Annotated in this window: 56 protein-coding genes, 1 tRNA gene and 3 pseudogenes (2 of these 60 running past the window's edge); 25 read left to right on the top strand and 35 right to left on the bottom strand. The window is 64.8% G+C overall.

The window, feature by feature from the left end; translation table 11 throughout:
- The 3 genes from IEX41_RS01630 to IEX41_RS01620 form a co-directional block, all read left to right on the top strand.
- A protein-coding gene (locus IEX41_RS01630; protein ID WP_188788175.1) for a cytochrome ubiquinol oxidase subunit I crosses the window boundary here: on the top strand, positions 1-325 show its end. Its footprint begins 1,136 nt before the window's first position; only the last 325 of its 1,461 coding nucleotides appear in the window; the start codon falls outside the window, past its left edge; the stop codon is at positions 323-325.
- On the top strand, positions 322-1,338 hold the full coding sequence (gene cydB, locus IEX41_RS01625) for a cytochrome d ubiquinol oxidase subunit II (RefSeq protein WP_188788173.1): 1,017 nt from the start codon (positions 322-324) through the stop codon (positions 1,336-1,338). The genes IEX41_RS01630 and cydB overlap by 4 nt, the downstream gene beginning before the upstream one ends.
- A gap of 197 nt (positions 1,339-1,535) precedes the next feature.
- The gene (locus IEX41_RS01620; protein WP_188788171.1) at positions 1,536-1,964 is read left to right on the top strand and encodes a PACE efflux transporter; all 429 of its coding nucleotides are present in this window, start codon (positions 1,536-1,538) and stop codon (positions 1,962-1,964) included.
- 179 nt (positions 1,965-2,143) lie between these two features.
- Here IEX41_RS01620 and IEX41_RS01615 read toward each other — a convergent pair whose 3' ends face one another.
- From IEX41_RS01615 to IEX41_RS01550, 14 genes are all read right to left on the bottom strand, one after another.
- Positions 2,144-2,716 (bottom strand): CvpA family protein, encoded by a 573-nt coding sequence (locus tag IEX41_RS01615; protein ID WP_188788169.1) that lies wholly within the window; start codon positions 2,714-2,716, stop codon positions 2,144-2,146.
- A 55-nt stretch (positions 2,717-2,771) separates the two neighbouring features.
- Positions 2,772-4,136: a DNA repair protein RadA gene (gene radA / locus IEX41_RS01610; RefSeq protein WP_188788166.1), complete on the bottom strand. Its 1,365-nt coding sequence runs from the start codon at positions 4,134-4,136 to the stop codon at positions 2,772-2,774.
- A 113-nt stretch (positions 4,137-4,249) separates the two neighbouring features.
- Entirely contained in the window at positions 4,250-5,113 is an 864-nt protein-coding gene (locus tag IEX41_RS01605; protein ID WP_188788164.1) for a DNA repair protein, read from the bottom strand.
- Between the two features lie 154 nt (positions 5,114-5,267).
- On the bottom strand, positions 5,268-5,723 hold the full coding sequence (locus IEX41_RS01600) for a paraquat-inducible protein A (protein WP_229672873.1): 456 nt from the start codon (positions 5,721-5,723) through the stop codon (positions 5,268-5,270).
- Positions 5,704-6,087: a hypothetical protein gene (locus IEX41_RS01595; protein WP_188788162.1), complete on the bottom strand. Its 384-nt coding sequence runs from the start codon at positions 6,085-6,087 to the stop codon at positions 5,704-5,706. The genes IEX41_RS01600 and IEX41_RS01595 overlap by 20 nt, the downstream gene beginning before the upstream one ends.
- Before the next feature lie 4 nt (positions 6,088-6,091).
- Complete coding sequence (locus IEX41_RS01590) at positions 6,092-6,838, bottom strand: ABC transporter ATP-binding protein (protein ID WP_188789211.1); 747 nt, start codon at positions 6,836-6,838, stop codon at positions 6,092-6,094.
- A 23-nt stretch (positions 6,839-6,861) separates the two neighbouring features.
- On the bottom strand, positions 6,862-7,644 hold the full coding sequence (locus IEX41_RS01585; RefSeq protein WP_188788160.1) for an MlaE family ABC transporter permease: 783 nt from the start codon (positions 7,642-7,644) through the stop codon (positions 6,862-6,864).
- Between the two features lie 6 nt (positions 7,645-7,650).
- Positions 7,651-8,688, bottom strand: coding sequence for an alanine racemase (gene alr, locus IEX41_RS01580; protein ID WP_188788158.1), 1,038 nt, complete (start codon positions 8,686-8,688; stop codon positions 7,651-7,653).
- 102 nt (positions 8,689-8,790) lie between these two features.
- Positions 8,791-10,278 (bottom strand): replicative DNA helicase, encoded by a 1,488-nt coding sequence (locus IEX41_RS01575; protein ID WP_188788156.1) that lies wholly within the window; start codon positions 10,276-10,278, stop codon positions 8,791-8,793.
- Positions 10,279-10,515: 237 nt separating this feature from the next.
- On the bottom strand, positions 10,516-11,196 hold the full coding sequence (locus IEX41_RS01570; protein ID WP_188788154.1) for an orotate phosphoribosyltransferase: 681 nt from the start codon (positions 11,194-11,196) through the stop codon (positions 10,516-10,518).
- Between the two features lie 317 nt (positions 11,197-11,513).
- Positions 11,514-12,554: a dihydroorotase gene (pyrC, locus tag IEX41_RS01565; RefSeq protein WP_188788152.1), complete on the bottom strand. Its 1,041-nt coding sequence runs from the start codon at positions 12,552-12,554 to the stop codon at positions 11,514-11,516.
- An 87-nt stretch (positions 12,555-12,641) separates the two neighbouring features.
- Complete coding sequence (locus IEX41_RS01560) at positions 12,642-13,775, bottom strand: glycosyltransferase (RefSeq protein ID WP_188788150.1); 1,134 nt, start codon at positions 13,773-13,775, stop codon at positions 12,642-12,644.
- Between the two features lie 65 nt (positions 13,776-13,840).
- Positions 13,841-14,260, bottom strand: coding sequence for a hypothetical protein (locus tag IEX41_RS01555; protein ID WP_188788148.1), 420 nt, complete (start codon positions 14,258-14,260; stop codon positions 13,841-13,843).
- 282 nt (positions 14,261-14,542) lie between these two features.
- Positions 14,543-16,042 carry a CoA-acylating methylmalonate-semialdehyde dehydrogenase gene (locus IEX41_RS01550; RefSeq protein WP_188789210.1) on the bottom strand — a complete coding sequence of 500 codons (1,500 nt, stop codon included), beginning with the start codon at positions 16,040-16,042 and terminating at the stop codon, positions 14,543-14,545.
- Positions 16,043-16,186: 144 nt separating this feature from the next.
- On the opposite strand from IEX41_RS01550, the gene IEX41_RS01545 reads away from it, so the two are divergent.
- The 3 genes from IEX41_RS01545 to coaD all read left to right on the top strand — a co-directional run bounded on the left by IEX41_RS01545 (position 16,187) and on the right by coaD (position 18,205).
- Complete coding sequence (locus IEX41_RS01545; protein WP_188788146.1) at positions 16,187-17,083, top strand: LysR family transcriptional regulator; 897 nt, start codon at positions 16,187-16,189, stop codon at positions 17,081-17,083.
- Between the two features lie 63 nt (positions 17,084-17,146).
- The gene (locus IEX41_RS01540) at positions 17,147-17,581 is read left to right on the top strand and encodes a CBS domain-containing protein (protein WP_188788144.1); all 435 of its coding nucleotides are present in this window, start codon (positions 17,147-17,149) and stop codon (positions 17,579-17,581) included.
- Between the two features lie 132 nt (positions 17,582-17,713).
- Entirely contained in the window at positions 17,714-18,205 is a 492-nt protein-coding gene (gene coaD / locus IEX41_RS01535) for a pantetheine-phosphate adenylyltransferase (RefSeq protein WP_188788142.1), read from the top strand.
- A gap of 100 nt (positions 18,206-18,305) precedes the next feature.
- Here coaD and IEX41_RS01530 read toward each other — a convergent pair whose 3' ends face one another.
- The 7 genes from IEX41_RS01530 to IEX41_RS01500 form a co-directional block, all read right to left on the bottom strand.
- On the bottom strand, positions 18,306-18,452 hold the full coding sequence (locus IEX41_RS01530; protein ID WP_188788140.1) for a glyceraldehyde-3-phosphate dehydrogenase: 147 nt from the start codon (positions 18,450-18,452) through the stop codon (positions 18,306-18,308).
- A 53-nt stretch (positions 18,453-18,505) separates the two neighbouring features.
- Complete coding sequence (locus IEX41_RS01525; protein WP_188788138.1) at positions 18,506-18,679, bottom strand: hypothetical protein; 174 nt, start codon at positions 18,677-18,679, stop codon at positions 18,506-18,508.
- 712 nt (positions 18,680-19,391) lie between these two features.
- Positions 19,392-20,393, bottom strand: coding sequence for a type I glyceraldehyde-3-phosphate dehydrogenase (gene gap / locus IEX41_RS01520; protein WP_188788136.1), 1,002 nt, complete (start codon positions 20,391-20,393; stop codon positions 19,392-19,394).
- 125 nt (positions 20,394-20,518) lie between these two features.
- Positions 20,519-20,662 carry a hypothetical protein gene (locus IEX41_RS01515; RefSeq protein WP_188788134.1) on the bottom strand — a complete coding sequence of 48 codons (144 nt, stop codon included), beginning with the start codon at positions 20,660-20,662 and terminating at the stop codon, positions 20,519-20,521.
- 113 nt (positions 20,663-20,775) lie between these two features.
- Positions 20,776-20,976, bottom strand: a complete 201-nt coding sequence (locus IEX41_RS01510; RefSeq protein WP_188789209.1) for a PepSY domain-containing protein — start codon at positions 20,974-20,976, stop codon at positions 20,776-20,778.
- Positions 20,977-21,181: 205 nt separating this feature from the next.
- Positions 21,182-21,655: a disulfide bond formation protein B gene (locus tag IEX41_RS01505; RefSeq protein WP_188788132.1), complete on the bottom strand. Its 474-nt coding sequence runs from the start codon at positions 21,653-21,655 to the stop codon at positions 21,182-21,184.
- On the bottom strand, positions 21,652-22,230 hold the full coding sequence (locus tag IEX41_RS01500) for a YqaA family protein (RefSeq protein ID WP_188788130.1): 579 nt from the start codon (positions 22,228-22,230) through the stop codon (positions 21,652-21,654). Before IEX41_RS01500 ends, IEX41_RS01505 begins: the two co-directional genes overlap by 4 nt.
- Before the next feature lie 834 nt (positions 22,231-23,064).
- Between IEX41_RS01500 and IEX41_RS01495 the strand changes: the two genes are divergently transcribed.
- Together IEX41_RS01495 and ychF are read left to right on the top strand one after the other, a co-directional pair.
- Positions 23,065-24,423: an MATE family efflux transporter gene (locus IEX41_RS01495; RefSeq protein WP_188788128.1), complete on the top strand. Its 1,359-nt coding sequence runs from the start codon at positions 23,065-23,067 to the stop codon at positions 24,421-24,423.
- 70 nt (positions 24,424-24,493) lie between these two features.
- Positions 24,494-25,591 carry a redox-regulated ATPase YchF gene (gene ychF, locus IEX41_RS01490; protein WP_188788126.1) on the top strand — a complete coding sequence of 366 codons (1,098 nt, stop codon included), beginning with the start codon at positions 24,494-24,496 and terminating at the stop codon, positions 25,589-25,591.
- 445 nt (positions 25,592-26,036) lie between these two features.
- On the opposite strand, the gene IEX41_RS01485 is transcribed toward ychF, so the two are convergent.
- Positions 26,037-26,951 (bottom strand): sugar kinase, encoded by a 915-nt coding sequence (locus IEX41_RS01485; RefSeq protein WP_188788124.1) that lies wholly within the window; start codon positions 26,949-26,951, stop codon positions 26,037-26,039.
- A 4-nt stretch (positions 26,952-26,955) separates the two neighbouring features.
- A complete protein-coding gene (locus IEX41_RS01480; RefSeq protein WP_188788122.1) occupies positions 26,956-28,341 on the bottom strand; it encodes an FAD-binding oxidoreductase in 1,386 nt (461 codons plus the stop codon).
- A 94-nt stretch (positions 28,342-28,435) separates the two neighbouring features.
- On the opposite strand from IEX41_RS01480, the gene IEX41_RS01475 reads away from it, so the two are divergent.
- Genes IEX41_RS01475 through IEX41_RS01465 form a run of 3 tightly spaced genes read left to right on the top strand, consistent with a single transcriptional unit; the run spans position 28,436 to position 30,714 of the window.
- Positions 28,436-29,173 carry an SDR family oxidoreductase gene (locus IEX41_RS01475; protein WP_188789208.1) on the top strand — a complete coding sequence of 246 codons (738 nt, stop codon included), beginning with the start codon at positions 28,436-28,438 and terminating at the stop codon, positions 29,171-29,173.
- 3 nt (positions 29,174-29,176) lie between these two features.
- Positions 29,177-29,878 (top strand): GntR family transcriptional regulator, encoded by a 702-nt coding sequence (locus tag IEX41_RS01470; protein ID WP_188788121.1) that lies wholly within the window; start codon positions 29,177-29,179, stop codon positions 29,876-29,878.
- Positions 29,875-30,714: a fumarylacetoacetate hydrolase family protein gene (locus IEX41_RS01465; RefSeq protein ID WP_188788119.1), complete on the top strand. Its 840-nt coding sequence runs from the start codon at positions 29,875-29,877 to the stop codon at positions 30,712-30,714. Before IEX41_RS01470 ends, IEX41_RS01465 begins: the two co-directional genes overlap by 4 nt.
- 442 nt (positions 30,715-31,156) lie before the next feature.
- On the opposite strand, the gene IEX41_RS01460 is transcribed toward IEX41_RS01465, so the two are convergent.
- The 4 genes and pseudogenes from IEX41_RS01460 to IEX41_RS21810 form a co-directional block, all read right to left on the bottom strand.
- Positions 31,157-31,246, bottom strand: a tRNA-Ser gene (locus IEX41_RS01460).
- Between the two features lie 332 nt (positions 31,247-31,578).
- Positions 31,579-34,158 (bottom strand): AAA family ATPase, encoded by a 2,580-nt coding sequence (locus IEX41_RS01455; protein WP_188788117.1) that lies wholly within the window; start codon positions 34,156-34,158, stop codon positions 31,579-31,581.
- Positions 34,155-35,288, bottom strand: a complete 1,134-nt coding sequence (locus IEX41_RS01450; RefSeq protein WP_188788115.1) for a metallophosphoesterase family protein — start codon at positions 35,286-35,288, stop codon at positions 34,155-34,157. The genes IEX41_RS01455 and IEX41_RS01450 overlap by 4 nt, the downstream gene beginning before the upstream one ends.
- Before the next feature lie 387 nt (positions 35,289-35,675).
- Positions 35,676-35,821: pseudogene (locus tag IEX41_RS21810) on the bottom strand (IS5/IS1182 family transposase); the annotation flags it as partial.
- A 153-nt stretch (positions 35,822-35,974) separates the two neighbouring features.
- Between IEX41_RS21810 and IEX41_RS01440 the strand changes: the two are divergent.
- On the top strand, positions 35,975-36,760 hold the full coding sequence (locus IEX41_RS01440; RefSeq protein ID WP_188788113.1) for a DNA-binding transcriptional regulator: 786 nt from the start codon (positions 35,975-35,977) through the stop codon (positions 36,758-36,760).
- Here IEX41_RS01440 and IEX41_RS01435 read toward each other — a convergent pair.
- Positions 36,730-37,332, bottom strand: a complete 603-nt coding sequence (locus IEX41_RS01435; RefSeq protein WP_188788111.1) for an NAD(P)H-dependent oxidoreductase — start codon at positions 37,330-37,332, stop codon at positions 36,730-36,732. The two genes, IEX41_RS01440 and IEX41_RS01435, sit on opposite strands and share 31 nt — an antisense overlap.
- Positions 37,333-37,489: 157 nt before the next feature.
- Here IEX41_RS01435 and IEX41_RS01430 point away from each other — a divergent pair, with 157 nt between their 5' ends.
- Positions 37,490-38,398, top strand: a complete 909-nt coding sequence (locus IEX41_RS01430; RefSeq protein ID WP_188788109.1) for a cupin domain-containing protein — start codon at positions 37,490-37,492, stop codon at positions 38,396-38,398.
- 2 nt (positions 38,399-38,400) lie between these two features.
- Here the strand turns inward: IEX41_RS01430 and IEX41_RS01425 are convergent, their stop codons facing one another.
- A complete protein-coding gene (locus tag IEX41_RS01425) occupies positions 38,401-39,144 on the bottom strand; it encodes a TetR/AcrR family transcriptional regulator (protein WP_188788107.1) in 744 nt (247 codons plus the stop codon).
- Between the two features lie 445 nt (positions 39,145-39,589).
- On the opposite strand from IEX41_RS01425, the gene IEX41_RS01420 reads away from it, so the two are divergent.
- The 8 genes from IEX41_RS01420 to IEX41_RS01385 all read left to right on the top strand — a co-directional run bounded on the left by IEX41_RS01420 (position 39,590) and on the right by IEX41_RS01385 (position 46,079).
- The gene (locus IEX41_RS01420) at positions 39,590-40,504 is read left to right on the top strand and encodes a VOC family protein (RefSeq protein ID WP_188788105.1); all 915 of its coding nucleotides are present in this window, start codon (positions 39,590-39,592) and stop codon (positions 40,502-40,504) included.
- Entirely contained in the window at positions 40,501-40,971 is a 471-nt protein-coding gene (locus tag IEX41_RS01415) for a nuclear transport factor 2 family protein (RefSeq protein WP_188788103.1), read from the top strand. Before IEX41_RS01420 ends, IEX41_RS01415 begins: the two co-directional genes overlap by 4 nt.
- Complete coding sequence (locus IEX41_RS01410) at positions 40,968-41,642, top strand: alpha/beta fold hydrolase (protein ID WP_188788101.1); 675 nt, start codon at positions 40,968-40,970, stop codon at positions 41,640-41,642. The genes IEX41_RS01415 and IEX41_RS01410 overlap by 4 nt, the downstream gene beginning before the upstream one ends.
- A 23-nt stretch (positions 41,643-41,665) precedes the next feature.
- Entirely contained in the window at positions 41,666-42,838 is a 1,173-nt protein-coding gene (locus tag IEX41_RS01405; RefSeq protein ID WP_188788099.1) for a p-hydroxyphenylacetate 3-hydroxylase oxygenase component, read from the top strand.
- A gap of 77 nt (positions 42,839-42,915) precedes the next feature.
- Positions 42,916-43,437 (top strand): flavin reductase family protein, encoded by a 522-nt coding sequence (locus IEX41_RS01400; RefSeq protein WP_188788097.1) that lies wholly within the window; start codon positions 42,916-42,918, stop codon positions 43,435-43,437.
- A 45-nt stretch (positions 43,438-43,482) separates the two neighbouring features.
- Positions 43,483-44,349, top strand: a complete 867-nt coding sequence (locus IEX41_RS01395; protein WP_188788095.1) for a transporter — start codon at positions 43,483-43,485, stop codon at positions 44,347-44,349.
- 78 nt (positions 44,350-44,427) lie between these two features.
- Entirely contained in the window at positions 44,428-45,339 is a 912-nt protein-coding gene (gene kce / locus IEX41_RS01390; RefSeq protein ID WP_505952484.1) for a 3,5-dioxohexanoate:acetyl-CoA acetone transferase, read from the top strand.
- Positions 45,336-46,079, top strand: a complete 744-nt coding sequence (locus tag IEX41_RS01385) for an HpcH/HpaI aldolase family protein (RefSeq protein WP_188788091.1) — start codon at positions 45,336-45,338, stop codon at positions 46,077-46,079. Before kce ends, IEX41_RS01385 begins: the two co-directional genes overlap by 4 nt.
- 148 nt (positions 46,080-46,227) lie before the next feature.
- On the opposite strand, the gene rraA is transcribed toward IEX41_RS01385, so the two are convergent.
- The 4 genes from rraA to IEX41_RS01365 form a co-directional block, all read right to left on the bottom strand.
- The gene (gene rraA, locus IEX41_RS01380; RefSeq protein ID WP_188788089.1) at positions 46,228-46,701 is read right to left on the bottom strand and encodes a ribonuclease E activity regulator RraA; all 474 of its coding nucleotides are present in this window, start codon (positions 46,699-46,701) and stop codon (positions 46,228-46,230) included.
- 697 nt (positions 46,702-47,398) lie between these two features.
- Entirely contained in the window at positions 47,399-49,630 is a 2,232-nt protein-coding gene (locus tag IEX41_RS01375; RefSeq protein ID WP_188788087.1) for an AAA family ATPase, read from the bottom strand.
- 237 nt (positions 49,631-49,867) lie between these two features.
- A complete protein-coding gene (locus IEX41_RS01370; protein ID WP_188788086.1) occupies positions 49,868-50,869 on the bottom strand; it encodes a GIY-YIG nuclease family protein in 1,002 nt (333 codons plus the stop codon).
- Between the two features lie 106 nt (positions 50,870-50,975).
- Entirely contained in the window at positions 50,976-51,497 is a 522-nt protein-coding gene (locus tag IEX41_RS01365; protein ID WP_188788085.1) for a hypothetical protein, read from the bottom strand.
- 131 nt (positions 51,498-51,628) lie between these two features.
- Between IEX41_RS01365 and IEX41_RS01360 the strand changes: the two genes are divergently transcribed.
- Positions 51,629-51,799, top strand: coding sequence for a ribbon-helix-helix protein, CopG family (locus IEX41_RS01360; RefSeq protein ID WP_188789207.1), 171 nt, complete (start codon positions 51,629-51,631; stop codon positions 51,797-51,799).
- 574 nt (positions 51,800-52,373) lie between these two features.
- Complete coding sequence (locus IEX41_RS01355) at positions 52,374-53,396, top strand: PAS domain-containing HWE histidine kinase family protein (RefSeq protein WP_188788083.1); 1,023 nt, start codon at positions 52,374-52,376, stop codon at positions 53,394-53,396.
- Positions 53,397-53,540: 144 nt separating this feature from the next.
- Here the strand turns inward: IEX41_RS01355 and IEX41_RS01350 are convergent.
- A pseudogene (locus IEX41_RS01350) lies at positions 53,541-54,014 on the bottom strand (plasmid pRiA4b ORF-3 family protein).
- 115 nt (positions 54,015-54,129) lie between these two features.
- Positions 54,130-54,382 (bottom strand): annotated as a pseudogene (locus tag IEX41_RS01345) (transposase domain-containing protein); the annotation flags it as partial.
- A 354-nt stretch (positions 54,383-54,736) separates the two neighbouring features.
- Between IEX41_RS01345 and IEX41_RS01340 the strand changes: the two are divergent.
- Positions 54,737-54,946: a hypothetical protein gene (locus tag IEX41_RS01340; RefSeq protein ID WP_188788081.1), complete on the top strand. Its 210-nt coding sequence runs from the start codon at positions 54,737-54,739 to the stop codon at positions 54,944-54,946.
- A gap of 145 nt (positions 54,947-55,091) precedes the next feature.
- Positions 55,092-55,640, top strand: a protein-coding gene (locus IEX41_RS01335; protein WP_373285601.1) for an IS3 family transposase whose coding sequence is annotated in 2 segments (ribosomal slippage) — positions 55,092-55,332 and positions 55,332-55,640 — 1,143 coding nt in all (it continues 593 nt past the right edge of the window). Because the reading frame shifts where the segments join, the coding sequence is not laid out codon by codon here.

Genomic DNA, 55,640 nt, shown 5'->3' with positions numbered 1-55,640 from the left:
CGGCTGGATCACCACCGAGGTTGGCCGCCAGCCTTACGTTGTCTACGGAGAGTTGTTGACCGCCGACGCGGTGTCTCCTTTGGGTGCAGGCGCGGTGGGCTGGTCGCTCGTGGCCTTCATCGTGATCTACTTTGCGGTCTTCGGGGCAGGCGTCGTCTATATCCTGCGCCATATGCTGACCCCGCCAACACCCAAGGAACGCGGCCCGAACGCCGAGCCGGGGCCGACGCGGTCGGCGGGCATCACGCCGCAGCAACAGATGAGCAACCGTGATCCCAAGGCCACCGAGATTACCACCGACGCCACCGGGGGGACCCGCGCATGATGATCGACCTCACAACCGCATGGGCGCTTCTGCTGGCCTTTGCCGTCTTCGTCTACGTGGTCCTCGACGGGTTCGACCTCGGGCTCGGCATCCTTTACCCGTTCTTCCCGGAAAAGCGCGACCGGGACCTGATGATGAATACCGTCGCCCCGGTCTGGGACGGCAACGAGACATGGCTGGTGCTGGGCGGCGGGGGCCTTTTTGCCGCCTTCCCGCTGGCCTACGCGGTGATCCTGCCGGCGACCTACCCGCTGATCATCGCCATGCTTCTGGGCCTGATCTTCCGCGGCGTTGCGTTCGAGTTCCGCTGGAAGGCGCGGCGGCCCATCACCCGCTGGATCTGGGACGCGGCCTTCATCGGAGGATCCACCGTCGCCGCCATGGCGCAGGGCATGACGCTTGGCGCGCTTCTGCAGGGCATCGAGGTGGAAGGGCGCGCCTACGCGGGCGGCTGGTGGGATTGGCTGACGCCCTTCACGCTGCTGTGCGGTGCCGCGGTCGTCGCGGGCTACGCGCTGCTGGGGGCCTGCTGGCTCAACATCAAGGTCGAAGGCAAGATCCAGGAACGGGCGCGCAACATGGCCCGCATCGCGGGGGTGCTCACGGTGATCGGCATCGTGGCGGTGTCCGCCGCAACGCCATTCCTCGAGACCGCCTATTTCGAGCGCTGGCTGAGCTGGCCGGGAATCCTAGAGGTTGCCATCGTGCCGGTGCTGGTGGGGGCGCTGACGCTCTGGCTGGCCTGGGCGCTGACCCACGCGCGGGGGCCGGACTGGTTGCCGATGATGATCGCGCTGGCGCTTTTCGCGCTGTGCTTCGTGGGGTTGGGTCTGTCCATGTGGCCGTGGGTGATCCCGCCGACGATCACGCTGCAGGACGCGGCAGCGCCGGAAAGCAGTCAGATGTTCATGTTCGTGGGGGCTGTGGTTCTGGTTCCGATCATCCTAGCCTACACCGCCTATGCCTACTGGGTGTTCCGGGGCAAGCTGGACCCGGACGAGGGGTATCACTGATGCGCCGCATCGGCTGGTTTGTGCTTTTGTACCTCGCCGGGCTCGGAACCGTGACCCTCGTGGCACTGGCAATCCGGTCCGTACTGCTCTGAGCCCTTGATTTCCGCGCGGGCGACAGCCATGTTGCCCGCGCGAGGACGACCTCCCCATTTTCGGACAATTGCCGGGACGACCCGGCACCTATTCGGAGGTCGCCCATGCGTTCCTTTCCCGACCGTATCCGCCACGCCATCAGCTTCGAGATCATCGCGCTGCTGCTGATGATCCCGCTGGGATCGCTTCTGTTTCATCTGCCCGCAGGGGACGTCGGCGTGGTGGGCATCGTCGGTGCCACCGTCGCGATGCTGTGGAACATGGTCTTCAACCACATCTTCGATCTTGCGATGAAACGCCTGCGCGGCACCACGCAGAAGACCGGCGCACTCCGCATCCTGCACGCGGTGAGCTTCGAGCTGGGGCTGCTGGCACTGCTGCTGCCCTTCGTCGCCTGGTACCTCGGAATGACGCTGTTGCAGGCGCTGGTGTTGGATCTGGCGGTTGCGGGGTTCTACATGGTGTTCGGTCTGGTTTTCAACTGGGCCTACGACCGGATTTTCCCGCTGCCGGAATGGTCTGCCGCCGACTGAGGCGTGACAGTAAGGGCCGCGTTTTCCGGATCCCGGTTTTGCCCGGACTATCCCCGAACCGGGCGGGATACGGTGCGATCAGACCAACCGTGCAGACGGGCTCATCACCGCAATCAATGCCGCAATGAAAAACGCGCGCCCCGGAAGGCGCGCGTTTCATGACTTCGGTTTGGTTTGGCTCAGGCGTCGCTGGGCGTCGGAGCGGCACAGGCCGAAACAAGCTGCTCGTACTGAAGGGTGATCCAGCCAAGCGCGGCCTCGGGGTTCTGCTCCTCGATGCGGCCGGTGAACTGCGAGAACACAAGGGCCGAGCGCGAGTTATCGATCATCGGCACGTCCATCGCGGTGATGACGGTGTCGTAGACGAAAAAGCCGATCGCGACGAGCAGGATGCCCCGCGCCACGCCAAAGAGGAACCCGAGCCCCTGATCAAGACCGCCAAGCGCAGACCGTTGTACCAGCCCTGAGAACACTGGGGTGAACAGCGACACCACCACCAGCGCCAGTGCCAGCACCACAGCGAAACCGGCAATCAGCGAGAGCTCGCAGCTGTCCTGCAGGAATTCACCGACGACCGGGATCTCCTGCACCAGCGGCTGTACCTGCGGCGCGAACATATACGCGAGGATCGCCGCAACCACCCAGCCAAGGATGGCGAGCGTCTCGCGGACGATGCCCCGCGAATATGCCAGCAGTGCCGATAGCACGATGACGACGGCGACGATGCCATCGAATACAGTGAAACCTTCCATACGTTCCCGTTCCTTGTCGCCGTTCTAACTGGCCTTGCGCCGTGCCCGTCCGGGCTCAGCCTGCGCCGAACACCTCTCCCACCACGGTGGCGAGATCCGGCATTTCGGTCAATGTCATACCCTTGGCCTTAGCCTTGCCGCCGCGCGGCAGTATCGCCGTGGAGAAACCAAGTTTTTGCGCTTCTTTCAACCGGTTTTCGGACTGCGCCACCGGGCGAAGCGCCCCCGACAGGCTGATTTCTCCGAAAACCACCGTCTCGGGTGGCAATGCCACATCTTCCCGCGCGGAAAGCAGCGCAGCCGCCACCGCAAGATCCGCCGCCGGTTCGCTGATCTTCATGCCGCCGGCCACGTTGAGATAGACATCAAGCCCCGCGAAGGGGATGCCGCAACGGGCCTCGAGCACCGCGAGGATCATCGCAAGGCGGCTGCCGTCCCAACCCACCACGCTGCGCCGGGGCTGCGAATGTGGGGTGGGGGCAACCAGCGCCTGCAATTCTACGAGCACGGGCCGCGTGCCCTCGATGCCTGAGAACACCACCGATCCCGGCGCCGGGGTGCCGCGTTCCGACAAGAACAGCGCCGACGGGTTGCCGACCTCCGAAAGGCCCGCGCCGGTCATCTCGAAGACGCCGATCTCATCAGCGGGGCCGAAGCGGTTCTTGACGCTGCGAAGAATGCGGAACTGATGGCCGCGCTCGCCCTCGAAATAAAGCACCGTGTCGACCATGTGCTCGACAACCCGGGGACCGGCGATCTGGCCGTCCTTGGTGACGTGGCCCACCATGATGACGCTGGTGTTGCGGCTTTTCGCAAAGCTCGTGAGTTCATGCGCGGCCGCACGCACCTGCGCCACCGACCCGGGCGCGCTGGTCACGTTGTCCGACCACATGGTCTGGATCGAATCCACGATCACCAGCTGCGGCTTTTCCTTTTCCAACGTGGTAAGGATGTCGCGCAGGTTGGTTTCGGCCGCAAGACGGACGGGGGCCTGTTCAAGCCCGAGACGCCGCGCCCGCATGCGCACCTGCGCGCTGGCCTCTTCGCCGCTGGCATAGATCACCGACAGCCCCGACTTGGCAAAGGCCGCAGCCGCCTGCAGCAGCAGGGTCGATTTGCCGATCCCCGGATCGCCACCCACCAAAATGGCCGAGCCTGGCACAAGCCCGCCACCAAGCACGCGGTCCAGCTCGCTTATTGCGCAGGCGGTGCGGGGGGGCGGGTCCTCGGGGTGCGACAGGTCCACCAGCTTGGCCGAACGGCCGCGCACGTTGCCAAGCACCTTGCCGGCAGGGCCGGTGGACAGCGGCTCTTCCTCAACGATGGAATTCCATTCGCCGCAGGATTCGCAGCGACCGGACCACTTGGAGGTTGCTGCCCCGCAGGACTGACAGACGAAATTGGAGGATGCACGTGCCATGCGCCTAATTGCCCCGCAATGAAGACAGGTGCAAGCCGCGGCATGCACCTGTGGGGTCGTTCATTGGGGTGCAAGACACATCGTGATCGCCGTGTCGCACCGGGGGCAGACGGTTACTCGGCGGCTTGCCGCGTACCAAGCGGCACGACCCGGTCATCGGGGCGGGGGGCTGCCGCCTGGGCCACCGCCGGACCACCGGTCCACCCGGAGGCACGCTCCGAGGTGCGGTCAGTCTGGGCAAGGACCAGAGGCGCTTCGCGGTGTTCGGATTCGGGAAGGATCTCAGGAAGGATTTCTTCGAGTTCCTCGCACAGGCGTACCATCTGGGCCTCGGCCACGTCTTCCTCGAGCTCGACGCGGTTGTTCCACTGGCGGATCTCGTTGGCGATCTGCTTGGCTTCGACAAGGCGCTCGTTCAGTTCGTCGATCTCGGCCTGCCGGGCGGTCAGGAAATCACGGGCGCGGGCAACATTGCGGTCGGAATAGGTCTGCGCCAGATCGCGGGACACGTGGCTCATCTGCGCCGCAACCTCGAGAACGGAGGGTTCAAGATCGCCAAGATCGGGATGATCGCGCAGCCATGCGATGCGCTCGCGGACGCTGTCGAATTCGGAGGGCAGGGTGAAGACACCTTCGCGATCCGCTCTGTGGCTCGCGGAGTAGGCGCGGGCCACGTCGCGCATGTTCATGTGGAACCGGCGGTGCGAGGTTTCGAGCGCCATCACCCGGGCGTTGGTTGGAAGGAAGAAGATCAGACCGAAGGCAAGCAGGGTCACGCCGACCTGAAGCCATGCTCCACCGTCGGCCACCAGCGTGTCGCCGAACTGAAGCGGCATCGCCAGCCAAGGAACGACACCCATCGCCGCAAGGGCGGTATAGCCTGCAAGTCCTACACCAAGGGCGGTGAACAGCAAGAACGCGACGCGTTGCATCAGCATCTGGAAAGTTAGCGCGGCAGACCTGAGTTGCGTCGTCATCATTCTCACCCTTATCAACGGCGTTGGATGGAAAGTTAACGGCGATAATACGCCGAAGGTTGCGCGCCACGTGAATTAAATTTTGAATGTATTGGGCAGTTTATTTATTTTTCCCTTATTAATAGAGGGTTGTCTTGGATCCGTCTTTAGGGAACTAGGACGTCTGACGCGATTCGATGGCGGTAATGATGACCGATACGAAGATGCAAGCGCTAAAAAGGTAGAGCCCGCAGGCGGTCTCCAGCCGTCCGACGCCGATTCCCTTGGCAAGAACGACATAGAGCGCGACCAGGAACACGTCGGCCATGGCGAACTTTCCCAGCAGGCCCAGAGGCCCAAGCGCGCGCCGTCCGAGGATGCCGAATTGCACCAGCGCCACGCCAGCGGTTTTCGCAATGGGCGCGACAAGGGCGAACAGCGCCACCACCAGCGCCAATAGCCGGTCGGTCTGCCACAGGGCGGAGATGCCGCTCAGCACGCTGATTTCGTCAAGGGCGAACAGCGGGAGCAGCCCGGCGCGCATCAGTGGCGCGGTCCAAGACAGCGGGTAGAGCAGCAGCAGCGACAGGTTGAGCCAGCGCAGCAGTCCGTCAGACCACGAGCGTTGCAACCCAGAGCCCCACGAGGATCCACAGCAAGGCGATATGGGCAAAGTCGATGCCTCGGTCGCGGCTGCCGGGGATGTACGCACTGATTGCGAGGAAAAGCGACGGCACCAGCAGCGGCAGCATGCCGTTGCCCATGTTCATGAAGCGTTGGCCCATTGCGGCCAAATGTCCTCCGGTCAGACCAGCCACCGGGGCCAGCAGCAGGATGCACTCGATAACGGCGACAACCAGCGCGGTGATCGCCATGTAGCGCGACGGTGCCCGCGCCCGCAGCGCCCGCACCAGCGACAGCGACGCCACCAGCGGCATGAAGGCAAAGCGTTTGAAGAGCAAGAAAGCAAGCAGCACGGGGCTGGGTTCGAACATAGTGTTACCTCACGGCGGCAATGGGGCCCGTTGCGCGCCCGTGGATGAACTGTTGCAGGTAAGGGTCGGGGGAATTGTCCATCTGTGAAACCGGGCCGGTCCACTTGATGACCCCATCGTGCAGCATGGCCACAGTGTCGGCGATGGCCCGCACCGAGGTCATGTCATGGGTGATGGTCATCGCCGTCGCCCCCATCTCGGTCACGATCTCGCGGATGAGGTCGTTGATGACCCCGGCCATGATCGGATCAAGGCCCGTGGTCGGCTCGTCAAAGAAGATGATCTCGGGGTCGGCGGCGATGGCGCGGGCAAGGCCCACGCGCTTTTGCATGCCGCCCGACAGCTCCGCGGGGAAGGCATCAGCCACGTCCGGGGTCAGACCCACGCGGCGCAGCTTTTCGATGGCGATCTCGCGCGCCTCGGCCTTGGGGCGCCGCAGCTGGCCGCGCAGCAGGCGGAAGGCGACGTTCTGCCAGACGGGTAGGCTGTCGAACAGCGCGCCGCCCTGGAAGAGCATCCCGAAACGGGCAAGAAACGCGTCCCGGTCACCCTCGTTTATGTCAGCGCCGTCCACGGCGATGCGGCCCGCGTCGGGCTCGACCAGCCCGAGGATGCATTTCAGCAGAACCGACTTGCCGGTGCCCGATCCGCCGATAATCACCATCGAAGTGCCGCGCGCCACGCTCAGATCAACGCCGCGCAGCACCTGCTTGGGACCGAACGCCTTGGCAACCTCGGTCAGGGCGATCATCGGTGGGGTGTCGGCGGCCTTGGTCATACGGAAAAGAACGCCCCCGTGAGCAGGAAGTTGGCGGCAAGGATCAGCACCGCCGCCGCCTCGACCGAGCCCTTGGTGGCTGTGCCCACCCCTTGTGCGCCGCGCCCCGAGGCCATGCCATAATAGCAGCCCATCAGTGCCGAGATGCCGCCGAAGGCGCAGCCCTTGGCAAGACTCGATATGACGTCGAGCGGTTCAAGGAAGTTGACCGTATTGGTGAGGTAGCTGCCCGGGTTGAACCCCAGAGAGCTGGTGGCCACCGTGTAGCCGCCGAAGATGCCGATGATGTCGCCCACGCCCACCAGCAGCGGCACCGTCACAAGAGCCGCCAGCAGGCGCGGGGCGACGAGGTATTTCATCGGGTTCGTGGACAGGGTGGTCAGCGCGTCGATCTGTTCGGTCACCTTCATGGTGGCGATCTCGGCGGCGATGCTCGAGGTGACGCGTGCGGCGATCATCAGCCCCACCAGAACAGGGCCCAGTTCGCGCACCATGCCGATGGCCACGATCTGCGGCACCACTGCCTCGGCGTTGAAGCGCGCGCCGCCCGAATAGATCTGCAGCGCAAGCGCCGCGCCCGTGAAGACTGCCGTAAGGCCCACCACGGGCAGCGACAGCCAGCCGATGCCGATGAAGGCCGACAGGATCTCGCGCGGGTAGAAGGGCGGGCGGAGTATGTGGCTGGCCGCCCGGCCCGTAAAGATTGACACCCGCCCGACAGCCGCAAGCAGACCAAGCGTGATGCGGCCAATCAGGGCAAGGGGGGCGGTCAGGCTCATGTCGGCTCAGCCGCCCGAGTAGACGCGGTTGTAACGGCGGCCCAGCGAGGTCAGCACCTCGTAGCCGATGGTGCCGATGGCATCGGCCACCTGGTCGATGCCCTGCCGGTCGCCCAGAAGGTCGAGCGTGGGAGGCACGGTCTTGAGATGAGTGACATCAACGGTGATGAGGTCCATGGACACGCGCCCGAGGATCTTGCACCGGATGTCTCCGGCCCAGAGCGCGCCCTTGGGCGACAGGTAGCGCTGGATGCCGTCGGCGTAGCCGGCAGAGACGGTGGCGACGCGCGTGGGCACGCGGCAGACATGCTGGTTGCCGTAACCAACGCTTTCGCCCGGCGTGCATTCGCGGTGTTGGATCACCGGCAGCGACAGGCCGACCACCGGCTTTGCATCCACGAAGGGACGGCCGCCGTAGACCCCGATGCCGGGGCGGGTGACGTCGAAATGGTAGTCGGGACCGAGCAGTGTTCCCCCTGTGGCCGACAGCGACCGGGGCGCGTCGATGCCGTCGGTCATCTCGCGGAAGGTACGTAGCTGGAAAGCGTTCATGCCGTGGTCGGGCTCGTCGGCGCAGGCGAGGTGCGACATCACCAGTACCGGATTCTGGGCCAGGGCGACCTCGCGCAGGGCGGACCATTCCGAGGGCTCCATCCCGAGGCGGTTCATGCCGCTGTCGAGCTGAATGCCGAAAGGATGGCCGGGCAGCGCTTCGACATGGCGAAGCATCTGGTCGATGGAGTTGATCATCGGCACAAGCTTATGGTCGCGCAAGAGGGCCGCATCACCCTCCATGTGCCCGCCGAAGACGCAGATCTCTGGGCCGGGACCAAGGGCGCGGCGCACCGCGACGCCCTCTTCGGCGACAGCGACAAAGAAGCGCCGGGCGCCTTCTGCCGCAAGGGCCGGGGCAACCCTGTCTACGCCAAGGCCATAGGCATCCGCCTTGACCACGGCGCCGGCCTCGCCGGTGGAAAGATCAGCGAGCGCGCGCCAGTTGGCGCGGATCGCGGCGAGGTCGATAGTAAGCTTTGCCTGTGCCATGCTCCGCTTGGAATACGAAGCGCGAGCAGGGTCAAGAGGGAAAGAGAAAGGGGCGCGGCAATTGCCACGCCCCTCCGTCCATGTGCCCCGGTGTTGCCGGTATCAGTAGCCGTCGTCGCCGCCCTGCTGCCACGGTTTGACGAGGTTGCCAAAGCGGGTGAACTGCGACTCGAAGGACAGCTCGACCGTGCCGATGGGGCCGTGACGCTGCTTGCCCACGATGACCTCGGCCTTGCCGTGCAGGCGCGACATCTTCTCCTGCCACGCGGCCATCTCGTCGAGGCGGTCGTCCGAGGGCTTTTCCCGTTCGACGTAGTATTCCTCGCGGAACACGAACATCACCACGTCGGCATCCTGTTCGATCGAGCCCGATTCCCGAAGGTCCGACAGCTGCGGCCGCTTGTCCTCGCGCGATTCCACCTGACGCGACAGCTGCGACAGGGCGATCACCGGGATGTTGAGCTCCTTGGCAATGGCCTTGAGGCCCATGGAGATCTCGCCGATCTCCTGCACCCGGTTCTCGGCGGTGCCGCGCAGAAGCTGCAGGTAGTCGACGATGATGAGATCAAGCCCGTGGGTCCGCTTCAGACGGCGCGAGCGCGCGGCGACCTGGCTGATCGGCAGCGCGGCGGTGTCGTCGATGTAGAGCGGACAGGCCTCGAGCTCCTTGGCGGCGTCGACGAAGCGGCGGAATTCGCGTTCGTCCATGTCCCCCTGACGGATCTTGTGCGAGCTGATCTCGGATGCTTCGGCGAGGATACGGGAGGCCAGCTGTTCGGCGCTCATCTCGAGTGAGAAGAAACCCACGACGCCGCCGTCAACCGCGCCCTCTGAGCCGTCGTGCAGCGTGCCGCGGCGATAGGCCTTGGCGATGTTGAAGGCAATGTTGGTGGCCAGCGAGGTTTTGCCCATCGATGGACGACCCGCGAGGATCAGAAGGTCCGACGGGTGCAGGCCGCCGAGCTTCTTGTCCATGTCGTCGAGGCCGGTCGAGATGCCCGCAAGGCCGCCTTCGCGCTGGTAGGCAGCGTTGGCCACGTTCACCGCATCGGTCACGGCGCGCAGGAAGGACTGGAAGCCACCTTCGGTCTGGCCCTGCTCAGCGAGCTTGTAGAGGGCCTGTTCGGCCTCGACGATCTGTTCCTTGGGCTCGGATTTCACATCGACCTTGGCGGCGCGGTCAGCGATGTCGCGCCCGAGGCGGATGAGATCACGACGCACCGCGAGATCGTAGATCATCTGCGCATAGTCGCGAACCGCGAAGGAGGACACTGCGGCCCCCGCAAGACGGGCAAGATAGGCCGGGCCGCCAAGTTCCTTGAGGCCCTCGTCGTCTTCCATGAAGGCCTTGAGGGTCACCGGGGAGGCGAGGTTGTTCTTGGCGATGCGGGCGGCGGCGATCTCGTAGATACGCTGGTGCACCGGCTCGAAGAAATGCGACGCGCCGATGATCGACGCGATGCGGTCGTAGACGTCGTTGTTGGTCAGGATCGCGCCCAGCAGCTGCTGCTCGGCCTCGATCGAATGCGGCATTGTCTCGGCCTGCTCTACCTCGATGCCTGACGCGTTGAACACGCTCTGGTCGTTCATTGCTCTGCCCCTTTGTCCCGTTCTGCCGTGACGGCTGCCCCTGAGCGCTGCTCATAGCGCAGGCTTGGCGCGCAACCAATCGGGATATGTCTGTGGATAAGCGAGAAGCTCATCAAGGCCCGCGCCGGGATTCGCCGGAGCAGACTATCATATGGTATCAGAGCTTGCGGCTTTCACCAAATATGGTGGGGTTGCCGGGGCCTGCAATGAGCCCCGGCCGGCGTGATTGACGCTAGGTCATGCGCCGTTTTCCGCCTGCCATTTACGCGGGTCTTCGAGGAAGGCTTCGACCGCTGCGAGTGTGGCTTCATCAAATCCGCCGCGTGCCTTGGCCTCGGCCAGCACGTCATGCCAGGTGCACAGGTAATGTAGCTCGACGCCATGGTCGCCGAGGGTCTTCGTGGTCTCGGGGAAAATGCCGTAGTAGAAGATGACCGCGGTGTGGGCACAGGTGGCGCCAGTTTCGCGGATCGCGTCCACGAAGCTGAGCTTCGAGCCGCCGTCGGTGGTCAGGTCCTCGACCAGCAGAACCCGCTGGCCTTCCGTCATCACGCCCTCGATACGGGCATTGCGGCCGTAGCCCTTGGGCTTCTTGCGCACGTAGGTCATGGGCAGGGCCATGCGCTCGGCGACCATCGCGGCAAACGGGATGCCCGCGGTTTCACCGCCCGCGACATTGTCGAACGCTTCGAAGCCGGCGTTGCGCATGACTGTGACGGTCAGGAAGTCCATCAGGGTTGAACGTACGCGCGGGAAGGAGTTGGGTTTGCGGCAGTCGATGTAGACCGGCGAGGGCAGGCCCGAGGCAAGCTTGAAAGGCTCGCCGTTTTCCATGAAATGGACCGCCCCGATCTCCCACAGCATCCGCGCGGAGAGGCGGGCGATTTCTTCGGGGGAGGGGTAGGACGAGGGGATCATGGGGGCACTCCTTGGTTGTCGCCGCTGCCTTACCCCGAACTGCGCTTGTTTGAGAAGGGGGATTGCGCCCGGAATGGGGGCAGATGTGCGCTTGGAGCGGGGGCGGGACGCCTCCGGCGGGCGTATTTGGCGAAGAGAAGAAGCAGGGAGGTAGCGCGCTTGCGACGCATGTTCGCTGCGGTGTGGTTGTCCGGTCGGCGGGTTGGACCGGCGGCGCCGAAGGTTCGGCCTGTGCTGGGGGGGCCCCGGTGTGGGGAGGCAGGCAGAACGCTATGCCCTGCCTGCCCGGATTGCTTCGTGACTGCGGACTTAGCCGATCAGGCTTCGGTCACGTGCCAGTGCAGGGGGAAGCCCGGCTCGAACACGGTGAGGGGGCCGTCGCCGGTGTCGATCTTGGCGGGGTAGCTCACCGGCTCGCCCTTGGTGAGGGTGATGTGGTCCTCGTTGGCGGGCAGGCCGTAGAAGGCCGGACCATTGAGCGAGGTGAAGCCCTCGAGCTTGTCCAGCGCGCCGGCCTTTTCGAAGACCTCCGCGAGGATCGACATGGTATTGGGCGCGGTGAAGCAACCGGCGCAGCCACAGGCGGATTCCTTGTTGGGATCCGTGTGCGGCGCGCTGTCGGTGCCGAGGAAGAAGCTCGGGTCGCCCGAGGTTGCCGCCTCGACCAGTGCGGCGCGGTGGGTTTCGCGCTTGGCCACGGGCAGGCAGTAGTAGTGCGGCTTGATCCCGCCGACGAGGATGTGGTTGCGGTTGATGACCAGGTGGTGCGTGGTGATCGTCGCCCCGAGGGTGTCACCGCCGGCGCGGGCGTAATCGACGCCGTCCTTGGTGGTGATGTGCTCCATGACCACCTTGAGTCCGGGGGTGGCGCGACGGATCGGATCGAGCACGCGGTCGATGAACACCGCCTCGCGGTCGAAGATGTCCACGTCGCCGTCGACCACCTCGCCATGCACGCACAGCGGAATGCCGTGTTCCGCCATCGCCTCGAGCACTGGGCGTACCTTGTCGAAGTCGCGCACGCCGGAGGCGGAATTAGTGGTGGCGCCCGCCGGGTACAGTTTGAGCGCGGTGATGAGGCCGTCCTGTTTCGCCTTCACCACGTCCGCCGGGTCGGTCTGTTCCGTGAGATAGAGCGTCATCAGCGGGGTGAAACCGGATCCCTCGGGCACGGCGGCCATGATGCGGCTGCGGTAGGCGGCGGCATCTGCACCGGTCACTACCGGGGGTACGAGGTTGGGCATGATGATCGCGCGGCCGAAATGGCGGGCGGTCTCGGGGGTCACGGCCTGCAGCATGGCGCCATCGCGCAGGTGCAGGTGCCAGTCGTCGGGGCGGCGGAGGGTGATCTCGGTCATGGGCGTTCCGTTCGTATGGGGCGGAGGTGAAGCCGGTGGGGCGTCGGTCTGTCTGGCGGCACGGGCCCGGCGTGTTTCGGTGCCGCGTCAGCGGGCCATCGTGTCACGGATGATGCCCTCCATCTTCGTCAGCAGCACGTCGTTGTCGAACTTTGCCTCGGCGGTCGCCCGCGCGGCGCGGGTCATGGCCGAGCGGTCATCCATGTTGAGGATCTCGGCGATGCGGGTTGCAAAGCCGGCTTCATCCCATTCGTCCACCAGCAGGCCGTTGGTGCCGTGATCCACCGCCTCGGGGATGCCGGCGTGGATGGTCGACAGTGTGATGCAGCCGCAGGCCAGCGCCTCCTGAATGGCGGTGGGCAGCCCTTCGGTGTTGCCGTTCTGCGCGGTGACCGAGTGCTGCAGGAAGGTCTCGGTCCGCTGGAGGTGCTGGCGGACCTCGTCATGGGGCAGCGCGCCGGTGAAGGTGACCTGGTCTGCCACACCCAGATCAGCGGCCATGGAACGGCATTCCTCTAGAAGGGGGCCGTCGCCGATGAATGTGAGATGCGCCTCGCGCCCTTTCGCGGCGGTCGCAAAGGCGCGCAGCGTCACCTGCGGCGCTTTCTTCTCCACCATGCGGCCCACGGCAAGGAAGCTGCCGGGACCCTTTGCCTCAGGCGTGAAGCGGCGGATGTCCACGCCAGAGGGCACCACGTGAGCGTTGGGATGGGTGACACCATGGCGTGCAAGGTTGTCGAGAAGGAATTGCGAAACCGAGAAGACCCCCGCCAGACGTGGCATCATCCGCCGATAGGCGCGCACGGTCCTGGCCTGTCGCAGGGCGAAGCTGGCATCAGTGCCGCGGAAATAGGTGAAGCAGGGTAACCCCAGCTCCTGCGCGAGCTTCGAGATCACAAGCGCCTGAGTGCCGAATTCCGCAAGGATGACATCCACTTGGCTCTCACGCAGCCACGCGGCAAGCCTTGCGCGGTTCGCCCCGAAGGGCAGGCGGCCGGTGTGCTCGGTCAGCGCGTTCCAGCCCATCGCGAAGGGCGCCCGGACGCGGTCTGCGGCGCTCAGCCGGGAGCGGCGCACGAAGAGCGGCTTGCCCAGCGGATCGTTGCCGTTGAACCGTCCGGCAAGCACGCAGGTGTTGCCGCCGAAGGCATGCTCTATGTGGCGGTTGATGAAGGTTTCGCCCGGGACGAAGTAATCAGACGTGACAATGCAGATCTTCATGACGGCTCCGATGCTAGGCCGGCCCCTTTTGCCGCGCCGCCCGGCCCGGTGCAAGGGCGCAGCGTTCAGTCCGCGAGGCGCAGCAGATCGGCTACCGTCCGTTCGGGCCGCCCCAGAAAGCGCAGCGCTTCAGCCTCGCGTCGGGAGACATTGATCCGGTAGGGCAGTGTCGTCTCTGCGATCTGCTCAAACATGCGGCAGGCATCGAAGGCACCGTCATCCGGTGCGATGAAGGCATAGGCTGTGCCCGGCGCCACCTTGGCGCTTAGCCGCGCTTTGACCATTACGAGGGTCAGCAGCTGCTTGAAATCGGCAGCGACGTCCTCGACCCGGGACAGGTCCGCGAGGATCTTCGTTTCGGGGGACATCTCGGGTGCGTCAAGAAGGCGGCGGATGCAGGCGATGTATTCAACGGGCGTCACAACCCTGCGAAAGCGCAGGTAGCCTAAAGACGCTTGGGGCAAAATCACCAGATCTACGGGCACGTTCGGCTCTTCCAACCCGCCTGGCTGACAATCCGCCTGGCTGACAATTTTTTGGTGGCGAGATGAGTTTAAACTCTTCCTAAGATTGAACGCGGGAGGTCGGGCTGTCAAGCGAACCATCGCAAATCAGGCGGTGGTGCCAAGGGCTTCGTACATGATCTTCAACCTGATGCTCTGATGCCTGCCTTTCGGTCCCGTGCGGGAGAGTGCCACAACAACAACACCCCCCGGCACGTGGGCCGGAGGGTGCGGAAGGCGTGACGCCTGAGGCGGAAACGTTGATCAGTCCATGGCCTTGAAGTTGAACTCGCCACCTTCCTTGATCCCCGAGAACCAGCGCGCCGTGACGGTCTTGGTCTTGGTGTAGAACTTGAAGGCGTCGGGGCCGTACTGGTTGAGGTCGCCAAAGGCAGATTTCTTCCAGCCACCGAAGCTGTGGTACGACAGCGGCACGGGGATTGGGAAGTTGATGCCCACCATCCCGACATTGACCCGGTGCGCGAAGTCGCGCGCTGTGTCGCCGTCTGCGGTGTAGATCGCCGTTCCATTGCCGTAGTCGTTGTCGATGATGAGGTTCAGCGCGTCCTCGTAGGTCTCGGTGCGCACCTGGGTCAACACCGGGCCAAAGATCTCCTGCTTGTAGATCTCCATGTCGGGGGTCACGTTGTCGAACATGGACGGGCCCACGAAGAAGCCGTTCTCGTAGCCCTGCAGGGTGAAATCGCGGCCATCGACGATGAGGTCGGCACCGGCCTCGATGCCGCTTTCGATCAGGCCCGCGATGCGGTCCTTGGAGGCGGCGGTGATGACCGGGCCGTAATCCACGTCGTCCCCGGCAGTGTAGGGGCCGACCTTGAGCGCCTCGATGCGGGGCACCAGCTTTTCGACCAGCTTGTCGGCAGTTTCCTTGCCTACGGGCACCGCGACTGAGATCGCCATGCAGCGTTCGCCCGCCGCGCCGAAGCTTGCGCCCACAAGCGCGTCTGCAGCCTTGTCGAGGTCCGCGTCGGGCATGATGATCATGTGGTTCTTGGCACCGCCAAAGCACTGGGCGCGCTTTCCGTTGGTTGCAGCGCGGCCATAGATGTACTGCGCGATCGGGGTCGAGCCGACAAAGCCCACCGCCTGTACGGTGTCGTTGTCGAGGATCGCGTCCACGGTCTCCTTGTCGCCGTTGACCACCTGCAGCACGCCCTCGGGCAGGCCTGCCTCGATGATCAGCTCCGCAAGGCGCAGCGAGGTCGAGGGCACGCGCTCGGAGGGCTTGAGGATCATGGCGTTGCCGCAGGCCAGCGCCGGGGCCATTTTCCACAGAGGGATCATGGCGGGGAAGTTGAAGGGCGTGATGCCCGCAACCACGCCCAGCGGCTGGCGCATGGAATAAAGATCGATGCCGGGGCCGCCGTCATCGGTGAACTCGCCCTTGAGCAGGCTCGGCGCGCCCATGCAGACCTCGACCACCTCGAGACCGCGCTGCACGTCGCCCTTGGCGTCGGGCAGGGTCTTGCCGTGTTCGAGGCTGACCAGTTCGGCCAGCTCGTCCATGTGTTCGTTGATGAGGGCACCGAACTTCATCATTACGCGGGCGCGGCGCTGCGGGTTGGTCGCAGCCCAGGCCTTTTGCGCCTCGGCGGCCTTGGCCACGGCATCGTTCAGTTCGTCCACGGTGGCCAGCGGCACCTTGGCGATGGCTTCGCCGGTGGCGGGGTTGAACACCTCGGTGAAGCGGCCCGAGGTGCCCTTCACATGCTTGCCGTTGATGAAATGCGTAAGCTCTTTCACGTCCTGTTGGTCCTTCATGATCGGCTCCTCCCTTGGGGCGTTCCGGGCGGAAGGCCCGGGTTGGCGCCAGAGTAGTCTTGCGAAAACGCACGGTACAGAGGTAATGCGGCAAAAAGGTTTTGCGTTTTTGCAAAGGGGGGCGAGATGCGGGACAACTGGGATGACCTGAGGATCTTCCTTGCGGTGGCGCGGGGCGGTGGCCTGTCGGGGGCGGGGCGGGTGCTGCGCATGGATCCGGCCACGGTGGGTCGCCGTGTGGCGCGGCTGGAGGAAACGCTGGGCCAACCGCTCTTTGCCAAGGGCCCTCAGGGCTATGCGCTGACCGAAGCCGGATCGCGGCTTTTGTCCCACGCGGAAAGCGCCGAGGCAGCGCTTGGCCTTGGCACGCAGGCGGTTCGTGGGGCGGGTAGCGGCATGTCCGGCCAGATCCGCATCGGCGCGCCCGATGGCATGGCGAATTTTCTTTTGCCGCAAGTCTGCGCCGAGATCGGCGCGCACAATCCCGAGCTGGAGATCCAGATCGTCGCTTTGCCGCGGGTGGTGAACCTGTCGCGGCGCGAGGCGGACCTCGCCATCGGTGTGTCGGCCCCCACCGCGGGTCGGCTGGTGGTGCAAAAGCTCACTGATTACCGCCTGCACCTTGCGGCCTCCGACGAGTATCTCGCGCGCCATGCCCCGATCCGCAGCCTTGCCGACCTGCGCGGGCACAGGATGGTGGGCTACATCCCCGACATGATCTTCGACAAAGAGCTCGATTACCTGGGCGAGCTGGGGCTCGAACGCGTGGGCCTCGCCTCGAACGCGGTGTCGGTGCAGTTCAACTGGCTGCGGCAGGGCGCCGGGGTGGGCATTGTCCATGATTTCGCGCTGCCCGCCGCGCCGGGGCTGCGCAAGGTGCTGGCAGACGAAGTGTCGATCACCCGCAGCTTTTACCTCGTGCGCCATGCGGATGATCGCCGACTTGGGCGGCTTGATGCCTTTTCCGATGCGCTTGTGGCGGGGGTTCGCAGGGAATTATTAAGACTCGAAGGTCTTACTTGACAGAATGTCGCAGGGCGCGGACCCTGATTTCAAACGCATGAGAGCGATTGGAGGAGAGCGCGAATGCAGGTGCAGCAGATACTCAAGGACAAGAAGGATGACGGCGTCGTCACCGTGGCCCCTGGCACCAGCGTCGCAGCTGCGGCCCGGGTGCTGGCCGAACGGCGCATCGGCGGCGTGGTGGTTTCCGAGGACGGGCAGACGCCCCTTGGCATCCTGTCCGAGCGCGACATCGTCCGCCGCCTGTCAAGCGAGGGGGGCGAGGTGTTGACCCTGCGGGTGGACGAGCTGATGACCGCCAAACTGCAGACCTGCACCCGGGACGAGGACAGCACCTCGGTGCTTGCCCGCATGACCGAAGGCCGCTTCCGTCACATGCCGGTGGTCGAGGATGGGGTCATGGTCGGGATCATCACCATCGGCGACGTGGTTGCTGCCCAGATCGACGAACTTGCGATGGAGAAAAGCGCCCTGCAGGGCATGATCATGGGGCACTGACACGCATCAGGCACTGGTCTGCCGCCGCGGCTATGCTGCAGCGGCAGCATGGAATTTCCTCCGGGGGGTTGCATTCCGAGGCGCAATATTGTTGCGTGCCGCAACTGCAGACGGGACGGAGGAGCAGCCCCCATGCGCATCGGTCTTTACCCCGGCACCTTTGACCCGATCACTCACGGCCATATCGACATCATCCGCCGCGCCGCGGTTCTGGTCGACCGGCTGGTCATTGGCGTCGCGATCAACCGCGACAAGGGGCCGCTGTTCTCGCTGGAAGAACGCGTGGCTATGATCGAGGCGGAAAGCGCCAAGCTGGCCGAGGATGCGGGGATCGAGATCGTCGTGCATCCGTTCGAGAACCTGCTCATTAACTGCGCCCGCGATGTGGGTGCGCAGATGATCATCCGCGGTCTGAGGGCCGTCGCGGATTTCGAATACGAATACCAGATGGTGGGAATGAACCGGTCGCTCGATTCAAGCGTCGAGACGGTGTTCCTGATGGCCGAGGCGCGGCATCAGGCGATCGCGTCCAAGCTGGTCAAGGAAATCTCGCGGCTGGGGGGCGATGTGAGCAAGTTCGTAACGCCGCAGGTGAATGACGCTCTGGACGGCAAGTTCCGCTGAAATCGATCGGATCGACCTGAACGGGGTCCGCCCGGCGCGAAGCATGCTCCGCGTCCGGGCTGGAAGGGGTCGCGTCCGCACCCTTACGGGCCGGAAGCGATCAGAAGCCGGTGGCAACGCGGTTGGCGATCTCGCGCTCGTGGCCTTCAATGTCGCAATCGATGCGGGTGCGCGAGGGCAGGCAGCGCAGGGTGTTGAGCGTGCGGCGATAGGCGTAACGGCGGTACATGCGGGAAATGACGGACATGTGGCGATCCTTTCGAGGGTCTGGCTGTGTCGGTTGCTGTATGGGTTCAGATGTCAGGCGCGGGCGGGCCCGTAGACGGCCTCGGCCGCGATGCGGCGGAATTCGGCGGGGTTCAGTTCGAGGTCAAGCGCCACGTCCAGCGGCATTGCGCGAAGTTCGCGCAGGGTGCGGCGAAATCGGCTGTGGGCGTCGAGGCGGTTTTTCAGGGTGGCGATAATTTGGGTCATGGCAATGTCTCCGTTTCTCCTCCCTTCGTTTCTGTTAGCGCCAACTTACTCATGCTGCGACGCAGCACAATCGACGAAAATGGCGTGGCGCTCTGCAATCTGTGCATGGCGGCGGCTGAGCGCTTCGCGGCTCGTGCCCATTCCGCCAAGCCCTGCGAACGGCGGTTCGGGGGGCTGGTAAACGGAAAATTCACAGGACTACGCGAAGATCGCTGACAGTAGCAAACAACAGCCCCCGGGGAGGGACGCCGGCGGCAGGAGCTGGCGAGAGGTCATGGTTCCACGGCTTGGCCCCGGCGCAGACGTCCGTGGCCTGACGCGTTTCAACAGTGCTTCCCGAAAAGACCCCATGGCATCTTCGTGCGGACGGCCCCTCGTCCAATCAGGCGCCCTGGCGGTGGCATATGCGGATCGTCGGTCATGTGGCCAGACGGCTGCGCAGGTAGTCGCTGAGCAGGGGCCCGGGCCGGGCGCTCGGACGATGCCTCGTGCCAACAGCAGGCCGGTGGCCGAAGGTCTAGGGGCGCATCGGCCCAAAGCACGACGCGAGCAACCGCGATGGGCTGTTAGCCTTGCTGGATACCATAGGGGGAAAGGCGCATCGCAGGCCCATACTGTGGCCCGGCAGATACCGGGCGACTGAAAAGGGGCGCGGCCATCGGCCACGCCCCTTTCAAGGTCAGCAATGCTTCGGGCCGTGGCCCGCGCGGTCTCAGATAAGCTTGCCCATGGCGACGGCGGTGTCCGCCATACGGTTCGAGAAACCCCATTCGTTGTCGTACCAGGTCAGGATGCGGCACATGGTGCCTTCCATGACCTTGGTTTGGTCCGTGTGGAAGATCGAAGAATGGCTGTCATGGTTAAAGTCGATGGAAACGTTGGGCTTGTCGGTGAAGCCCAGAATGCCCTTCAGCGGACCGTTGGCGGCGGCGCGGATCGCATCGTTGATCTCTTCCACGGTGGTCTCGCGTGCGGCTTCGAAGGTCAGGTCGACGACCGACACGTTCGGGGTCGGCACGCGGATCGCGACGCCGTCGAGCTTGCCGTTGAGTTCCGGCAGCACGAGGCCGACGGCCTTGGCGGCACCGGTCGACGTCGGGATCATCGACAGCGCCGCGGCGCGGGCGCGGTAGAGGTCCTTGTGCATAGTGTCCAACGTCGGCTGGTCGCCGGTGTAGGAGTGGATCGTGGTCATGAAGCCCTTCACGATCCCGATGCTGTCGTTGAGCACCTTGGCGACAGGCGACAGGCAGTTGGTGGTGCAGGACGCGTTGGAGACCACGAGGTCGTCCTTGGTCAGCGTGTCGTCGTTGACGCCAAACACGATGGTCTTGTCGGCGCCCGTTGCGGGCGCGGACACCAGCACACGGCTTGCGCCGTTGGCGAGGTGCATTGCGGCCTTTTCACGGGCGGTGAAGATGCCGGTGCATTCCAGTACCACGTCCACGTCACCCCACGGCAGATCGCCGGGGTTGCGCTCGGCCGATACCTTGATCGGGCCGCGGCCCACGTCGATGGTGTCACCGTCGACCTTCACCTCGGCGGGGAAACGGCCATGCACGCTGTCGAACTGGAGCAGGTGGGCGTTGGTCTCGACCGGGCCGAGATCGTTGATCGCGATGACCTCGATGTCGGTGCGGCCCGACTCGATGATGGCACGAAGCACGTTGCGGCCGATACGGCCGAAGCCGTTGATGGCAACCTTGACGGTCATGGAACTCTCCTATCCATGTCAGATGCGGTTTGCGCGCAGACCAACAGCTTGCACGAGGAAAGTCAACTGCTTGCGCTAACATTAACACCCCGAAGGGACAGGGCACGGTGACGCAGGCGGCGCTGTCAGCGCCAGAATGCGACCCAGTCGAGCAAGGCGAAGAACTTCCTGGCAAGGAAGAGCAGGTGTTCGGCGCCGAACACGATCACGTCGACCGCGATCGCCGCGACGAGGATGAGGGCCAGCCAGAAGGCGATGCGGTTCGTCATGGGGCCGTCATGCCAGAGTGCGGCGGGGCTGTCATCTGTTCCGTGTCCACGGCATCGCCCCGAGGCTCGCTCTCCTCCCGCGCGTTGCCCTGCATGATGCGCCCCGCCGCGCCTCAGTCCTCCTTGGTCTTCATGATGTTGAGGGCATCGTCGAGGCAGAGCGAGAGCTTGCGGCCATTTTTCATGGCATAGACCTCGATCTTGCCGTCCTCGCTGTCGACGTGGTGCACGTCGTAGCCGCTGGCGGCCAGCGTGTCGCGCATCTTCGCGTCAGTGGCCGCGTCGATACCCGGAGAGGCCGAGGCACCGGTCAGCGGTAGCGTGCTGAGGGCGAGGGCGAAATGGCGGTGGTGAAAAGGCGGGTCATGGGTGGTCTCCTGAGATGGGGGCGGCGGACTGGCCCATCGCCATCAAGACCGATCTGCACCGGTAGAGTGCCCGGTGCCATTGCCCCCCGGGTGCAGATCCGGGGGGGGGTAACTTTGGTTCAGGGCACCGGAACGGGCCCCCGAGCCGCCGTCAGGCGCGGCTCTTGCGGGCGGCGGCGATCCAGAGGCCCGCCAGCACGACGCTGATGATCGCGTTCCAGCTGGCCATGGACAGGCCAAGGAACTGCCACAGCACATCGTCGCAGCGGGTGATCGCGGCGCCCATGATCTGGTTGATCGCGTCGTCTGCGCTTAGGGTCGAGATGTCGCCTGAGGCGGTGCAGGTGGTGGGGCCTTCCCACCATTTGCGCTCAACCCCGGTGTGGTAGACGCCGACCGCCGCGGTGGCGAGCGCAGCGAGCGCCCCCAGCACTGGCAGCACCCGGCCCGGCACCGCAAGCGCGAGAGCCCCGATGAGTATGGCAATGGCATGGGGCCAGCGTTGCCACAGGCACAGGTGGCACGGGGGCAGCCCGCCGATGTACTGGAAGCCGAAAGCGCCGAGGAGGACCGCGGCGGACCCGGCAGTGGCCAGCGCGACGAGGATATTACGGGACAGGGTCAAAGGTACCTCACGAGGTAGAAGCCGCCCAGAAGGATCAGGCAGAACAGGGTGAAAACCAAGCCAAGTCTGCGCTCGATGAAATCGCGCACTGGCTGTCCGAAGGCCCGCAGCAGGCCGGCCACCACAAAGAAACGAAGCGCCCGCGCGATGATGGCGGTGACGATGAATGTGCCGAGCGGCATCGCCGTCCAGCCCGACATGATGGTGATGACCTTGAACGGGAAGGGGGTGACACCTGCGATGAGCACCGCCCAGAAGCCGACGCCGTTGAACTTGTCGTTGAAGGCGGCGATGCTGTCGCCCTTTCCGAGCGCCTCGAGAATGGGCCGTCCGACGCCTTCAAAGGCGAACTGCCCGATCGCATAGCCCGCCAGTCCCCCGACCACCGAAGACACAGTCGCCACCAGCGCGATGAGCCATGCCTTGCGCGGCGCGGCGAGGATCATGGGGATCATCAGAACGTCCGGCGGAATCGGGAACACCGAGGCTTCGATGAAGGCCACCGCGGCAAGGATCCAGAGGGCCTTGGGGTGGTCGGCCATCGACATGGTCCAGTCGTATAGGCGGCGCAACATGGGCGGGCTCCTGATGTGTTGGGGTTGCAGGAAGCACGGGGGGCATGTGGTTGCAACCGACGAAATGGTGTTCCGGCCTGCCTGTGACCGGTAAGCCCGCACCCTCCCCTCAGGTCTGGGCAGAAGGGGTGCGCTGCGGCGCTTCGGGGAGCAGTGTCGCGTTGTTGCTGGCGCGCGCTGGTGGATGACGCCGCACGCCTCCTGTTGCCGGGTTTTCCGGATCAAGGACATACGGGGGCCCGAGCGGGGCACTTTGAGCGGACGTCCGAAACGACGTGCTGCCGGTCCGGACACACCGCGCGCAGCCGGGCGCAGGCGTCGTTCAGGGAAGGTTGGTGCGCCAAGAGAGCAGGGTCCAGCAAGAGTGAGGCGGGGGAAAGCGTGGAGCACAGGTGCGTGCTTATGGCAGGGAACGCGTTGGCTTGACGCGATCGGCCAGCTTCGGCTCGGGGGGAGTGGAGCATGCCGCAAGAGCACGCTTCGCGGTGGTGAGACGAGGGGCGCTGTGTGGAACGCTGAGGCACAGCGCGAGACGAGAGGGTGCCACGCGATGGGGAGCGACTTGGCTCGAGAAGGTGTGGCGTAGCTTGCGACGTCGGGGCGTCACCCGAGGTGGCGAGGCCCCGGTTGAGGAGGTGCAGCGCTTTGCAAGACCGCGGGCAGGCCGTCTTGAGGCAGGCGGGCAGGGACAAGCACACGGCTGTCCAGCGCGGGTTTGCCACTTCCAGCGTGCATTCGTTTCTCTACATCCAATCCATCGCGGCCCGTCATGGTGCCGCAGCGTCCCGCAGGACGGCTATTGCCGCAGGGGCAGCGTCTCTATAAGCCCGGGTGATGACCATCGCTCAACCATATCGCGCCCATGCGAGGGCAATCCTCGCGCTTGGCCTGCCCCTGATTGGCGGGCACTTGGCGCAGATGGCAATCGGCTTTACCGATGCGGCCATGATCGGGCGCTACGGGGTGGCCGAATTGGCGGCGCTGACCCTCGGAAGCATGGCCTTCGCGGTGCTCTTTCTCTTCGGGTCGGGCTTTGCCTGGGCGGTGATGCCGTTGGTGGCGCAATACGACGCGCAGGGCAACCATGCCCGCATCCGCCGCGCCACACGCATGGGGCTCTGGCTGTCGGCGGGGTTCTTCGCGCTGGTCTTCCCGCTGATGTGGATGTCGGCCCCGATCCTGAGGGCCATGGGGCAGGAGCCTCAGGTGGCACTCGACGCTCAGATCTACCTGCGCATCGCCGGGGCGGGACTTCTGCCGGCGCTTGGGGTCATGGTGTTCAAGAGCTTCCTTGCCGCGCTGGAGCACACCCGCGTGGTGCTGTGGATCACCGTCTTCGCGGCCGTGGCCAACGCGCTGGCCAATTACGCGCTGATCTTCGGCAACTGGGGTGCGCCCGAGCTTGGCATTCGCGGTGCCGCCATTGCCAGCCTCGTGTCGCACGGGGTGTCTTTGCTAGGTGTCGTGGCCTATGCCCGCCTGCGCCTGCCGGAATACCCGCTGTGGCAGCGCTTCTGGCGCCCCGACGCGGAAGTGCTGCGTGAGGTCTTTGCCCTCGGCTGGCCCATCGGCCTGACCACGCTGGCCGAAGTCGGCCTCTTTGCCGCCTCGGCCATCCTCATCGGCTGGTTCGGCACCGCGCCGCTGGCGGCGCATGGCATCGCGCTGCAGATCACAGCCGCCACCTTCATGGTGCATCTGGGACTGTCGAACGTCGCCACAGTGCGTGCGGGGCAGGCGCGGGGCCGTGGGGACCATGCCTTCCTTGCGCGTGAGGCGCGGGCGACCTTCGCGATCTCGGTCACGGCGGTGGTGGTCGCGGTGGCCATGTTCCTGCTGATCCCCGGCACGCTCGTGGGGCTCTTCATCTCGCCCACCGATCCTGACCGGGACGCCATCCTTGCCATCGGCGTGCAGCTGCTGGCCGTGGCGGCGCTGTTCCAGCTGGTAGACGCGCTGCAGGTGGTCAGCCTCGGCTTCTTGCGCGGCCTGCAGGACACCAAGGTGCCCATGGTGATGGCAGCGGTGGCCTACTGGTGCCTGGGGCTTCCGGCGGCATGGGGGCTCGGGATCTGGTTGGGCTTCGGCTCGCTCGGGGTCTGGGGCGGGCTGTCCATCGGTCTCGGGGCCGCCGCGGTGCTGCTGCTGGCGCGGTTCTGGTGGCAGGCGCTTCCGGCCATGCGGAAAGGCTGACCCGCAGGGCCGCTTGCACTTGCGCGTTTCCCTGCCTAGAAGGCGGCCAACGCCAAACAAGGATCGTGACATGGGCTTTCGCATGGGCATCGTCGGTCTGCCGAACGTCGGCAAGTCGACCCTCTTCAACGCGCTGACCAAAACCGCCGCGGCGCAGGCGGCGAACTTCCCCTTCTGCACGATCGAGCCCAACGTGGGCGAGGTCGCCGTACCGGACAGCCGCCTCGACAAACTGGCCGAGATCGCGCAGTCCAAGAGCATCATTCCCACCCGCATGACCTTCGTGGATATCGCGGGCCTGGTGAAGGGCGCGTCCAAGGGCGAGGGCCTTGGCAACCAGTTCCTCGCGAACATCCGCGAGACCGACGCCATCGCCCACGTGCTGCGCTGCTTTGAGGATGACGACGTCACCCACGTCGACGGCCGCGTGGACCCGGTGTCCGATGCCGAGACCATCGAAACCGAGCTCATCATCGCCGACATGGAAAGCCTCGAGAAGCGGCTCCAGAACATCGTGCGCAAGGTGCGCGGCGGCGACAAGGAGGCGGTCCAGCAGGAACGCCTGATGAAGATGGCGCTTGAGATGCTCGAGCAGGGCAAGCCCGCCCGCCTCGTCGAGGTCGATGAAGACGACATCAAACAGTGGAAGATGCTGCAGCTGCTGAGCTCCAAGCCGGTGCTCTACGTCTGCAACGTCGATGAAGCCGAAGCCGCCACCGGCAACGCGCTGTCGGAGAAGGTCGCTGCCATGGCCGCCGAGCAGGGCAACAGCCACGTGGTGATCTCCGCCAAGATCGAGGAAGAGATCAGCCAGCTCGACGCCGAGGAGGCCGAGATGTTCCTTGGCGAGCTCGGGCTCGAAGAAGCCGGCCTCGACCGCCTGATCCGTGCCGGCTACGAGCTGCTGCACCTTGAGACCTACTTCACGGTTGGACCCAAGGAAGCGCGCGCCTGGACCATCCGCACCGGCACACAGGCTCCGCAGGCGGCAGGCGTGATCCACGGTGATTTCGAAAAGGGTTTCATCCGCGCCGAGACCATCGCCTACGAGGATTTCATCGCCAATGGCGGCGAACAGGGTGCGAAAGAAGCCGGCAAGATGCGGGCCGAAGGCAAGACCTACACGGTCAAGGACGGCGACGTCCTGCATTTCCTCTTCAACACATGACGTCAGCGGGGGCCATTGCGCCCCCGTTTTGCTCAAGGCCGCAGTCCCTCGTCATCCCCAAGATGACAATCGGACGATCAATGACGCGCTGGCCTTGCAGCCTTGCTTTGGTGCCGGGCCGGGGTGTACCTGCGCCATGCAAACGCCTCGGCCCGATAGCCGACTTGTCTTACAGATAATGGCCCTCATTCGGACAGCCTGCTTCCGGTCCTTGCGAGTGCCGAGCTACGCCGCACGCCTGCTACATCGACGCCCCGAAAGGCGATGTCCTAAATGGGCCCGCCTCCACGCGAGCGGCCCGATATGCGCCGGTTGGTGGGCTTGGCCGTGCGCCGCCAGCTAAAGGGGACCTTTGCCGCGTCCTCTTGCCAGAAACATCCCGGGGAGCGCGAGGGACAGCGCCTCTCGTCCCGGCATCTTAGCCGGGCGCTGCGCTGGTTGTCTCTCAGGCGGGCAGCACCGCCTCAGGCACCAGAGCCCCCGGAGCGCCGATCACCCGACCCGCCAGCTTCGCGCCCTGTGCCGCAGCTTCCTCGAGCCCGGCCCCCATGGCAAGCCCGGCCAGCAGCCCCGCGGCAAAGCTGTCCCCGGCTGCGGTGGTGTCAACGACAGTCTCCACATGCGGCACCTGCAACTCCGAAAGCCCGGCGTCGCGCTGCCAGAGGGTCAGCGCCTCGCTCCGGTGCTTCACGGCCACCATGTCTGCCCCGAGCGCCGCGTAGCGTTCTGCGGTCTCCGCAGGCGTGGCATCCTCGAACAGCACGCTGTCTTCGTCGAACGATGGCAGCACGATATCGGCGGTGCGCGCACCCATGCTCAGCCCTTGGCGCATGGCATCGGTGCTTTCCCATAGGGCGGGCCGCAGGTTGGTGTCGAAGGTGACGATGGCGCCTTTCTTGCGTGCCCGCGCAATGGCGCCGCAGAAGAACTCGCGCGATTTCGGCGGCAGGATCGCAAGTGTGATGGCCGAGAAATGGATCATGTCGCGGCCCTTCAGAACGCCATCAAGCCACTTGAGATCCCCGGCCATCTGCCGCGCCGCAGACTGGCCGCGCCAGTAGCAAAACTGCCGCTCACCGTCCTGCACCGAGATCATGTAAAGTCCGACCGAGCTGCCTTCTATGCGCCGCACGCTGTCGGTACCGATGCCTTCGGCCTGCATGAAGGCCAGCATCTCGTCGCTGAGAGGGTCGTCGCCGACGCAGGTTGCGTAATCTACGCTCCATTCCTGAGGCAGCAGGCGGCGGGCGTACCAGGCAGTGTTGAAACTGTCCCCGGCAAAGCCGCGGCGATAGAGCCCGCCCGCCGAAACAGGGGCCAGCTCGACCATGCATTCTCCAAGTGCGAGGAAGGCGCCCATGGCTTTACTCCAAAGAAGACGATCCCGGCGGCAGCATTTTGCCGGGGTTGAGGATGCCCCCGGGATCGAAGGCTGACTTGACCCGCGCCATCCAGTCAAGCGCCGCGCCATGTTCGGCCTGCATGTAGCCCTGTTTTCCGATGCCGATGCCATGTTCGCCGCTCACGGTGCCACCAAGGCGCAGCGCGGCTTCGGCCAGCACGCCCGAGAACGCGGTCACCTCGGCCACCTGCTCGGGGTCGGCCGGATCGTAGCGCAGCCCGCAATGGAAGTTGCCGTCGCCAACGTGCCCGACGATGGTACAGAGCAGCCCACGCGCATCGGCTTCGGTCCTCGCTACCGCCACCGCCTCGGCAAGGCGCGAGATCGGCACGCAGACATCCGTCGACATGGTGCGCTTGCCCGGCCCGGGATCGAGCGCGGTGATCGCGGGCAGCGCCCCGTGGCGCAGGCTCCAGAGGCGGTTGCGGTCCTCGGTGGTGCTGGCCTCGGCCCAGCCGCCGGCGCCCATGCCCTCGGCCAGCTCACGGAAGCTCGAGACCTGTTCGGAAACTGCATGAGGTCCGCCGTGGAACTCTAGGAAAAGATGAGGGATTTCCGGCAAACCCGTATCTTGCGCAAGGTTGAAACCGCGCACCATCATCTCGTCCACCAATTCGATCCGCGCCATGGGAATGCCGCTCTGGATGGTGGCTATGACGCAATCCACCGCCTCGGTCACGGTGGCAAACCGGCAGGTCGCGGCCGCCACCGCCTCGGGCTGGCCGTGCAGCTTGAGGGTCAGCTCGGTGATGAGGCCCAGCGTGCCTTCCGAGCCCACCAGCAGGTGCGTCAGGTCATAGCCGGCCGAGGATTTGCGCGCCTCCGAGCCGGTGCGGATGATGCTGCCGTCGGACATCACCGCCTCGAGCGCGAGGACATTCTCGCGCATGGTGCCGTAGCGCACCGCGGTGGTGCCACTGGCCCGGGTTGCCGCCATGCCGCCAAGCGAGGCGTCGGCGCCTGGGTCGATGGGGAAGAACAGCCCCGTCGCGCGCAGCTCCTCATTGAGTTGCTTGCGGGTGACACCGGGTTGGACCACCACGTTCATGTTCTCGGCGTTGATTTTCAGCACCTTGTTCATGCGGCTGAAATCAAGGCTCACCCCGCCCATCACCGCAAGATGCTGCCCTTCGAGAGAGGTGCCGGTGCCGAAAGCCACCAGCGGCACGTTATGTTCAGCGCAGACGGCGACGATCCTCGCGACCTCTTCGGTGGTTTCGGGAAAGGCGACCGCGTCGGGCTGGATCTCGGGATGGTGCCCGTCGTTCCGGGCGTTCTGCCGGCGGGCGGCGGCCTCGGTCGTGAAGCGGTGGCCGAGGATCTGGCTCAGGGCCTCGAAGGCAGTCATTGTCTTGCTCCGGTGGATGGGATCTTGCATTTGGTATACCCGCAGGGAAACGTGGGCAAGCAAGCCGCAACAGGGGGAGAGCATGGCAGAGCAGATGGCAGGGAGTATCATCATCACCGGGGCGGGCAGCGGCATTGGCCGTCTCACCGCACGGGCCTTTCTGGACGCAGGCTGGAAGGTAGGCCTCGTGGGCCGCCGCGAAGCGCCGCTGGCAGAGACCGCTGCAGACAATCCGGACGCCCTTGTGCTGCCCTTCGATGTCTCGGACCCAGATGCGGTAGAGGCGGGCTTTGCCCGGGCCGTGGCCGAATGGGGGCGGCTTGATGCGCTGTTCAACAATGCCGGCGTCTTTGCCAAGGGCGCGATGATCGACGAGATCCCGGTGGAGGATTGGCTGTCGGTCTGTTCCGTGAACATTACTGGCGTGGTGCTGTGCGCCCGTGCCGCCTTTGGCCAGATGCGGCGGCAGGATCCGCAAGGCGGTCGGATCATCAACAACGGGTCGATCTCGGCCCATGTGCCGCGGTGGGGCTCGGTGCCCTATACCACCTCGAAACACGCGATCACCGGCCTCACCAAGGCGCTAAGCCTTGATGGACGCGCCTTCGACATCGCCTGCGGGCAGATCGACATCGGCAACGCGCTGACTGACATGGCCGCCCCCATGGCGCAGGGCGTGCCGCAGGCGGACGGGCATGTCGCGCCCGAGCCGGTGATGGATGCCGGGCATTGCGCGTCGACCGTGCTGCACATGGCGTCTCTGCCGCTTGATGCCAACGTGCAGTTCGTCACGGTGATGGCGACCGCCATGCCCTTCATCGGGCGGGGCTGAGCCGTGCAGCCCTCCGGCGCCGCCGACACCCTTGCCGAACAGATCGCCGCCCGCCTGCGGCGCGAGATCCTGCGCGGCACCCTGCCGCCGGGCGCGCAGCTGCGCGAGCGCGACAGCGCCGCCGCCATGGGCGTCAGCCGCACACCCATGCGCGAGGCGATCCGCATCCTTGCCAAGGACGGCCTGCTGGTGCTGCGCCCGGCGCGCAGCCCTCTGGTGGCCGCGCCCACAGCCAGCGAGGTGCGCGACCAGGTCATCGTGCTGCAATCGCTCGAGGTGCTGTCGGCGCAGCTGGCCTGCGACAATGCCACCGCAGAGGATCTCGAAGCGCTACATGCGCTGCAGGGCAGGATCCTTCGTGAGATCGACGACATGGATCCGCTCGAGGCGTTTGAGCTGGACATGGCCTTTCACCTGCGGGTGGCGCAGGCCTCGCACAACGCGGCGCTGGCGCAGACCCACGGAGAATATCTCGCCCGACTCTGGCGCGCCCGCTATCTGCAGGCACGGATGGACCGCAACCGCGCTCGGGTGACCCGCGATCATGGCACCATTCTTGCCGCTCTCAAGGCGCGAAACCGGGAGGCGGCGGGGCAGGCGGTCGAGGCGCATTTGGCGCGCATGGCCCAGGACATCGTGGCCGCCCTGGACGCCGAGGCGGCGCAGGGCAGAGCCCAACCGGATAAAGAGGAGGATATCGAATGAAACTGCTGCGAACCGGCCCGAAGGGGCATGAACGGCCCTGTGTGCTTGATGCCGAGGGCCGCATTCGCGACCTGTCGGGGCAGGTGCCCGATTTTGCGGGGGCCGGGGTGTCCCCAGCGGCTCTGGACCGGGTGAGAGCGCTTGACCTGACGTCGCTGCCCATCGTGGGGCCACAGGCGCGGATCGGCGCTTGCCTGGCCTCGGTGCCAAACTTCCTGTGCATCGGCCTGAACTACGCCAAGCATGCGGAAGAATCCGGCATGGCGCGCCCGTCCGAGCCGATCATCTTTTCCAAGTCCACCTCGGCGCTTTCGGGCCCCGACGACGATCTGCACCTGCCGCCGGGCGCCGAGAAGGCCGACTGGGAGGTCGAGCTTGGCGTGGTCATCGGCCAACGCTGCCGCAACGTTTCCGAGGCCGAGGCGCTGGATCACGTGGCAGGCTATTGCACTGTCAACGACCTGTCTGAACGCCATTGGCAGGCGGAACGGGGCGGCCAGTGGATCAAGGGCAAGTCCGCACCGGGCTTTGGCCCGGTGGGGCCATGGCTCGTGACGGCGGACGAGGTGCCGGATCCGCAGGCGCTGAAGCTGTCACTGGACCTGAACGGAGAGCGCGTTCAGGACGGTGAGACGTCGGACATGATTTTCGGTGTGGCCGAGATCATCTCGTACCTGAGCGGGTTCATGGACTTGCTGCCCGGGGATCTCATCGCGACGGGCACCCCTGCGGGGGTGGGCATGGGGATGCGCCCGCAGCGGTTCCTCCGTCAGGGGGACCGGCTTGCTCTACGGGTCGAGGGGCTGGGAGAACAGCGCCAGAGCGTGGTGAGCTGATCTCCAGTCCCTGCCGCGGTTCTCGCGCGCGTGCTGCTGGCCGAAGGGCCGGCGGTGCGCGATGGGCTTCACCAGATGGCGTCTCGGGGACCTCTCCGTGCCCCGCTCTGGCGCGCTTCGGATATGGCGGAGCATGGGCCACCACAGGGCGTGGCACGCCGCGCTTTTGCTTTAACACGCCTCCTGTCAGCCGCAGGTCTGGCCAGTCTGCCACTGCCGTTCGGTTCCCTTGCAGAGCTAGGTCCCTCGGCACCTCAGAGCGCGCCGCTGGCCATTTGTGCTTTGGCAAAAGTCGGTGCGGCTGCCACAGACTCTGCAGCTTGCCTACGATGCGCAGCCCGGAAGTATTCGCGAGCTCGTATCACGAAACAACTAAAGCTTGGCGATGACCGATGCTATCAATCTGATTCTGAGTGGGATTTTCGTCTTCAAAACTGAAAAATGGCGGAGACGAAGGGATTCGAACCCTCGAGACCCTTCCGGGCCTACTCCCTTAGCAGGGGAGCGCCTTCGACCACTCGGCCACATCTCCGCCGACGCGTATGCCAAGGGAGCACAGGGGTTACAAGACCGAAATCGGCCCGTTTACGAAATTTCTTCAACAGAACGAGAATTAATCCGCTTCTACCGAGACTTGGGGCAGCCGGTCCGCCAATTGGCGCAGTCTGAAGGGCGCTTTGGAACACGCCACTTTCAGGCCGATGAGGGCCTCCCGGTATGCCATGAGGCCAAGGATGGGGGCCGGGCATGGATTGAGGCATCCGCTGGGCTCAGTGTCTGGGCGCAGAGACGAGGTACACCGCGCCCCGCCAGCGTCTTGGTGGCGACGGGTCCTGTCATGCGCGTCACACGACGGGGCGGCTTTCAGGCGGGCAGGGCCCTCAGATCCTTGCCGCCGAGGTTGCGGAAGGCGCGCTGGCGGCAGGTCAGAACGAGGATCTGCATGTCACCCGCCTGCCGGTGCAATGCGTCGAACATGCGCTCGATCCGGTCGTCGTCGGTAAAAACCAATGCATCGTCGAGGATCACCGGCGCGACCTGACCCGTCTTGCCCAGCATCCGAGCAAAGGCCAGCCGGACCAGCAGCGCGATCTGCTCCTGCGTGCCCCCGGACAGGATCTCGAGCGGTTCCGTGCGTCCATCCCGTATCAGGCCATCGGGCAGCAGGGACTGCTCGGCCCAGGTGAGCTCGGCCTCCGGCCAGAGCAGGTTCAGCAGGGGGCGCAACTCGCGCGCGATGGGTTCAAAATAGCGCTCGCGAGCCTGAGCCCGCGCGGCGGTCAGCGCTGCGTAGAGGCGCGTCAGGACGGCAACCTCGTGTTCGATGCGGCCAAGCCTGTCGGTGGCAGCGGCCAATGCGTCCTCGGTCTCGACGAGGCGCTCCTCGACGGCGCTGCCCGAAGCGTTGCGGATCCGCTCGTCGAGGGCGGCCAGTTCGGGGCGCAGGGTGTCGATGCGCTTGCGGGCGGCGTCTTCGACCGACTGCGCGCGGTCAAGTGCCGCGCGTGCCCCCGCGAGATCGGGGGCAGCCTCGCGCATGGTCCGGGCCTCGGCTTCGGCATCATGCAGGGTGATGGCGGCGGCAGCGGTTTCCGCCTCGAGGGTCGCCGCGTCACCGTCCATGGCGGAAAGGGCGGCGGTGGCCCGGGCCTGCCGTTCCAGAAGTTGCGCCAAAAGGGTGTCCGCTCCGGTCTTTTCCGCCAGCGCGACCGACCGTGCCTCGTCCTGCAGGCCAAGGGCCTCGCGCGCGGCCCTTTCGCTGTCCCGCGCCGCCTCATAAGCCGCTTCGGCGGCGGCGGGTTCAGGGACGTCTTCGTGATCCATGGGCGCGGGCAGGGCGGCGAGAGCCTCGCGCAGCGGCTCAAGCCCGTCCGGGGCCAGGCTGGCCAGCACCGCACGGGCCTCATTGTGGCGGGTCTCGGCCTCCTTGCGGGAGCGGGCCGAGGCGCGCGCGGCCTCGAGGCCACCAAGGCCGTGACTGGCAAGGGCATCCTCCAGCGCCTTGCGGGCGACGGCAACCGTATCGCTTCCGCCGGTTTCGGGCGGCTGGATGTCGAGCTGGCCGATCCCTTCGATGATGATGCATGCGCTTCGTGTGAGCGGCACGGGGGTGCCGGGCGCAAGCTCGGCGCCGTCAAGATGCAGACGCGCGTGTCCGTCGTAGCGCGCGGTGATCTGCGTGGCGCTGGCGTTGCGCGCGGCTTTGGCGGCAGCGAGTTCTGCGGCCAGCGTCTCGATCTTCTGCAACTCGGCATCACGCAGGCCACGGATCGCGGCCTTGGCGGTCTCCATCTCGTCGCGCCGGGCTTCCGCCTGGCTTATCCGTGCCTCGAGATCCTTGCGCCGGTCCGCGCTGTCGCGGGCGGCCTGTGCCGCCTGCGCGGCGCGGCGCTCTGCCTCGGTCGCCGCAAGCCGATCGCTTGCAATGCGCAGGGCGTCGGCAGCGCCTCTTCTGGCGGTCGTTGCGCTATCGAGGGTCTGGCCGGCGGCAGTGGCGCTCGCCCGGGCAGCGTTGACCTTTGCGGCACTGTCGTGCTGTTCGGCGATCGCTTTCCGGAAGTCCCCGAGGCGCCGACGCAGGCTTTGTTCGTTCAACCGGGCCATCTCGGCCGCACGTTCGAGAGTGTCGACCCGGCTGGCATGGCGTTCCGCCTCTGCATGCGCCTTTGCCGCGGTTTCGAGGCGACGTCGGCGGGCCTCGGCCTCCTCTGGATCCGTCAGTTCCGCAAGAATGCGACGGGCCGTGCTGCGCGCGCTCAGAGCCTCATGCAGATCGCGGCTCAATTGTTCCAGCCGGTCACGCTCGGCGCTCAGCGCGTCACGCGTGTCCTGCGCCTGCTTCCATGGGCCGCTCTTGAGCGGGCGGCCGGTCGCGGTGGCATAGGTGGACAGCTCGTCCTGGCAACGGCGCAGGGCGTCATCCATGCGGCGCCCGCCGGTCATGGCCTCGACCTCTTCACTGACCGAGGACATCAAATCGCGGCGCGCTTCGAAGGCCGCTGCCTTTTCCCTGGTCGTTCCATCGGTCAGCGAGGTCATGCCCTGGCGGACCCAGATCAGGCCGGCGGGGCCGCCACCGGACTGCCCAAGCGCAGCGGCGATCCATGCCTCTGCCGCATCCGACTGCGCCACCAGCCGTCCGGCTTGGTGAACCGTGGCGTGCGGCTTCTGGAACCAGCGCTTGGAAATGGTAAAACGGCCCTCGGGAAGCTCGATCTCCACGCTGATCTCGGGCGCACCCCCGGCATGCGGGCGCAGGGCCTTCATCTCCTTGTCGGCGCTGCCATGGGGCTTGAAGAAAAGCGCGTGAAGGGCGTCGAATACCGTGGATTTCCCGAACTCATTGGGTTCGCTCAGGACATTGAGACCATCTCCTATATCCTTGATTTCAAATGGGGACGTGAAGCGGCGGATGTTCTCTAGCCGAATGCTGCGCAGCTTCATTTCTCGGCTCCTTCGCGTACGTATGAATAGAGCCGCGCCAGTGCATCGCGGGCGGCGTCGCGATCCGCAGCGGCAAGCTCTTCGGTCTCGGCATCGGCCACCAGCGCCTCCGCGGCAAGCCGCAGGGCACCGCCCTCCCGGTCGATCTGGTCGAGGTCGCCGGCATCGTACTGGGTCCCGAGCCGGTCGGTGCGCAGCTCGAAATGCGCAAACTCGGGAGCTGCGTTTCGGGCGGCCTGCTCAAGCGCGGCCCGGTCGCCAAGCCCGGCCCGGCCGGTGGCATGCAGCCGCATCAGGATATCCCTACGCCCGGTGGACGGCAGCAGCGCTCCGAGCGCCGCCGCCGCATCCTGGCCGGGATAGAGGGGCAGCTCGGCCTCGGTCCACAGGAACTGCCCGATCTCGACGGTCTCGACGTCGGGTAGGCCCCCCGGATCAAGGGATACCGCAAGACAGGAGCCGCGGCGGTCATGCTTGAACCGGTCTTGTTCAGGGCTGCCAGCGTAATGCACCCGCGCGGATACCTCCATGCGGCCATGCCAGTCGCCAAGGGCGAGGTAATCAAGCCGCGCGCTGCGGTCGCGGTCCGGGGCGATTACTTCGCCGCTTTCAGTGAAATCGGTTATGCCGCCATGGGCCAGCCCGATGCGCAGGTTGCCATCCGGGCTGGGCATGGTGACGAGCGCTTCGGTCGGATCGCTTCCGCTGGCGCGATAGGCGACGGGGCAGGGCAGAAGTGTCGCTCCGCTACCCATCTCGATGGGTTCTGCCCGGGTCACCGGGTGCACATTGGCGGGGGCCGTCGCGCGGATCATTTCCCACAGGGGCTCGGCGTCGCGCAGGTTGTCATGGTTGCCCGGCAGCAGCCACCACGTGACGTCCGGTGCTTCGCCCATCGCCGCCAGCGCCTGCCGCACCAGTGACGGTGACGGGGTTGCAGTGTCGAACGTGTCGCCCGCCAGCAGCACGTGCTTCGCCGCGCGGTCCTCCGCCGCCGTGGCAAGGCGCCCGATGACCGCGTGGCGGGCTTCCATCAGGCGGCCTCGCACGTTGCCGTCCGGCGGCTGAGGGATCGACGCGAATTTGCGCCCCAGATGAAGGTCGGACGCGTGAAGGAAGCGGATGGTCATGGCGTGTCCTGTGGCGGCGGTCCGGTATCACGCAAGTTGCGCGGCCCGGAGCAGGTATCGTTGCAGGACAGAACAGGGAACAGCGCCCGGTTGCAACCCGTCCGAGGCAATCGGGAATACCTCGTTAGGCCAGATCTCAGGATGTCTGCGAATGGTGCCGCATAGACTGCTGCCTGCGGGCGGCCAGTGCACATTTGTGCAGACGTGGCAGACATGGAAGACATGGAAGACATGGAAGACACGCAAGCGAACACCGGCCAGGGGGGCAACGGAAGCTGACCGAAATCTGCGCGAGCGGCTCGGGCTTCACGGCTGAAAGCCTGTCATTGCGCGAGAGTCATATCGCACGCCAACGCGGTCTCTGCTCATCCGGCTGGCCACTATGACAGGTATGCTAAAAGCTGCGCAACGATTGGGAAAAGCGCTGCGGATTTGGATGTCCGCAACCTGCCGATCAAGTTCTCTATCCATTAGCAATTGGCCGCGAAGCTTGACGCAGTTCATCTTGCCTCAAGTCTGCTCCGGCGGTGGTATGCTGCCTGAGCACATGGTCTGATCGTCGCCCATTCTGCGGTCTTGCACGATGCTCATGATGGAACACCACATCTGGGTGCCATGTTGAGCCTGCCTGCCTCTTCCGGCCAAGGCGCTTTTCACGCTGACGGCGTTCTTGTACGAGTATTGTCATGGAGTCCGCGCCTCAGAAGACAGTCCGCTCGGTCGAACGGACCTTGCAGATCCTTGTACTGATGAACCGCGCGCCGGTGGTCCGCGTGCAGTATCTCGCTCAGGAGACGGGTCTGCCCGCTCCGACGGTCGTGCGCCTTCTGGAGACGCTTATGAAGGCCGGCTACGTGCGCAAGATCGGTCGACAGGCCGGCTATTGCGTGACCGAGAAGGTCGCAGCGCTTGGAGCGGGGCATCACGGGTTGCCGCAAGTCTTCGACGTGGCGCGTGAGACGGCGGAAGCGCTGACCCGCCGCATGCTCTGGCCGACGGCGGTGGCGACGCTCGATGTGGATGCGCTGGTGATCCGCTTCAGCACAATCCCCATGAGCCCGCTGTCGCACTACCAGTCGACGATCAACCGCCGGATGACGTTGCTGGATTATGCCCATGGGCGCGCCTACCTAGGGTTCTGCCCCAAGGAGGAACGCGCGCATCTCGTGGCGTTGCTCCAGCAGGCGGCGGCAAGTCCGGCGGAGGCGGAGGCCATCGCGCAGCGCGCTGATGCGGTCGTGGCGCTCACCCGGGCCAGTGGCTTTGGCGAGCGCACGGGCAATATCCAGCCCGAGACTCATTCGATTGCCGTACCGCTGCGGCTAGGGCGCAAGCTGGTCGGCACGTTGGGGATCACGTATTTCGCGCGTGCCAATGTCGACGTGGCTGCGCTGAAGACCGAATTGCGCGCCGCCACGGAGGCCTGCGAGAAGGGCGAGTCCTACGTGTGTGCGCCCGCATCATCAGGGTAGACGGTGCGCGCGCGGTCGTCATCCTTGCCGGAGGCGACAATGCGCGGTGCGACCTGCCGGATATGGTGGAGGAAATCCTGCGCGGAGGCGGCAACCGTCGCGTCATCGCATTCCCTTGCGCCGGTCAAGGTAAATGGCGGTAGATAGTGCATGCCCGTATGCACGGCCATCAGTTCGAAGGGCACTGTGACCTCGTCCAAAGTGCGGCCATAGCGTCCGTCCGGCTGGTAGTCGCGGCCGTTCGAGCCGGTGGAGAACGCGATGCCCAGCGTCTTGAGCCGCAGCGCTCGCCCACCGGGACCGTAGGCCCAGCCGCGCTTCATGATCTTGGTCTGCCAGACCGACAGCAACGGCGGGCAGGAATACCAGGTCAGGGGGAATTGCAGCACGATGCGGTCGTGACGGGTCACCAGCTGCCGCTCGGCCTCTCCGTCGATCTGCCCATCGGGGTAGCGCGCGTAAAGGTCGTGCAACGTGATGTCATCTGCGGCGTGGATGGCCTCGGCCCAGCTTCGGCTGATGCGGCTGCGGCCCATGTCGGGGTGGGCGAGAATGACGAGCGCTTGGGTCATGGGGGTCTCCGTTTCCATCCGTCGTGGCACCGCCCGCGCAGGACCTCAAGCGCGCGGCAGTGCAATTCCGCACCGTGGAACAGGCGCACGTTTCCCGTGTGCGACGAGGTCCGACATGCGAGGTGGAAGGCCACCGCAGACAAGACATAGGCCCCCCATGTTCGATGACAGCGATCCGCGCAAGGCACTGACCTCCATGTCGAAAGAGCGCAGCTTCTCCGGCCCGTTCTGCGGCCCGGAAGTGGGCAATTTCAGCCAGGAGCCGCCCCAGCAGACGGGCGACGGCTGGCAGGCGTGGATGATGCGCTGCACCAACCTCGTGGTGCGGCTGGTGCGCCTGGAGGGCACGGCCACCTTTGCCCGAGCAGGGCAGTTGGACGAGTACATGGTGTTCTCGACCGACGCCGATGTCCGTTTTGACATCGAGACCACGGCGGGCACGGTCAGCGACCATTCCGGCAATCACCTGTTTGTCGTCCCGCCCGGAGACAGCACCGTGACGGTGCGAGGCAGGGGTCAGGTGAGCTTTCTCTACACGACGCGCGCGGACGACCTCGTGGCGCACTGCGCTAATCCGGAGATCCCGGCCAATCCGCACATTCCGCCGTTCCAGCAATGGCCCGATCCGGTGGGCGGCTTTCGCCTGCGCGCCTATGACCTCGACGTGCCTGAGCAGGACGGGCGTTTTGGCCGCATCTTCCGCTGCACGACGATGATGGTGAACGTGCTGCCACGCTTTGTTGCGCCGCGCGATGCGGCCAAGGTCTCGCCGCATTACCACGCCAGCTTCGAACAGGTCAGCCTGACGCTGGAGGGCAGTTTTGAGCATTTCCTGCGCTGGCCCTGGACGTCTGACATGGCGGACTGGCTGCCGGACATGCATATCCGTTGCGCCAGTCCTTCGGTCACGGTGCTGCCGCCGCCCGCAATCCACACGACGCTGTGGACCTCGGAGACGACGCAGATCGTCGATATCTTCTCGCCGCCGCGCATGGATTTCTCGACGAAGGACGGATGGGTGCTGAACGCCGCAGATTACCCGCTGGCGCGGACCGAGATCGAGTGACCCTAATCCGCGATGTCCCCCAGCGCCGGCATCGAGGCGATGACGATGGTCTCATGCGCGATCGGCGGCAGGGCGGGCAGCGGGCGGCGTGACAGGTCGCGCGCCGCATCCCGGGACATGCCAAAGGCCATCAGGATGTGTTCAGAGATCTGCTCGGGGTAGTCGCCCGGGGTCGCGCCGCTGGTGATCGACACCATGGCCGCCGCGACCGCGCCCATGAGGATGTCGCGCCCGATCTCTGCCGTGGGGATGTGGAACACTCCCTCCTCCACGCCGCGCCGGATCGTCACCAGCGAGTTGTGCCAGACCGTCTCGCCAAAGGTATGCCCCGGCGCGCTGGAGTGGATCATCGCCCAGCCCCAGGCGGGGTTCTTTTCCGCCGCGTGCAGGTAGTAGCGGATGGCGACGGCGCTCTGCTCGGCGGCATTCTCCAGCGCGCCGAACATGTGGTGGACGGCACGGTCGAACTCCCTCGTCATTTCTTCGAGCAATTGATAGCGGAGCGCTTCGAGATCATCGAAGTGGTTGTAGAAGGTGCCCCGCGCCACGCCTGCCGCCTTGCAGATGTCCTCGATCCGGACAATACGCCCGTCCGCGCGCCCGTAGCAGGCGAAGGCTGCCGTCAGGATCGTGTTGCGCGACTTGGCTCGACGCGCGGCACCGATCTCTGCACGGCGAGCGTTCCGCACGGTGCGGTAGCCCATGCGGACAATGGCCTCGTCGGCGTTCTCGGTGTTTTCTGACATGCGCGAAGCGGGGCCTCTGATCGTCAAATTGGACTGGCAACGTCCGAGGTATGCCGCAGCCGCAGCGCCGGGACCACCCCGAAGCCATACCTCTGCGCCAATTTCACTCTGCGGAATTTACAAAATGACTATTTGTTCAAATTACAATCTGCCGTAGTCTTTGGACATTGCAGCTGGAGGGCTGCACACAACGAGGGCCCGGGAGAGCCCGCAGGGAGGACGACGACATGATCAGACGACAACGTTCGAGCTGAGCCATCCGGAGGCGCGATACCGCGCCATCACCCGACATTTCAGTGACCAACACCACAGCGCGTGAGACGCACCCATCCGGGCGCGATGGCGTCTGTGTGCATGGTCTCCGGCACGCGCTCTGCGCCTGCCGTCATGCGGCCCCAAAGCGGTGGCCGTCGCGAACACTTTTGACTGAGAAAAGGATCACATCATGGGGATCAACCGTATCGACCACGCTGCCGTCAGGGTTGGCGATCTTGGAAAGGCGCTTGCCTGGTACGAGGACGTGCTGGGCCTGACCGTGCTGTCGCGTGACGCCGACGCTGTCCACCTTGCCTGCCGCGGCAAGGCCGCCGACATCACGTTGGTCAAGGGCAGGCAATCGCTGGAGAATTTCACCTTTGGCGTTGACGATCAAGAAGATCTCGACCGCGTCGAGAGCATCCTGAAAAAGGAAGGCGTAACGGCCGAGCGTCTCAACGGCGACAGCCGCCCCGGTGAGGGCGCGACGCTGAAGTTCCACCTCCCCTCGGGCCATGAGCTGCGGCTCTGCACCGGCGGCGCCGAGCGCCGTGCGGGCATCGTGGACTTCGACGCCAGGGGCTCACATATCCCGACCGATATGGACCATATCAACCTGCTGGGCGAAGTCGACCCGGGGGTGATGCGCGACTTCCTGATGATGATCGGCTTCAAGTCGTCCCTGAACATTTCCGTTGGCGGGCAACTGGCGGGCATCTGGCTGCGCGGCTCGGCCTTTGACCATGACATCGCCTACATGCGGGCGGTGCGGCCTTCGGACCGGCTGCATCACGTGGCCTTTGCGGTGGAGGATGGCAACCACTACTTCCGCCTGTCGGATCGGCTCATGGAAACCGGCCATCGCTGGGAATTCGGGCCGGGGCGGCACAATGCGGGTCTGGGAAAATCCACCGGCTTTGGCACCAACAACTACGCCTATGCCTTCGACCCCTTCGGCAACCGCAACGAGTTCTCGTCGGGGATGGAGCAATTCGCCGATGACGCGACCCCGCTCGACGTGGACATCGCACCGGAGCAACTGACGGACGTGATGAACGGCTGGGGCTACGAGATGGCCGAAACCTTCATGACGGTGGGATCGTGAGCCTTTCGCCGGACATATTCCTGGCGGCGCAGGAGCTTGTCCTGCGCTTCTGGGCCGTGGTGGACGAGGTGGACGACACGCCCGGCGCGGTGCTGTTCACTCCTGCAGGCGCGCTGGTGATCGAGGACTTCCGCGCTGCGGGCACCGCAGAGCTGAGCCGTTACTTCGCCGCCCGCCGCACCCTCTCGACAGAGCGGCAGCGCGCCACCCGGCATCTTTGCACGAACCTTCGGGCGCTGCCGGGGGAGGGCGCAAGGCTCGCCGCGACAGTCACGGTGTTTTCCGGCACGGGCCCACGTCCCCTGCCTTTGGAGGCGCCGTCCACGCTTGCGGACTTCACCTTTGACTGTGTCAAAACGCCGGACGGTTGGCGGTTTCGCGAAGTCCGGGGCGCGCTGGTCTTTGCCGGGGCCGACACGCCCGACCTGAAGAAGGCCGCGCAGGCTGCCAAGGGAGCTTCGGCATGAAGCGGGTCGCACTTGTCCATGGCTGGGGTGGCTCCTATGCCGCGACCTGGCAGGCCGATGGCTGGGACGACGCTCTTCGCGACGCTGGCATGGAGCCGGTCGGTATAGATGTCGCGGGGCATGGTCCGCAGGGCGGTCCGCATAACCCCGAAGCCTATGCCGACCTGGCCAGCGACCTCGCGGCGAAATTGCCCGCCGGGCTGCACGGGGCGATCGGGTTTTCGCTGGGGACCAAGCTGTTGCTGGAGCTGGAGGCACGCAGCCCCGGCGCGCATGGAAGGCTGGTCCTGGGCGGGATCGGAGACAACCTCTTTGCGCCTGAAGCCGCCGGTCCGGCCATCGTGGCCGCGCTGCGCGGTGAGACGACCGACCATGCGCCGCAGGTTGCAGCGCTGCTGGCCTACGCGGCCAAGAGCGGATCGGACCCGGCCTGTCTGGCCGCCGTGCTGGAACGGCCCGCCAACCCGGTCCTGACCGAGACGCGGCTCGCCGCCATCCAGGCACCGACCCTGATCTTCAACAGCACCGACGATGCGGTTGCGCAGCCCGATGCGCGGCTCGTCTCGGCTCTGCCGGGGGCCAGGCATCAGCTGATCGACGGCCCCGGCCACGTCGGCCTGACCGCCGATGCGCGCTTTCGCGATGTGGCCATCGCATTCCTGACTGACTGAACCGCATAGGGAGGAGAAGACCCATGTTCGACGACACCACCCCGATGATCGACCGCGTTCGCGCGGTCCTGCCACAGATCAAGGCAAACGCGCCGAAGGCCGAAGCGGATCGCATGGTCCCTGCCGAGAACATCGAACTGCTCAAGGGCACCGGTCTGCATCGGGCCTTTCAGCCGAAGGCCTACGGCGGGCTGGAAATGCCGGTGCCCGACTTCGAGGACTGCATCGCGCTGATCGCCACGGCGTGCGGTTCGACCGCCTGGGCGATGTCGCTGCTGGCAGAGCATGCTCACCAGATCGCGCTCTACTCGAAGGAGTTGCAGGACGAGATCTGGGGCGACGACCCGGACACGCTGTCCTCTTCGTCCATCGCTCCTTACGGCAAGTCCACCGAAGTGGAGGGCGGTGTGCGCTTCTCCGGGGAATTCGGTTGGTCTTCGGGCTGCGATCATGCAACCTGGGCCATCCTCGGGTTCCTGCGCGATGATGCGGAGATGGGCAAGGTCTACAGCTTTGCCATCGTGCCGCGCTCTGACTATGAGATCAAAGACAACTGGTTTACCGTCGGGATGCGCGGCACCGGGTCGAAGACGCTGGTGGTCAGGGATGCCTTCGTGCCGGAGCACCGGATCGAAAGCGTGCCCGCACTGATGATGCTGACCTCGGCGGGCGGCGCGCTTTATCCTGACAGCCAGATCTATCACGTGCCCTTCATCTACGTCTTTGCCAGCTGCTTCTCGGCGGTCAGTCTCGGCGTCGCGGAGCGTATGATCGAGCTTTACACCGAACGTACGCAGGGCCGCGTGCGCGCCTATACCGGCGCGAAGGTCGGCCAGTCGATCCCGGCCTGCATGCGCCTGGCCGAGAGCACCCACCAGGTGGCGGCGGGCCGGGCCTTCCTCGAAAAGACATGGGCCGAGATGCGCGACCATGCCGAACGTCATGAATACCCGACGCCAACGCAGATGGCCTTCTGGCGGACCAATCAGGCCTATGCGGTCAAGATGTTCGTTGCGGCGGTTGATCGGCTGTTTGAGGCGTCGGGCGGTTCGGCATGGTTCGACGATGCAGAAGCGCAGCGCCTGTTCCGCAACAGCCACATGACCGCGGCGCATGCTTATACCGATTACGACATCTGCGCGCAGATCCTCGGACGCGCGCTGATGGGTCTGGAGCCCGATCCCTCGCTCTTCTGATCCATCAATGGCCCGCCTCGCCCACCGGGGCGGGCCACTTACCCCTGTCAGATTTTCCTACCCATCTGGAGGTCCCCATGGCCAGCAAGACTTTCCCCGCCGAGAGCGGGTTCGATCCGCGCGCCTTTCGCGCAGCGCTCGGGTGCTTTGCCACCGGTGTCACCGTCATCACCGCGCAGGCGGATGGCCAGCGCGTCGGTGTCACGGCCAACAGCTTCAACTCGCTGTCTCTGACGCCGCCGCTGATCCTTTGGAGCCTGCTCAAGAGCTCGTCGAGCTTTCCCATCTTCGAGGCCGCAAGCCATTTCGCGGTCAACATCCTCGCCCATGACCAGATCGAGCTGTCGAACCATTTCGCGCGCCGCAGCGACGACAAGTTCGCCGGGCTCGACGTCATCGAAGGGCACGGCGGAAGCCTGCTTCTGCCCGAGACATGCGCCAGGATCCAATGCGCCCGCGAGAACATCCTCGACGGCGGCGATCATTGGATCCTGATCGGCCGGGTGACCGGGTTCGAGACCTCTGACAGCGCGCCGCTGCTCTACCACCGTGGCCAATACTCGCTTGCGCAGCCACACCCCCAAGTGGCCGCCGAATAGGCCCCCCGATTTCACCGTCTTCGAATAACTCAGGGAGGAGAATTTATGAAGATGATCTACAGCCTTGGCGTCACCGCAGTCGCGCTGACCATGGCCGCCGCGCCGGCGCAAGCCATCGATGTGGGCCCGGCGGACTACACAATCGTGCCCAGCGGCACCGCCGTGGGCATGATCTATTATCAGCACCTGAGCTCGGACCGGCTCGAGATCGACGGCGACGACGTGCCGGGATCGACATTCGACGCCGATGTCGCCATCCTGCGCGGGCTGTATTACACCGAATACGGCGGCCTTCCGGCGGTGTGGCACCTTGTGATGCCGTTCTCCAGCATCGGTGACGTCGACATCGGCACCCTGCCGCAGGACACCACCAGTGGCATCGGCGACACCACCGTTGGGCTCACGCTCTGGCCGGTGCAACCGGACAACCCCGAAACCGGCACCACGCTGGGGCTGTCGCTGTTTGCCACGGCACCCACGGGACACTACGATCCGACCAGTATCGGCATCGGTGAAGGCACTTGGTCGATCACGCCGCAGGTCGGCCTGATTCAGGGGCTGGGCAACGGGTTCTACCTCGATGCCGCGCTCGATGTGGCGTTCAGCATGGACCACACTGAGGACGGCGCCGATTACGAGCGCGCCCCGTCGTGGCAGCTTCAGACGATGCTACGCAAGCAATGGGGGCCGACCTCGGTGACCTTCGGGTATAGCGGCCAGCGCGGCGGTGCGCAGAAGGTGAACGGTGTCGAAACCGGTCTCAAGACTCACCGCGACCAGTTGCGCTTCTATGGCAGCCACTGGTTCGACCAGACCACTCAGGTTCAGGGCATGTACGCCAAGGACATCAACGTCGAAGGCGGCTTTGAATACGACAGCGTCGTGCAGCTGCGCCTCGTCAAGGTGTTCTGAATCTATCCACGGCCCGGAGGTGATCCGGGCCGACCCAGACCAAAGGAGGTCCCAGTGCCCCGGACTACGAGATAGACCATTATTTCCTGCGCCGTGACCGGCTCCATCCACACACCGTCCATGTCGCCACATTTGCCGGTGACCGCCGACCAGATCGCCGAAAGCGCCATCGGTGCCGCCGAGGCCGGTGCCGCGGTGCTCCACCTGCACGCTCGAATGCCCGGGACCGGAGCGCCAAGCCAGGATCCGGCCCATTACGCCGCCTTCCTGCCGCGCATCCACGAGGCCACGGATGCCATCGTGAACATCACCACCGGCGGCGGGCTGGGCATGTCGACGGAGGATCGCATCGCCCCCGCCGTGCAGGCCGCACCGGAGCTGGCCTCGCTCAATATGGGGTCGTTCAACTTCAACATCTCCGCAGCCGAAAAGGGCTGCCGTGATCCGCAGCCATGGGAGGTCGATTACCTGCGTGGCACCCGCGACCTGATCATGTCCAACACCTTCACCCAGATCGAGACGGTTCTGGCCACGCTGTCCGAGACCGGCACCCGTTTCGAGTTCGAATGCTATGATACAGGCCACCTGTACAACTTCGCGTATTTCGCGGACCGGGGCCTGGTGAAACCGCCGTTCTTCGTGCAGGCGATCTTTGGCGTCACCGGGGCGCAGGGCACTGATCCAGAAAACCTCATGCACATGCGCGCCACGGCGGATCGGCTTTTCGGTGACGATCACCTGCTGTCGGTGCTGGGCGCGGGCCGGTCACAATTCCCGCTGGTCACCATGGGGGCGATCCTCGGCGGGCATGTCCGCTTCGGGCTGGAGGACAACCTCTATATCGCCAAGGGCCAGCTCGCGCAGAGCAACGCGCAGATGGTCACCAAGATCCGGCGCATCCTCGAGGATCTGGGCCATGAGATCGCCACCCCGGATGAGGCGCGCGCGATCCTCGGGACCAAGGGTCGGGACAAGGTGTGCTTCGGATGAGGGCCGGATTTCGCGCACGCCTGCGCGCTCCCGAGCCGGTGCTGGGGACCTTCCTCAAGATCCCCTCGACCCAGCCCGCCGAGATCCTGGGGACGCTGGGCTTCGATTTTGTCGTGATCGACGAGGAACACGCGCCGCTGAACCCCGAGACGACCGATGCCATCCTGCTGGCCTGCCGGGCGCACCGCATGGCAGGGCTGGTGCGGGTTCGTCAGCCCGGTGACATCCTGCGCGTACTGGACAGCGGTGCCGATGGCGTGCTGGTGCCGCATGTGTCCTCTGCCGCCGTCGCTCGCGAGATCGTCGCGCTTTCGCGCTATGCTGGTGGGCGTGGGCTCTCGCCCACCACACGCGCAGGCGCGTTCGGTGGCGTGCCCGTGGCCGACTACATGGCGGCGCAGGATGCACGCACTGCCGTCATCGCAATGATCGAAGAAGCCGAAGCGCTGGGCCGGATCGACAAGATCGTCGCGACCGAAGGACTCGACGCGATCTTCATCGGCCGCGCAGACCTCGGGGCCAGTATGGGCGCGGCAGCGGAAGGCGGGGGGCTGGACCGCGCCGTCACGCATCTTTTGACGGCGGCGACATCGGCCGCTATGCCCGCACTGGTGCTTGCAAACGATCGCATCGACGCCAACGCGATGCGCGTTCTGGGAGCGACCGGGTTCCTGACCGGGTCCGACCAGGGGTTCTTGAGGACCGCTGCAACAGCCGCGCGGATCCGTTTGTTCGAGTGACACGGCAGCGGATCGGGCCCGCAGCAGCGCTCGCTCTTCTCAGACGACGCTTGCTTTCGGTCTTGCTTCGCGCCGCTCGCAAAGCGTGCGGACGGAGCTGGCTGAACGCACTCGCGCCGCTTGGCGGAACTGCCGGCTCCGGGTCAGCTTAAACCAGCTTTTCGCTACTCATGAGTACTCCGTCGGCATCGGCATAGATCCAGTCTCCGGGCGCAATCCGCACTCCGCCCAGTTCGACAGGCCCGCCCACCTTGCCGAGCCCGTCCTTGGCGCTTTTCACGGGTGAGGTGCCCAATGCGAAGATCAGCGTATCCATCGAGGCGATCTCGGCACTGTCGCGGATGGCACCGCTTATGACGACCCCCTCCCAACCGTTCGCAATCGCCAGATCGGCCAGCATGTCGCCCAGCACCGCGATCCGGGTCGAGCCGCCGGCATCCACGACCAGAACGCGCCCCTCTCCTGGCGTCTCCAGCTGTGCGCGCAAGGCGGTGTTGTCCTCGAAGCACTTGACCGTTTGCACTGGGCCGAAGATGTGAGGCTTGCGACCATAATGTCGGAACGGAAGATGAACGAGCCGCAGTAGGGCGGCATGTTCGTCGATGAGGTCGGCAGTCTTCATTGGATGGAGCTCACGTGCTGTGTCGAGTTATCGATCGTGACGGGGTACCATCAAGGTGACACATGGCGAATTTGAACTCCACCCGTGTGTCCTTCCGTCGACAAACAGGAAACGAGACTACAAGTCGACGGCGAGTGACATGGTCTCGGCCGGCCCCTCGTTCGTAACAAGGGTCTGCAGTTTGGATTTCGATATTGGCCTTGTGCGTCTGGCACATCGCACTCCGCGACCAATGCCCTGATCCAGGTATGCGCAAAATTCACGTCTGTCGTCACTCGGGCCAAAGTAAGCGGTCGAGACGTGAAAAGCACCTTTAGGCGGCGTCGGAAGCGGAAACGCCATTGGTGAAGTAAAGGCATGAGTTGGGTATATGGTGCCTCTCCTTACGGGGAGACGGATTACCTCAGAGCAGCACAGGTCTGCCCACGGTGGGCGAGCCTGTGTTCAACGCCTTCAACATTCAGCCTCGAACCGCTCTCCATCATCCAAGCTAAGTTGGGAGGTGTAAAGTTTGGTATCTTAGGGAAATTGGCTCCGGCGGTAGGGCGCGGAGCAAAATTCGACCGCATTTTAAGCCATTGAAAACGCTGTCATTTGCGCTGCGCGGGTCGCTGTCTGTGTTACGTCGATGTGCTACAGTTGTAGCACAGGGGAAGGGTATCCAGTTTGGTCGCACGGTCCAAGCAGTTCCCGAAGGTTAGCTACGACTAAGTGTGGGTTCTCGATCCGGTCCGGCGATCAGCCGCCTCATTGCCGCGCCGTGGAGCTCTCGGACGTCGATGAGCGCGGCTGCCACTTCATTTAGCTGGCCGATGTGTGGCGTGAGGAGTTTCGCGGCGTGGTTCATGGCCTGACCCAGCTTCGCCCTCACCCTCTGTTGCTCCTCCTCGGTCAGCCTGTGCATGTCGGCAGGCCCCAGCCAGGCATCGCCATTGCGGCCAAGGCCCAGCTCTCGGTCCATTTGCAAGACTAGCCCAGTGGCCAGGGCGAGGTCGCTCTCACGATCTCCACCTGCACCGCTGGAGATCGTGCCCAGAACCAGCCGCTCGGCCGCGCGACCTGCCATCAGGATCAGGAGTTCGTTCTCGATCTCCTCGACCGTCAGCTCGACGAAGGTCGAACGGCGTTCGGTCCGGCCGTCGCGGTCAGAGAGGCTGAGCTTCACGACAGATCCCGGAACCAGCAGCTCGGCGGCAAGCGCGTGACCGGCTTCGTGGACGGCGATACGGCGGAGCAGTTCCGGGTTGGGCCGATCGACCCCGAGGTGTCGGCGCATCAGGTCGGATGACATGGGCAGCCGTTGCCGCCGCGCGCGCGCGGTGGCGGCACGCAATGCGGCGTCGAGTTCGGCGGGGGTCTTGCCCGTGGCGGCGCGGGCCAAGCTGTCGATCTCGTTGTCCGGCAGCGTATCCACCAGCCTTTTGCGTAAGATCAGCCTGATATCTGCAAGCGATGGAAGTGGCATCCGCTGAATCTGGTCAAAGCGGCCAGGGCGCGTGATGGCTGGGTCCAATCGGCTGATCTGGTTGCAGGCCCCGATCAGGATCACGCCCGGGGTGCGCGCCAGCCTGTCGATCTGCTGAAGGAAGCCGTTCACGACTTGCGTTCGGTAGCTCATCCCGTGCTGATCCCCGTCAAAACGTGAACCGGCAGCGTCGACTTCATCGATGAACAAGACAGACGGAGCTTTCGCGATCGCCGCGTCGCAGCATTTGGTCATAGCGGCAAGCATATGTCCAAGATGTCCTTGGGACTGCCAGTCAGCAAAGCTGCCCTCGACCAGAGCGACACCAGCGGCCTCGGACAGCTGCCGGGCAAGGTAGGTCTTGCCAGTCCCCGGCACGCCATGGATCAAGAGCGAGCGCGACATCTCGCTCCAGCCCAGATCACCGGCCTGCCACGCCGCGAGGTCCTCCACGATGTTCCGGACAGCCTGATGCGCGGGCGTGGTGCCGTCGATGATGGCCGGGCCGGAGCGTTCCCGTGCGACCTCGCCTGCGGGTGCTGTCCTGGTCATCAACGAGATCCGTTCTGCCACCTCGCGGGCTGTCTGCGCGCGGCACGCCATAGCCAGGTGTCCCGTCTCCAAACTGGCCAGGCACTCGTCGCTGGGCAACAGTGCCCGCACGCTGTCCGCATCGATCCGTCCGGTCGCGCTGTGGCTGACGCTCAGGGCGAAGAGCAGGATATCGGCATTCACCCTTTCGAGGACCAGAAGGCGCGCGCCTGTCTCGCCGAAGCCGACGAGAGATGGCAGGTGCTCCTGCTTCGCGACCGGCAGCAGGATTGGCGCCGGATGCTGAAGCAGGCGCTCCAGTTCCTTGTCCGAGACTGGCCGGTCTGGCAGCTGGAGCACCGGGTGCGGCGACACGCGAGGCGCCCGGCTCTGGGTCGACCAGCCCTCCGGCAGCATTGCCCCAGTCAGCAACTTTCCGAGGTAGAGGGTGGGTTCGAGGCCGACCAAGATCGTCAACGCTCCGGGTTGGAGGCTCGCCTCCCAGCTCTCCGCATCCCGGAAGGTTGCGGCAAGGCGCGCCAGCAGGATCACGTCGCGGAGGGGAAGCGGGATGGCGGGACGGGTGCTGCCGTCCTGAGCGGTGGCGAAGGGGTCGCCGCCGTCTGCCGCGATTGCGTGCCACTCGTCCTGTGGCAGATGAGGCGCGCTGTTGACGTGACCCATGGCCTCGGCGGCGGACTCCATCCCGGAAACATCGCGGCGCGAAGGCGGTTTCGGGCTGTCGCCGCCTTCGTACGCCATCAAAGTGTCAACTGCGGCGGTGTCGCCGGCCGTGGCACGCCGTTCCAGATCGACGATGTCGGTTTCGGTTGCGCGCAGGCGCGCGATGCAGTCGCGGGCAAAGCCCCACCAGTGCGGGCGCTTCGCTCCATTTTTCTTTGGAAGGGGGGATTGGGGGGAAGGTTGGGTCATTGTCAGCTCCGTACTGTACGGATCAGGGCGCCCGGGTTGGGGCCGCGATCCGGAAGGGGCGTGGGAAGGTTCAGGGAAGAAGACGTGGCGCTGTCCGGTATGTGGGCGTCACGGCGCAGGTCAGGGCGCCCCGCACACTGTGGCGTGCGGGTTACGATCCCGGGCAAACGGGCCGGGCCGCTGCGGCGGCTCCGGCTCCAGACAGAACCGTTCCGGAACCGGGCCACGCTTGGGCCGCTATTTCTTCCGGATGTCGTCTAGGTACTTCAGGATGATCGGTGCCACCTCGATCCCGTAGACCTCGGTCTTGACCGCGAGCCAGTCCCGAAAATGATCATGCGGAATGACTGCGTCCGGATGAGACTTCTTCAGCGCGCGGTGGAGGGCCTTCTCCTGGCACAGCGCGGTATGGCCATTCGGCTGCGGAACGGTCCGCAAAAGCTCTGCCTGGATTCCGGATCGAAGCAGGAGCTGGTGATGCAGCCGCGATCGCGGGTCACGCGAGAAGCCGAGCTTCACGACCTTCAGCCCGTTCGGAAGCTCCAGACGAATGGCATAGAGGTGGCTGGGCGCGGTGGCCCAGCTTTCCCCGCATGCGGTGCATTGAAAGCGGCCGCTCTGCATGTTCGGGCGGGCGATCCTCTGCGTGTGACCACAGCCGTGCTGATAGAACCGGTAGTTCGGGTTGCCTTCCGGATCGCTTCCCAGAAGTTGCCACCCACGGTCCGCTGCTTCGTCCGCCTCTTTTCCGGAATGGCAGGTCTCGCAGCGTAACTTGCAGTGGCCGCCTGCAATCCGTTCGATCTGTCCGAACTGTCGGCGCACGGTGTGACCACATGGAGCGCGGTAGATGCCAAGCTTATAGTATTCCGGATCGTAGCCCTGAAATTCCAAGCCTGCCTGCTGCGCCATTGCCAGGATGGCGTGATGCCTGCAACTCGCACAAGCTGGCTGGGCGCTGCGTAAGGTGAAGAGCTTCTGCGCCGTCAAGGCGCCGCAGGTGTGGCACCGCAACACAACATGGGACTTGTCCCGGATCCGCTCGATTAGGTCGAAGCCCTTGGTCTGGGCAATTGCCTTCCACTCCGTTTTGATCGGCCCGGAATAGGTGCGGGACCAACCTTCCGGGGAGAGGTTCCGGGAACCACGCGGCAGATAAAGCTCGGTCCGGGACGCGCCGATGTAGATATGCGGGCGAACGGGTCCGGGTTTGAGTGAGAAATGTGAGGGATGAGCCATTGCTGGACCTCCGAGAATATGTCGGCTGAGAACGCGAGCACGGTTGTTTGAGCCCTGACCCGTTACGGGACAGGGCATCAGGGTGCCGGGACCACGTTTGTGGAGATCAGGCGGCGAAGGACTCGTAACCGGTGAAAGCCTCCGGGGGGGCCACGGCATCAATCGGGTTCAACATGTCGAGATTGCAGATCTCGTCGAACTGCTGTTGACCGCGCGCGAGCATCTGCGCGACGCGCAGCGCCTCGGGGCAATTCCCGTTCCAGGAAAACAGGTCCGGATGTCCCGCAACGACCTGGCGAGCAGTCCGGAGTTCGGCAGCGGTCTCGCAGCCGAGCGTCCAGTGCAAGTGACGCGCGAAACGCTGGAGCGGGACATCGCTCGGACGGGTAGCTGGTGCGTCGATGACGGAGTAGCAGCGACCGGTGGCAAGTTCCCACCCGAGTTCCGCCTCCTTCAACCAATGATCGAATCCCGGATCGGACCAGAGACCGTTCTCAATGTCACGCTCAGCCTCGATCGCAGCGGCCAGGGCCGCGAGCAGGTGCGAGAAGTGGCCCGAGACGGGCGAATGGCGGAAGTACACGGTTTCATCCGCGCCGTGGCGCGTGGTAGGGCAGGTGTCAGCCATGATCGATCTCCTGTGGATCGGTTGAGGTTAGAGTGTGATGGGGAGGTGAGAGTCCCCGTCACACTTGACAATTTAGATTTATGACGTCATTTAGTCAAGTAGTTTCTTGAAGGAGATTCGACGTGGCTAAAATGGGACGTCCACCGCGCGACACGGCCCCTGTTACGATCCGGATGGATCAGAGCATGCTGAAGGCAATCGATGACTATCGCCGCGAACAAGAGGATCTGCCGTCGCGGCCAGAGGTTGTCAGGCAGGTGATGGAAGAGTGGCTTGCGACGCGGGGCAGAGTAGGAGGATGAGGGGGATCACTCGGCTTGATCGTTCAGAATGAGCGGGCTTGGTGACCTGGCCGCGCTCATATTCGGCGGCGCTACCAGGCGCCCTGAGCAACAATTCCACTCCGACATAGGAGAAATGCGCTCCGAAGTAGCCGCTGAGCGCAGGGCACGAACTCGCCCCTGAAACAGGCCTGGCACCCAACGAACTTGAACGGCACCTCAGCTGCAATTGTCGAGCTTGCCTCGCACTAACGAAAGGTGCCGCTTCTCCGAGCCGGACCGTCGCGGAAGCGCGCGGAGGAGACGGGGCGTCCAAGATCCAAAACCCGACACCGGTCAGCTGCCGTCAGCCGATTTACTCGATTTACGCCGCAGTTGCGAAGTCGGGTGGAGGGGGCGGACAGCGGACCTTCACTGGGACTCGCGCCGACACCCAGCGCGCGTGTTAGGGGCCGGGGCGCAAGGTGGGGCGGCAGACTTTCGCATGACCTCATCGGCACGCCCAGTTCCGCGGCTTCGTGCCTCGTCGCTTGTGATTTTTGGCTTGCGCCAGTCAAAGGAAATTGCCCAAATCATCGTGGATGGATATGCTTCTATGACCATGGCACAGAGTAGATCTTCAGAACTCGAAGCTCCCGAGAGCCTTCACCAGCATCTCGCCGCAATTGTTGAGGGGTCGGATGATGCGATCATCACGAAGGGGCTCGACAGCATCATCCGGAGTTGGAACCCGGGCGCGGAGCGGCTTTTCGGATATACCGCCGAGGAGGCTATCGGTCGGTCGATTACGTTGATCTTTCCTGATGATCGCATAAACGAAGAAGCCGGTTTCATCGCTCGGCTGCGTCGGGGTGAGCGGATCTCGAACCTAGAGACAGTCCGGAAGCGTAAGGACGGAAGGCTCGTACCGATCTCGCTCACCGTTTCCCCGGTGCGCAGTACCAATGGCAACATCATCGGCGCGTCGAAGATCGCACGGGATATTACCCTGCAACGCCAGGCTTCAGAAAGGCAGCAGCTCCTTCTTTCCGAGATGCGCCATCGGGTCGGAAATTCCTTCGCGGTGGCCGGCGGACTTCTTTCTATCGCGGCGCGCCAAGCGGACAGCGTCCAGGAGCTTGTCACAGTCATGCGCCAACGCCTCCACGCGTTGGCCTCGGTCCATGCGTGCGCCGTAGATGATCCCGCTGGAGCAAGGCCAAAGGGCACTGCTCTGGTCCAACTCATTAACTCGATCCTGGAACCCTTCAGCGGGGGCGCTTCCGTGAGACAGGATGTGCCGGAGCTTAACGTCTGCCCGGCTGCCATCACGCCTCTGTCACTCGTTTTCTTTGAGCTGGCAACCAATGCCGTGAAATACGGAGGTCTCTCTGAAGCAGGAGACGGCGTCGCGATCCGGGCGGAGCAGAAGGGCGAACGGCTGATTGTTCAGTGGACGGAAGTCTGCGTCACCAAGCCCGGGTCTGGCGACCCCGGTCACGTGGGTTTTGGGACGCGCATGTGCCAGACCACGGTCGGCTCTTCGCTCGGAGGAAAATTCTCCAGGGAGTTTATTCCGAACGGCATGACTGCGACGTTGGACCTCGACTTGAGAGCCGTGACGGGCGTGCAGGCGTAGGAGCCCAAACTGGCGTCGCTTGGGAAATGCGCCGAAGTATTATGAGCTTGGATATGCTTGGTGACGCGCATCCCAGCTCAATGAAATGAAGCGGGAGCAGATCAATGGTAACCATCCGGCGTAGGCCGCGGTCGCTGGCGTCTCTCAGATCGTAGGTTTGGGTTTGCGGGGCCGCGGGGCCCATATCTTCGCAAGCCGATCGAAGCGTTCGATGATGCTGGCGATTCCGGCATCTTCGGCGTCGAAGTTCCCGCCGGACCAGTGGACCATATATGTGTGCTGCTCGTGATTGGGATTGGCGAGCGCTTCGAGTAACTCCTCGTAGCCCCGGGCGCCGCCGACGTCCTCGGGCGGGCAGGCCGCGGCGGCCGTCAGCAGCAGTGGATAGGTCATGCCCGGGGCGGCCTCGTTGACCCGCTAAATCCGGATACTGTGGTCCCAGTCATCGCCGACGTCGTAGATATACTGGACCGTCCTGGTGCCGGTCTGGTCGATCAGCTTTTCCAGCGTCATCTTCTTCGCGTCCATGGGGCCGTCGTAGAACCCGTCCGGATCGGGCTCGCCCCAACCGGCATCCCCCACCCGGAACTCGTAAAGATGGGTGTCGGTCCAGCCCATGGCCGCCTAATGACCTCATGCAGCCGGTCGAATCTGATCTTCAGCGGCACCTCGTTATGGCGCATCGGCTGCGGGTCGACATCGTTCAGGATAATACGGAGGCGGGCGATCAGGGTCATGCGGCCATCCTTTGCGGAGTTCGAGACCAGTTCCATGGCAGCAGATCCGGCACCCGAGAAGTCGTCGTGTCGGGTAGTCTGGCAAGGACATCCGCGAGCCACGCCTGAGGAACGACGTCGTTCAGCTTGGCGGTGACGATCAGGGAATATATGGATGCTGCGCGGTCGCAGCCGCGCTCCGAGCCGGCGAAGAGCCAAGGACCTGCGGCCAAGCGCGACAGCGCGCAGCGCGCGCTCCGCGGCGTTGTTCGGGCTTACGCCGCGCCACGGGCGCGACGGTCCCTCCAACCCTCGCCTTTTCAGGGCTTCCAGCGCGACCTTGGCCTTGAACTCAGGCGCGTGCTGCTTCCGTTTCGACATCTCTGATCTCCTTATCGTCGAAGATCAGCAGACTGCAAATCATAGCCTATGTCAGTGTCCGAATTTCGGGGGGTATCTCATTGAGTAAGAGGCGCTTTCTAAGCCGAGACCGCCATTTAGGGATTCAAACGCCGCCTTGTCGTGACGTGCGAGGGCCTGGTTGGCCGGGTTAGCGAGGAATAGGAAACCTTATAGAGCCGCGATGCGTTTTTGTAGATAAACGCATGAAGCCGGAGGACTAACATGACACACGCAGGATGGACACTTCTTGAAGCGCAAGGTGCCCGTGAAGTCTGGCAGCTCGAGTTGCGAAGTTTTCCCGATAAAGTGGATTACCGATTTCGGGGTGAGGAGTATACCGAGCTTGACGGTGAACGAACCAAAGTGGAGGAAACAAGAGAGTTCGATACGCAGACCGAGGCGCTGGCCTGGTTGACCGGCGAAACAGGGTGACACTGATGTGCCGCTACTTGTCGGGCTGCAACCGCCACTCTGACGCAATTCGTAGTCACCCCCGTGGCTATTCTGCTGAGCTGTTCTGAATAGCCCCGTGTATCGTGGACGCCTTCTTTGCTAATTTTGAGGCAAGGAGGCCATGATGAGCAGCACCAAGTTCAGCGACGATTTCAAGAGAGACGCCGTCGCGCAGATCACCGAGCGGGGCTACCCGGTCAGGGAAGTGTCGGAGCGTCTCGGGGTCAGCGCGTATTCGCTCTACGCCTGGAAGAAGAAGTTCGCGAAGGCGTCATCCGGTGACGCTGAGAAAGAGGCGGAGATCCGTCGGCTCAAGCGTGAGCTTCTGAGAGTGACGGAGGAGCGGGATATCCTAAAAAAGGCGACCGCGTATTTCGCCAGGGATGCAAAGTGAGATACGCGTTCGTAGCCGAGCATCGCGGACAGTTCTCTGTCAGGGCCATGTGCCGCTGTCTGCGCATACAGCCGAGCGGGTTCTATGCCTGGCTGAAGGCACCGCTGAGTAAGCGAGCTCAAGAAGACAAGCGGCAGACCGAGATGCTGAAGGAGGCGTGGGTGGACAGCGGCAAGGTCTACGGCCATCGCAAGCTGCATGATGACCTTCTCGAGCAGGGCGAAAGCATCTGCCTGAACCGGGTCGCCCGCCTGACCAGCTTGGCCGGCATCAAGGCGC

The sequence above is a fragment of the Salipiger pallidus genome, assembly GCF_014643635.1.
Taxonomy (GTDB): Bacteria; Pseudomonadota; Alphaproteobacteria; order Rhodobacterales; family Rhodobacteraceae; genus Salipiger; species Salipiger pallidus.
The sequence above is the reverse complement of the archived record's forward strand: the minus strand, read 5'-3'. Positions and strand labels throughout refer to the sequence as shown.

Bases quoted from the DNA above. Each gene is read 5' to 3' on its own strand.
- IEX41_RS01485 (WP_188788124.1), bottom strand. From the start codon at position 26,951: ATGGGCGCCTTCCTCGCACTTGGAGAATGCATGGTCGAGCTGGCCCCT.
- IEX41_RS01540 (WP_188788144.1), top strand. From the start codon at position 17,147: ATGCAGGTGCAGCAGATACTCAAGGACAAGAAGGATGACGGCGTCGTC.
- IEX41_RS01430 (WP_188788109.1), top strand. From the start codon at position 37,490: ATGTTCGATGACAGCGATCCGCGCAAGGCACTGACCTCCATGTCGAAA.
- rraA (WP_188788089.1), bottom strand. From the start codon at position 46,701: ATGAAGACTGCCGACCTCATCGACGAACATGCCGCCCTACTGCGGCTC.
- IEX41_RS01500 (WP_188788130.1), bottom strand. From the start codon at position 22,230: ATGTTGCGCCGCCTATACGACTGGACCATGTCGATGGCCGACCACCCC.
- ychF (WP_188788126.1), top strand. From the start codon at position 24,494: ATGGGCTTTCGCATGGGCATCGTCGGTCTGCCGAACGTCGGCAAGTCG.
- IEX41_RS01480 (WP_188788122.1), bottom strand. From the start codon at position 28,341: ATGACTGCCTTCGAGGCCCTGAGCCAGATCCTCGGCCACCGCTTCACG.
- cydB (WP_188788173.1), top strand. From the start codon at position 322: ATGATGATCGACCTCACAACCGCATGGGCGCTTCTGCTGGCCTTTGCC.
- IEX41_RS01525 (WP_188788138.1), bottom strand. From the start codon at position 18,679: ATGACCCAAATTATCGCCACCCTGAAAAACCGCCTCGACGCCCACAGC.
- IEX41_RS01515 (WP_188788134.1), bottom strand. From the start codon at position 20,662: ATGACGAACCGCATCGCCTTCTGGCTGGCCCTCATCCTCGTCGCGGCG.
- IEX41_RS01440 (WP_188788113.1), top strand. From the start codon at position 35,975: ATGGAGTCCGCGCCTCAGAAGACAGTCCGCTCGGTCGAACGGACCTTG.
- coaD (WP_188788142.1), top strand. From the start codon at position 17,714: ATGCGCATCGGTCTTTACCCCGGCACCTTTGACCCGATCACTCACGGC.
- pyrC (WP_188788152.1), bottom strand. From the start codon at position 12,554: ATGACCGAGATCACCCTCCGCCGCCCCGACGACTGGCACCTGCACCTG.
- IEX41_RS01475 (WP_188789208.1), top strand. From the start codon at position 28,436: ATGGCAGGGAGTATCATCATCACCGGGGCGGGCAGCGGCATTGGCCGT.
- IEX41_RS01465 (WP_188788119.1), top strand. From the start codon at position 29,875: ATGAAACTGCTGCGAACCGGCCCGAAGGGGCATGAACGGCCCTGTGTG.
- IEX41_RS01590 (WP_188789211.1), bottom strand. From the start codon at position 6,838: ATGATCGCCCTGACCGAGGTTGCCAAGGCGTTCGGTCCCAAGCAGGTG.
- IEX41_RS01340 (WP_188788081.1), top strand. From the start codon at position 54,737: ATGACACACGCAGGATGGACACTTCTTGAAGCGCAAGGTGCCCGTGAA.
- IEX41_RS01575 (WP_188788156.1), bottom strand. From the start codon at position 10,278: ATGAACGACCAGAGCGTGTTCAACGCGTCAGGCATCGAGGTAGAGCAG.
- radA (WP_188788166.1), bottom strand. From the start codon at position 4,136: ATGGCACGTGCATCCTCCAATTTCGTCTGTCAGTCCTGCGGGGCAGCA.
- IEX41_RS01595 (WP_188788162.1), bottom strand. From the start codon at position 6,087: ATGTTCGAACCCAGCCCCGTGCTGCTTGCTTTCTTGCTCTTCAAACGC.
- IEX41_RS01395 (WP_188788095.1), top strand. From the start codon at position 43,483: ATGAAGATGATCTACAGCCTTGGCGTCACCGCAGTCGCGCTGACCATG.
- IEX41_RS01560 (WP_188788150.1), bottom strand. From the start codon at position 13,775: ATGAAGATCTGCATTGTCACGTCTGATTACTTCGTCCCGGGCGAAACC.
- IEX41_RS01435 (WP_188788111.1), bottom strand. From the start codon at position 37,332: ATGACCCAAGCGCTCGTCATTCTCGCCCACCCCGACATGGGCCGCAGC.
- IEX41_RS01545 (WP_188788146.1), top strand. From the start codon at position 16,187: ATGCGGGACAACTGGGATGACCTGAGGATCTTCCTTGCGGTGGCGCGG.
- gap (WP_188788136.1), bottom strand. From the start codon at position 20,393: ATGACCGTCAAGGTTGCCATCAACGGCTTCGGCCGTATCGGCCGCAAC.
- IEX41_RS01355 (WP_188788083.1), top strand. From the start codon at position 52,374: ATGACCATGGCACAGAGTAGATCTTCAGAACTCGAAGCTCCCGAGAGC.
- IEX41_RS01620 (WP_188788171.1), top strand. From the start codon at position 1,536: ATGCGTTCCTTTCCCGACCGTATCCGCCACGCCATCAGCTTCGAGATC.
- IEX41_RS01615 (WP_188788169.1), bottom strand. From the start codon at position 2,716: ATGGAAGGTTTCACTGTATTCGATGGCATCGTCGCCGTCGTCATCGTG.
- IEX41_RS01400 (WP_188788097.1), top strand. From the start codon at position 42,916: ATGGCCAGCAAGACTTTCCCCGCCGAGAGCGGGTTCGATCCGCGCGCC.
- IEX41_RS01365 (WP_188788085.1), bottom strand. From the start codon at position 51,497: ATGGCTGACACCTGCCCTACCACGCGCCACGGCGCGGATGAAACCGTG.
- IEX41_RS01585 (WP_188788160.1), bottom strand. From the start codon at position 7,644: ATGAGCCTGACCGCCCCCCTTGCCCTGATTGGCCGCATCACGCTTGGT.
- IEX41_RS01370 (WP_188788086.1), bottom strand. From the start codon at position 50,869: ATGGCTCATCCCTCACATTTCTCACTCAAACCCGGACCCGTTCGCCCG.
- alr (WP_188788158.1), bottom strand. From the start codon at position 8,688: ATGGCACAGGCAAAGCTTACTATCGACCTCGCCGCGATCCGCGCCAAC.
- IEX41_RS01420 (WP_188788105.1), top strand. From the start codon at position 39,590: ATGGGGATCAACCGTATCGACCACGCTGCCGTCAGGGTTGGCGATCTT.
- IEX41_RS01570 (WP_188788154.1), bottom strand. From the start codon at position 11,196: ATGATCCCCTCGTCCTACCCCTCCCCCGAAGAAATCGCCCGCCTCTCC.
- IEX41_RS01375 (WP_188788087.1), bottom strand. From the start codon at position 49,630: ATGACCCAACCTTCCCCCCAATCCCCCCTTCCAAAGAAAAATGGAGCG.
- IEX41_RS01455 (WP_188788117.1), bottom strand. From the start codon at position 34,158: ATGAAGCTGCGCAGCATTCGGCTAGAGAACATCCGCCGCTTCACGTCC.
- IEX41_RS01495 (WP_188788128.1), top strand. From the start codon at position 23,065: ATGACCATCGCTCAACCATATCGCGCCCATGCGAGGGCAATCCTCGCG.
- IEX41_RS01360 (WP_188789207.1), top strand. From the start codon at position 51,629: ATGGGACGTCCACCGCGCGACACGGCCCCTGTTACGATCCGGATGGAT.
- IEX41_RS01385 (WP_188788091.1), top strand. From the start codon at position 45,336: ATGAGGGCCGGATTTCGCGCACGCCTGCGCGCTCCCGAGCCGGTGCTG.
- IEX41_RS01450 (WP_188788115.1), bottom strand. From the start codon at position 35,288: ATGACCATCCGCTTCCTTCACGCGTCCGACCTTCATCTGGGGCGCAAA.
- IEX41_RS01405 (WP_188788099.1), top strand. From the start codon at position 41,666: ATGTTCGACGACACCACCCCGATGATCGACCGCGTTCGCGCGGTCCTG.
- IEX41_RS01410 (WP_188788101.1), top strand. From the start codon at position 40,968: ATGAAGCGGGTCGCACTTGTCCATGGCTGGGGTGGCTCCTATGCCGCG.
- IEX41_RS01530 (WP_188788140.1), bottom strand. From the start codon at position 18,452: ATGTCCGTCATTTCCCGCATGTACCGCCGTTACGCCTATCGCCGCACG.
- IEX41_RS01425 (WP_188788107.1), bottom strand. From the start codon at position 39,144: ATGTCAGAAAACACCGAGAACGCCGACGAGGCCATTGTCCGCATGGGC.
- IEX41_RS01605 (WP_188788164.1), bottom strand. From the start codon at position 5,113: ATGACGACGCAACTCAGGTCTGCCGCGCTAACTTTCCAGATGCTGATG.